Raw genomic sequence first — 56533 nt, 5'->3', positions numbered from 1 at the left:
CGCTTGAGCAGCGTCGTCTTGCCGCTGCCGAGGAAGCCCGTGAGGATGGTGACGGGAATGGCCATGTCGTCGGTCGCCTGTGGTTCGTGAAACGGGGTCAAAACGGCTGGAAGCAGCGCGCCCGGCGAAACTTTTTCGAGCGCTCAGCCGTTTATTGAAACATACCTGTCAAGCCCCCGCTGCCGGCCGGACGGCCGGCGCGGCGCGGGCTCGCACAGCGCCGCCCGCTCAGATCGGGGCGATCACGCGATTTGCAACAGCAGCCCCTTCAGATATTCGCCTTCGGGGAACGCGGTCAGGAGCGGGTGATCGACGCCCGCGCCGAGCCGCTTCAGGAGCCGCGCGTCGACCTTCGCGTCGGCCGCCGCGCCCGCGACGATCTTCTGGAACAGGTCCATGTCGATCGCGCCCGAGCACGAGTACGTGAACAGCAGGCCGCCCGGGCGCAGCAGCTTGAAGCCGCTCAGGTTGATGTCCTTGTACGCGCGCGCCGCGCGCTCGACGCTGTCGCGCGTCGGCGCGAACTTCGGCGGGTCGAGCACGATCAGGTCGAAGCGCTCGCCTTCATCGACGAGACGGCGCAGCGTCCTGAACGCGTCGGCGTCGAGCCACTCGGCGCGCGCGGCGTCGAAGCCGTTCGCGGCGACGTTGCGCTGCGCGAGCGCGAGCGCGTCGCCCGACGAATCGATCGACACGACCCGCTTCGCGCCGCCCTTGAGCGCCGCGAGCGAGAAGCCGCCCGTGTAGCAGAAGCAGTTGAGCACGTCGCGCTCGCGCGCGTACTGCGCGACGAGCGCGCGGTTCTCGCGCTGGTCGACGTAGAAGCCCGTCTTGTGGCCGTTGCGGACGTCGACGTGATACAGCACGCCGTTCTCGTTCGCGATCAGCGTGTCGGGCGGCGCGTCGCCCGCGAGCACGCCCGTCGTCTGCTCGAGCCCTTCCTTCTCGCGGATCGATACGTCCGAGCGCTCGTAGACGTTCGGGCAACCGGTCGCCGCGACGAGCGCCGCGACGATCGCGTCCTTCCAGTGCTCGACGCCCGCCGCCATGAACTGGCAGACGAGCTGGCCGCGGCCCGCGCCTTCGCCCGGCGCGGCCTGCTGCGCCGCATCGCCTTCGGTGGCGCGCGCGGCGGCGTCGCCGGCGGGGATCGGCGCCGCGACGTAGTGATCGACGATGAGCCCCGGCAGCCCGTCCGCCTCGCCGAACACGAGACGCACCGCGCCCGTGCCCGCGATCATCGCGCGGCGATGCGCGATCGCGCGCTGCACGCGCCGCTTGAAGAACGCGTGGTCGATCGGCTCGTTCTCGTCGAAGCTCCACGCGCGCAGGCGGATCTGCGAATGCGGGCTGTACGCCGCGCGCGCGAGGAAGCGCCCGTCGTGCGCGCGAACGATGACGGTCGCGCCGGGCGCGGGCTTGCCGTCGACGCGGTCGATCGCGTTCGCGTAGACCCACGGATGGCGGCGCAGCAGGGATTTGTCTTTCGACGGCTTGAGCGTAACGGTATGCATGTCGGGATCGAAAAAGCCGCGCCGGGCGCGGCGGAGTGTGATTCGGTGATTCAGTGATTCGGCGAGCGCGGCGGCGCGCGTCAGTCGCGCTTCTTCGCGCGCGGATGCGCGCTGTCGTAGATCTTCGCGAGATGCTGGAAGTCGAGCGACGTATAGACCTGCGTCGCCGAGATGCTCGCGTGGCCGAGCAGCTCCTGCACCGCGCGCAGATCCCCGCTCGATTGCAGTACGTGCGTCGCGAACGAGTGGCGCAGCACGTGCGGATGCACGTTCGCCGGAATGCCCGCCGCGAGCGCCGCGCGCTTCACGCGCTCGCGCACGACGCCGGGCGACATCCGGTTGCCGCGCACCGACAGGAAGAGCGGCCGCGGATCGCGCTTCACGAACTCGCCGCGCACCGCGAGCCAGGCGTTCAGCGCGTCGATCGCCTTGCGGCCGACGGGCACCTTGCGCTCCTTGTCGCCCTTGCCGCGCACCGTGACTTCCGCTTCGGCGAGGTCGAGCCAGCCTTCGGAGCGGTAGTCGCCGTCCTTCGCGTATTCGATGTCGAGGCCGATCAGCTCGGCGAGCCGCAGCCCGGACGAATAGAACAGCTCGAGAATCGCGTGATCGCGCAGGTTCTCGGCGGTGCCGGCCGTCGGCGCGTCCATCAGCGCGGCCGCGTCGTCGACGGACAGCGCCTTCGGCAGCGTCTTCGCGTGCTTCGGCGCGCGCACGGCCGCGACCGGATTCGCGTTCATCTCGACATGCTGCGAAAACCAGCGGTAGAACGCGCGCCACGCGGACAGCCGGTGCGAGATCGAACGCGCGGACAGGCCGCCCGCATGCGCGCGCGCGACGGCGCCGCGCATGTCGACGGCCGTGAGGCTTTCGAGCGGGCGGCCGTTCGCGAGCTTCTTCAGTTCGTCGAGTTCGTGCGCGTACGCGCGCAGCGTGTGATCCGACAGCTTCCTCACGTGCCGCAGGTTCGACAGGTAGTCGGCGATCGGATCGGCGGTCATGGCGCGTGTCGGCGGGCGGAAGGCGGGGCGCGGCGCGCGGCCGTCAGTGCGGCAGCAGGCGCGTGAGCGCTGCGCTCGCGAGCGTGCCGATCTGCGCGAGGAAGTCGGTGCCCATGCCGTCGTGGAAGCGCCGCGGGTCAGGCGAGCCCAGCACGAGCAGGCCGAACGCGCCCGCGCCTTCGCCCGCGGCGCTCGCGCGCAGCGCGATCAGCGCGACCGATTCGGCGGCGCCGCTCGCCGCGGGGGCTTCGCCGTCGGCTGCGACGGGCGCGAGCCACTGCGCGGCCTCGAAGCCGGTGTTCGTGCCGCAATATGGGGTCGCAAGACTGTTCGTGAAGAGGCGCACCTCCTCGCCGACGTTGCGCGCGAAATCGGCTTGCGCGTAGGTCTCGGCGACGTCCCAGAGCCTGAGCGCCGTCTGCGGGACGTCGAACACGTCGGCCAAGCCGCCCGCGATCGCGCGCGGCAGTGCGTACGGATCGCGCTCGGCGATCACGCGCGCCGTCCAGCGGTTGAACTTCGCGGCGAGCCCGTCGTTTTCGTGACCGTAGCGCAGCAGCTCGGCGAGCCGGCGTTCGAGATGCTTGTTCTTGTCCCGCAGCATCTCCATCTGCCGCTCCTGAAGCGACACCGCGGCCTTGCCGTGCGGATTCGCGAGCTTGATCGTCGCGAGCAGTTCCGCGTGCTGGGCGAAGAATTCGGGGTTGGCGAGCAGGTAGTCTGCGACTTCGCGATCGTTCATGGCGCTTCGTTCGGCTTCGGCAAATGAAAGGTCAGGCTACAAAAGGTCAGGCGGGCAGCTCGATCACGCCTTCGAAGACGGTCGTCGCGGGGCCGGCCATCTTGAGCGGCGCGCGTTCGTCGCGCGCGCCGTCCCACGAGATCGTCAGCGTGCCGCCATGCGTATGGACCGTGACGGGCGAATCGAGTTGTCCGCGCCGGATGCCCGCCGCGACGGCCGCGCACGCGCCCGTGCCGCACGCGAGCGTCTCGCCCGCGCCGCGCTCGTACACGCGCAGGTTCACCTCGTGCCGCGACACGATCTGCATGAAGCCCGCGTTCACGCGCTGCGGGAAACGCGGGTGGCGCTCGATCGCGGGGCCATCGGCGAGCACCGGGGCCGCCTTTGCGTCGTCGACGATCTGCACCGCGTGCGGATTGCCCATCGACACGACCGAGATCCAGCGCGTCGCGCCGTTCACGGGCAGCGGCCACAGCGTGTCGGCGCCCTCGCGGCGGCCTTCGAGGCCGCTCGCGTCGAACGGCACGCGCGCCGGCTCGAACACGGGCGCGCCCATGTCGACGACGACCTCGCCGTTGTCCTGCATCGTCAGCGTGATCACGCCGTGCTTGACTTCGACGCGCACGCTTGCCTCGTCGGTGAGCCCGCGGTCGCGGACGAACTTGACGAAGCAGCGCGCGCCGTTGCCGCAGTGCTCGACCTCGCCGCCGTCGCAGTTGAAGATCCGGTATTTGAAATCGGCGCCGTCGACGGTGGGCTTTTCGACGAGCAGCAACTGATCGGCGCCGATCCCGAAGTGGCGGTCGGCGAGCGCGCGCACCTGCGCGCCGGTGAGCGGGGGCAGCGCGCGGCTGTAGCCGTCGAGCACGACGAAGTCGTTGCCCGCGCCGTGCATCTTGGTAAACGAGAGTTTCATGGGCGCTATTGTATGCCGCGGGCATGCCGCGGCGGCGGGGTCAATAGAGGCTCGGCTCGCCGGGCGGGCGCGTCTTGAAGCGCTTGTGCACCCAGTAATACTGCTCGGGCATCAGCGGAATCTGCTCTTCGAGGAACGCGTTCATCCGGCGCGCGTCGAGGTCGTCGTCGCCCGTCGGATAATTTTCCCAAGGCTTGAAGATTTTCAGCCGATAACCCCGGTAATCGGGCAGCACTTCGCCGATGAACGGCACGACCTGCGCATGGCCCGTCTTCGCGAGCCGGCCGACCGCGGTCAGCGTGCACGCGGGGACGCCGAAGAACGGCACGAACGTCGAGTTGCGCAGGCCGTAATCCATGTCGGCGCCGAGCATCACCGGCTTGCGGTCGCGCAGCCAGCGCAGCACGACGCGCGCGCTGTCGGCGCGGCCGACCATCTCGGCGTCGAAGCGGCCGCGCGCGGCTTTCGCGACGGCTTCGAGCGTCGGGTTCGAGAACGGCTGGTACAGCGAGCCGCAGCGGCGTTGCAGCGACCGGTTCAGCCAGATCGAGCCCGCCTCGATGCCGACGAAGTGCAGCCCGAGGAAGAGCGTCGGCGGCAGGTTCGGGTCGGCGAGGTCGACCGCGCTGTCGACCTGGATCAACTTTTCGAGCTTTTTCGCGGAGCCGAACCACTGGATGCTGCGCTCGACGTAGCTGCGGATCGCGTGCCGGAAGTGCCGGCCGGCGACTTCCTCGCGGCGCGCGTCGCTCCAATCAGGGAAGCAGAGTTTCAAATTGGTGTGTACGATGCGCTTGCGCCGGCTGGGGATCTGGTAGAGCAGCCAGCCCAGGCCGTCGCCGAGGCGCGCGGTCAGGCCGTAGGGCAGGACCGCGAGGAATTTGAGAAACGCGACGGCGAGCTGTGTGCCGAGACGGCCTAGCATGCGAATCCTCCGTCGATCCGGCCGGCCGGCGCGATGAGAGCAGGGTTGAAGGACAGTGGAAGGAGCCGCACGATGGACGCTCTGTGACAATTCGAGAAAGCCGCTATAATACGGGCTTCGCCGAGTTAACTGACAACTTGCGGGGCGAAGCCGGCGGGCGCGACGAGCGCCCACGGCGCAGGAAATCCGCTAAAGCGTCGCCACTTCGGGCCTCTGGAAGCTGGCTACGTGAACTTCAACCGTAACCACAACAGGAGCCTGAGAACGTGGCAAACGAATATCTCTTTACGTCCGAATCCGTTTCCGAAGGCCATCCGGACAAGGTCGCAGACCAAATCTCCGACGCGATCCTCGACGCAATCCTCGCGCAAGACAAGTACTCCCGTGTTGCGGCCGAAACGCTGTGCAACACCGGCCTCGTCGTGCTGGCCGGCGAAATCACGACGACGGCGAACATCGACTACATCCAGATCGCGCGCGACACGATCAAGCGCATCGGTTACGACAACACCGATTACGGCATCGACTACCGCGGCTGCGCGGTGCTCGTCGCGTACGACAAGCAGTCGCCCGACATCGCGCAAGGCGTCGATCGCGCGCACGACAACAACCTCGATCAAGGCGCGGGCGACCAGGGCCTGATGTTCGGCTACGCGTGCGACGAAACGCCCGAGCTGATGCCGCTGCCGATCCATCTGTCGCACCGCCTCGTCGAGCGCCAGGCGAACCTGCGCCGCGACGGCCGCCTGCCGTGGCTGCGTCCGGACGCGAAATCGCAGGTGACGGTTCGCTACGTCGACGGCAAGCCGCACTCGATCGATACCGTCGTGCTGTCGACGCAGCACGCGCCGGACATCGATCTGCCCGCGCTGCGCGAAGCGGTGATCGAAGAGATCATCAAGCCGACGCTGCCCGCCGACCTGATCAAGGGCGACATCAAGTTCCTCGTGAATCCGACCGGCCGCTTCGTGATCGGCGGCCCGCAAGGCGATTGCGGGCTGACCGGCCGCAAGATCATCGTCGACACCTACGGCGGCGCAGCCCCGCACGGCGGCGGCGCGTTCTCGGGCAAGGACCCGTCGAAGGTCGACCGCTCGGCCGCTTACGCGGGCCGCTACGTCGCGAAGAACATCGTCGCCGCGGGCCTTGCGTCGCGCGCGCTGATCCAGGTGTCGTATGCGATCGGCGTCGCCGAGCCGACCTCGGTGATGGTCAACACGTTCGGCACGGGCCGCGTGTCCGACGAGACGATCACGAGGCTCGTGCGCGAGCACTTCGACCTGCGTCCGAAGGGCATCATCCAGATGCTCGATCTGCTGCGTCCGATCTACGAGAAGACCGCCGCTTACGGCCACTTCGGCCGCGAAGAGCCGGAATTCTCGTGGGAAGCCGCCGACAAGGCGCTCGCGCTCGCCGAGGCGGCGGGCGTCGAGCCAGCCGTGCAAGTCGCCTGACGCACGTTCGCGATGGCAAACAAAAACCCCGGTATCGCCGGGGTTTTTTATTTTCGGTTGCGCTTCGGGCCGCGGCTCGCGTTGCGCATCGGTGCGATCCGCGTCGGACGCGCGCGGCGGCGCGTGCCGTGTGATGCCGCGCCTAGCGCGCGGCGAACACGAACCAGCCGGTGCTCGTCGCGAGACGGCGCGGCCGGTTGATCCGGCGCGGCGCGACACTTGCGCGGTGCAGCGACGGTGCGCGCAGCCGCAGCGACGGCTTTTGCAGCAGCGAGCGCAGCGCGGTGCGACGCGCTGCGGCATGGGCGCTCATCAGCGACAGGAACGCGTGCAGCCATGCGCGCAGACCATCGAGCCGCGGCTGGTGCTGGCGCGCGCGCTCGGCGAGCACGCTCGAGCGCGCGCTGTGGTGGCGCAACGCGCGCACGATCCGGTGCGGCGCCGACGGCGCGCTCTTCGGGGTGCGTTGAAGACGGGAAGTCAGACGGAAAGGCATGACGAAAGTAATTCGCTCGTAGTGTGGCCCGTTTCAGGGCGCGAATGTCAAAACGGCCGTTGTGCGGCAAGGGTCGAACCCATCGTACCGAAAGCATCGGTGCGCCGCTGCCCGCGAAAACTAGCAGGTGTGCCGAGGCTACAGGGGCTTCGTGACGCCAGGAAGTCGCGCTAACCCTCGTGCGCCGGGCGCGCCGCCCCAGGGCAGCCAAAGTTAGTGGCGAGCGCGCGCCCGACAGTTCCTTTGCGTTACATCAAATTCGCGGCGATGATCGCGTGCCTTTTTTCGCTTCGCGGCATTGTTGCGAGCATGTCGCGCACGCCCGCTTTACAATCGATCGTTGATAACAATTATGTCGATCATCCCATGTCTTTCTTGCACCCGGAGTTGATTCACACGCAGGTCCAGACGCTGCGCGAGCGCGGCTTCGTCGTCGCACCGGGGCTCGTCGCGCCCGAGGGGTGCGCGCAACTGAAGGCGATCGCCGAGCGGCAACTGCACGAGGCGGCGCAGCCGCTCGAATTCGAAGCCGACCTGCGCTATCCGGGCGCGCCCGAATCGCGGCATGCGCCGGGCGGTCACACGGTGCGACGGCTGCTCGACGCCTACGCGCGCGACGCGGCGTTCGCCAGGCGCGCGACCGCACCCGAGATCGGCGCGTGGATGCGAGCATATTTCGGCGAGACACCGGTGCTGTCGCGCACGCATCACAATTGCGTGATGACGAAGCACCCGGCGTACGGCAGCCTGACCGGCTGGCACCGTGACGTGCGCTATTGGTCGTTCGAGCGCCCGGACCTCGTGTCCGTGTGGCTCGCGCTCGGGCCGGAGACGGACGACAACGGCGCGCTGTGGCTCGTGCCGGGCTCGCATGACGCGGAATTCGGGCCGGAGAGCTTCGACGAAGCGAAGTTCTTCCGCAGCGACGCGCCGGCGAACCGGGCGTTGATCGAGCAGGCGGTGTGCCCGGAGCTCGCGGCGGGCGACGTCGTGTTCTTTCACTGCAACACGCTGCATTCGGCGGGTCAGAACCGCACCGATCGGGTGAAGTTCTCGCTCGTGTTCACGTATCACGGCGACAGCAATCGGCCCGTGCCGGGCTCGCGGTCGGCGTCGAAGCCGGAGGTGCGGTTCTAGTTCAGGGTTCGCACGAGGCGGCGCGACGCTCGATGTGGCGCGCTTCGTCCGGCGCGGGATGAGATGAAAGGCGCGCAGCCGCGCGCATGGCGATGGCGGTCTCGATAACGACTGGACGAAACGGGCGGCCACATGCGGGCCGCCCGTTTCGTTTCGGGATCGAGCCGGAAAGCGCGCGTCAGCGCTTGCCGCTCGGCATCGACAGGCCGATCAGCCCGACGAGCGTCGCGACGATGCCGCCCGCGATCAGCGTGATCGTCTTCGTCGAAGGCGAACCGGTGAAAAAGCGTGCGACGCCGTCGTTGATCGAATGAAACGACTGGCCGCCGAAATACAGCAGCACGACGCCGCCGACGATGAGCGCAACGGAAATCGCTCGAGTCATGAAGATCCTCGCTGAAACGGATGATGAAGACGCCGCAGTGTAGGGGAGCGCCGCCGCGGCGTCCATCGCGGCGCGGCGTTGCTGCACGATTCGCGACGGTTGGCTAACATGGCCCGCTGGGGTACGTCCGGCCGGATCGCATCCGGCCTCGTTCAACGTCTCGACGGGAATTCAGATGGCCTACGAAGCAGCTTCCGAACGCTATGCGGACATGCAGTATCGCGTAAGCGGCAAATCCGGGCTCAAACTGCCGGCGCTTTCGCTCGGCTTGTGGCACAACTTCGGCGACACGACGCCGATTTCGACGCAGCGCGAGATCCTGCGCACCGCATTCGATCTCGGCATCACGCACTTCGATCTCGCGAACAACTACGGGCCGCCGTACGGCAGCGCCGAAACGAACTTCGGCCGGCTGCTGCGCGAGGATTTCAGGCCGTACCGCGACGAGCTGCTGATCTCGACGAAGGCCGGCTGGGACATGTGGCCCGGCCCGTACGGCAGCGGCGGCGGCTCGCGCAAGTACGTGCTCGCGAGCCTCGACCAGAGCCTGCAGCGCATGGGGCTCGATTACGTCGACATCTTCTACTCGCACCGCTTCGACGCGCACACGCCGCTCGAGGAAACCGCGAGCGCGCTCGCGACCGCCGTGCAGCAGGGCAAGGCGCTCTATGTCGGGGTCTCGTCGTATTCGGCGGCGAAGACGCGCGAGATCGCGAAGCTGCTCGCCGAATACAAGGTGCCGCTCCTGATTCACCAGCCCGCGTACAACATGCTCAATCGCTGGATCGAGCGCGAACTGCTCGACGCGCTCGACGAGACGGGCGCCGGCTGCATCGCGTTCACGCCGCTCGCGCAGGGGCTCCTCACGTCGAAGTATCTGAACGGCGTGCCGGCCGATGCGCGGATCAACAAGCCGGGCGGCGGATCGCTGAAGGGGGAGCACCTGAGCGCGGAGAACCTCGAGCACGTGCGCAAGCTGAACGAGATCGCGCAGCGGCGCGGCCAGAGCCTCGCGCAGATGGCGCTCGCGTGGGTGCTGCGCGATTCGCGCGTCACGTCCGCGTTGATCGGCGCGAGCCGCGCGGAGCAGGTGCGCGAGAACGTCGCGGCGCTCGCCAATCTCGCGTTCGGCGATGACGAGATCGCCGAGATCGACCGCCATGCGACGGAAGGCGGGATCAATCTGTGGGAAAAACCGTCCACCGATCAGGCGATCTGATCGATAGCGATCCTGACGATACGCCTGCCGCCCGCTCTCGGCGCGCCGAAGGCGGCGCAGGCGGATGCATGGGGCGCGGGCGCGGCAGCTAGATCAGCGCGGGCAGCCCTTCGACCAGCAGTACGCCGACCGCCATGCCGAGCATCGCGCCGAGCACGCGCAGCACGTTGTGGCGGAACTCGGTCGCGCACGGCACCGCGCCGAGGAACAGCGCGCCGGCAAGCGCCATCGGGATCAGCAGGATGAAGTCGGCGATCGTGAAATAGGTCGACATGCGTGTCTCCTTTTTTATCCGCCCGGTCGCGTGCGGGGCGGCCGGTTGTTTCGAGTATAGATAACGGCCGGCGTTTTTTGGTTATCCAAAGCTTCGCAGCGCGACGAAAACACGCAGATCGCGCGGTTTGGCGCGAACAATCCGACGAAATGCTTTCATTCCGTCTTTCCAATCGCTTGTCGGCGTTGCGATGCAATGAACGGCGCGCCCGCATGTTGCAGTGCGGGCGCGCCGTTACCGCGTCGCCGACATCGCCGTCAATCGCGCACGGCGTGCCGGAACACGAGCGCGAGGCCGGCGAGGATCGCGATCATGCCGGCGATCTCGAGCGGCGCGAGACGGTTGCCCAGCCACGCGGCATCCATCAGCGCGGTCACGACCGGCACGAGATAGAAGAGGCTCGTCACGTTGACGAGATCGCCCCGCTGCATCAGCCGGTAGAACAGCAACTGCGCGAACACCGAGATCACGATGCCGAGCCACGCGAGCGGCAGCGCGAACGACCAGCTCGCTTCGAACGCGATCGGCTCGAACGGCGCGATCAGCGCGCATAGCCCGAGGCCGAGCGCGTTCTGCAGCGGCAGCACGTCGATCGGCGCGGCGCGCACGCGCTTTTGCAGCAGCGCGCCCGCCGTGATCGAGAGCAAGGCGCCGAGCGCGCACGCGGCGCCCGATACCGGCGCGTCGCCGCCCGCGATGCTGCGATAGACGACGAGGCCCAGGCCGGTCAGCGCAAGCGCGAGGCCGGCAAGCCGCGTGCCCGATGCGCGGCGTTCGAGCACGACGAGCGTGAGGATCGGCTGCACGCCGAGTATCGTCGCGAGGATGCCGGGCGCGAGCCCGCGCTCGAGCGCGAGCAGATACAGGATCGAATAGCCGCCCGTGAGCAGCAGGCCGGTCGCGACCGTCGCGCGGCGCGCGCCGCGCGGCGGCAGCCAGCGGCGCCGCGCGAGCGACAGCACGAGCAGCACGAGCGATGCGAGCGCGAAGCGCGCGATCAGGAAAGCGAATGCGGACGCATGTCGCAGGCCGAGTTCGGCGAAGATCGCTCCGCTGCTCCATAGCAGCACGAAAAGCGACGTTGCCCCATGCGCGGCGAGCGCGGGTCTGACTGAAGCCATTTGAAATCCACCTGTCGATCGAATCGGAACGCTCCGGTCGCGCGCGCACGCGAACGCGCCGTGCGCGAAGCGCACGGAACGGTTCGATCAGCGGCGAACGGAGAGCGTGAGAGCTTGCGCGGCGTTTAGCCGAGCAGCGCCGGATGAGGCGGCGCGCCGACGGGCGGCGGCGCGGCAGGCGGACGATGCGCGCACGCGCGCGGCAGCCGTGCGATGGACGGCTTCGACAGGGCGCGGGCGGGCAACGAGGGTTTCATCGCAAAACGTGCGAAGGTGTGAAGGAAAATGCAGGAACGCCAAAGGTAACGCATCGACGCGCGATCTGGCAACGGCCACGGCCGTGAACGCGACAGGCGATCACGCGGCGCCGGCGCGCTCGCGCGCGCGCAGCCATGCGGCCGCGACGACGCCGAGCGCGAGCAGCGCGCCGACGAGCGCCGCGACGCCGGGCCAGCCGAGCGTGCTCCAGAAGCGTCCGCCGAGCGAGCCGACGACGCTCGAGCCGATGTAGTACGCGAGCAGATAGAGCGCGGCCGCCTGGCCCTTGCCGTGCTGCGCGAGCCGGCCGACCCAGCCGCTCGCGACCGCGTGGCCCGCGAAGAAACCGAACGTCACGCACGCGATGCCCGCGGTGATCGCGGCGACGGGATGCAGCAGCGTCAGCGCGACGCCCGCGAGCATCACCGCGAGGCTCGCGATCAGCACGCGGCCGCGGCCGAGCGTATCGGCGAGCCGTCCCGACAAGGGCGACGCGACGACGCCCACCAGATAGACGACGAAGATCGCGCTGATCGTCGCCTGTCCCATCGAATACGGCGGCGCGAGCAGCCGATAGCCGATGTAGTTGTAGAGCGTGACGAAGCTGCCCATCAGCACGAACGCCATCGCGAACAGCACGGGCAGCTCGCGCCGCTTGCCGAGATGATGGACGAGCGACATGCGGTGATGCGCGAGGCTCAGGCCGCGGCGCGGCGTGAAGTGCCGCGACGGCGGCAGCAGCATGCGGAACGCGAGCATCGATGCGAGGCCGAGCACGCCGATCGCGCCGACCGCGATGCGCCACGAGAACAGGTCAGTGAGAATGCCCGTGATTACGCGCCCCGCCATTCCGCCGATCGCGGTGCCGCCGACATAGAGCCCCATCGCGAGCCCGAGGCCGTCCGGATGCACTTCCTCGGCGAGATACGCCATCGCGACGGCGGGCACGCCGCCGAGCGCGAGCCCCGTCAGCGCGCGCAGGATCAGCAGTTGATGCCAGTGCGGCGCGAACGCGGCGGCGAGCGTGAGCAGCGACGACGCGGTGAGCGACGCCGTCATCAGCCGGTGGCGGCTCAATGCTTCGGAGACGAAGCCCGCGACGAACACGGCGGCGGCGAGCGCGGCGGTCGAGAACGATAGCGCGAGACTGCTCTGCGCGGGGCTCACGCCGAATGCTTTCGAGAACTCGGGCAACAGGGGCTGCACGTAGTAGAGCAGCGAGAATGTCGCGTAACCGGCGAACAGCAGCGCGACGCTCGCGTGCCAGTAGCTGCGCGAGCCGCGTTCGAGATACGGGGCGGGTGAAACGGGCGACGCGCCTCGCGCGGCATGCGTCGAGCTTGGGCGGGCGCCGGCGGCGGGCCCCGGCGCCCCGGATGATACAGTCACGCTGGATTCTCCATGCGAGGCAAACCTCAACGATACGCCGGTTGCCCGTTCGGCGTCGTTTCGTCGGACGATGCGTTGGCTTTTGACCGCACTTCCGAATGAATCGTCGGATGGCGGCCGCGCGCGTCGGGGTATGATGGAGCGACGCGCTGCCTCGAAAGCGGCGCGTCGCGGCGGCGGAATCGATGCATCCCGCGAATTGGCGGCGCGTTTGTCGTCAACTCGCGCTTTCGCGATTCCATGAGCGATGAACCATGGAATACGCGCGATTCGTCGCCTCATGGATGCGCAATTCGGGTATTTCCGGCCGGGCAGCACGCGGCCGGCTTTGAAAGCGGGGAAACATCATGCATGTCGGTTCGATTGTCTGCACCACCCACATCGCCGTGCCGAAGGGCGCGCGCGGCATCGTCCAGCGCATTCTGGGGGACATGGCGATGGTGACCTGGTACGCGGGCGTGCCGGGCGAATCCAAGGAGCTCAACACCGAGCCGTTCTTTCTCGAGGACCTGATCGACACCGGCGAATCCGTGCTCCCCGCGGGCGCGGCGCTGCACTGAGCGCTCGTCTTTCGGCCCCGCGCGCGGCACAATGCGGGGCATGAACGACGCCACTTCCGAATCCAACGCAGCCGGCGCAAGCGCCGGCTTGCCTTTTGCAGGCCTCACGCCGGAGCGCGTGCTCGATGCGCTCGACAGCGTGCTGATTCCCGCCGGTTCGCGCACCGACGGGCGCCTGCTCGCGCTCAACAGCTACGAGAACCGCGTCTATCAGGCGGGCATCGAGGACGGTGCGCCGATCGTCGCGAAGTTCTATCGTCCGCATCGCTGGCCGAACGACGCGATCCTCGAAGAGCATGCGTTCGTCGCCGAGCTGGCCGCGCGCGAGATTCCGGCCGTGCCGGCGCTCGCGTTCGACGGCCGCACGCTGCACGAGTTCGAGGGCTTTCGCTTCGCGATCTTCGAGCGGCGCGGCGGCCGTGCGCCGGAGCTCGACCGGCGCGACACGCTCGAATGGCTCGGCCGCTTCATCGGACGCATTCACGCAGTCGGCGCGACGAAGCCGTACGCCGCGCGGCCGACGCTCGACATTCATACGTTCGGCTATGAGCCGCGCGATTTCCTGCTGTCGCACGACTTCGTGCCGGACGACGTTCGGCCTGCCTACGAAGCGGCGGTCGCGCTCGCGCTGGAAGGCGTCGAGCACGCGTACGAGCGCGCGGGCGACGTGCGGATGCTGCGCGCGCACGGCGACTGCCATCCGAGCAACGTGCTGTGGACCGACGCGGGCCCGCACTTCGTCGACTTCGACGACAGCCGGATGGCGCCCGCCGTGCAGGACCTGTGGCTGCTTCTGCCCGGCGACCGGCCGGGCGCGTCGCGCGCGCTCGCCGATCTGCTCGCGGGCTACGAGGACTTCTGCGAATTCGATCCGCGCGAGCTGCATCTGATCGAGGCGCTGCGCACGTTGCGGCTCATCCATTACGCGGCGTGGCTCGCGCGCCGCTGGGGCGATCCCGCGTTTCCGGCCGCGTTTCCGTGGTTCAACACGCATCGCTATTGGGAAGCGCGCGTGCTCGAATTGCGCGAGCAGATCGGCGCGATGCAGGAAGGGCCGCTGTGGCCGGTGTGATGTCGCTTCCCTCTCCACCGCTCGACGCTCGGCTGCGCCGGCATGCGTTCCTTCATCGCCCTCCGGCGAGCGACTTGCGCAGCACATCCTTCAGCGCGCCGAACACCGGATTGTCGTTGTCCTTGCGATACGCGAGCGTCAGCTCGACGGGCTTCGCCGGCGTCGTGCGCACCGGCCGGTAGACGACCCCTTCGAAGTGCAGCATCGATGCCGCCGCCGGAATCAGCGCGGCCCCGATGCCCGCGCGCACGAGCGCCAGCATCGAATGGATCTGGCTCACGTATTCGACGATGTCGGGCAGCACGTCGGCGCGCTCGAGCAGCCCGCTCACCAGTTGGTGAAAATAGCGCGCCTCGTAAGGCGAATACATCAGGAGCGGCTTGCCTTCGCAATCTCGCAGCGTCGGATGCTTCGGCCACGCGCCGGCGCTCGCCTGCGGCAGCGCGAGCACGAGCGCTTCGCGCACGCACGGCGCCGACGCGAGCTCGCCGTGCTCGACGGGCGGGCGCAGCAGCCCGACGTCGATCAGCCGAGCGTCGAGCGCTTCGAGCTGCGCGCCGCTCACCATCTCCTTCAGCGTGAGGCGCACGTCCGGCGACGCCGCGCGCACCGCGCTCACGAGCGACGGCAACAGGCCATAGCCCACCGACGCGGTGAAGCCGATCGCGAGCGTGCCGGCCGCGCCCGTCGCGACGCGGCGCGCGGTGGCCGCCGCTTCGTCGGCGAGCCGCAGAATGCGGGCCGCATCGGGCAGGAAGCCGCGGCCGGCCGCCGTCAGCTTCACCGAGCGGCTCGTGCGCTCGAGCAGCTCGGTGCCGATCTGGTGCTCGAGCAGGCGCACCTGCCGGGACAGCGGCGGCTGCGTCATGTGCAGGCGCTCGGCCGCGCGCCCGAAGTGCAATTCCTCTGCGACGGCGACGAAGCAGCGAAGCTGGCTGAGTTCGAACATTGATTCAAAACATGTATTGATTGAGTCATCGGTTATCTTGGACTTGAATCGTTCACGGTGCAAGAATCCGCTCACTACTTCGCTTACTCCTTGTCACGCCGCACCGGCACGAACGCTCATGTCACGCTATACGCCCACCGAATTCGCCCGCCAGATCGGCTCTGGCCTGCTGTCCTTTCCGGTCACGCATTTCAAGCCCGATCTGTCGTTCGACGAGGCCGCCTACCGCGCGAACCTCGGCTGGCTCTTCAGCCACGACGCCGCGGGCCTCTTCGCCGCGGGCGGCACGGGCGAGTTCTTCTCGCTCACGCCCGCCGAAGTCGACCGCGTCGTGCGCGCGGCAGTCGCCGAAACCGGCGGCCGGCTGCCCGTGATCGCGCCGGCGGGCTACGGCACCGCGATGGCGATCGACTATTGCAAGGCCGCCGAGGCGGCGGGCGCCGACGGCATCCTGCTGTTCCCGCCGTATCTGACGGAGGCGGCGGCGGACGGCGTCGCCGCGCACGTCGAGCAGGTCTGCCGCGCGACGCGCCTCGGCGTGATCGTCTACAACCGCGCGAACCAGGTGCTCGACGAAAACGCGCTCGCGCGCCTCGCCGAGCGCTGCCCGAACCTCGTCGGCTTCAAGGACGGCGTCGGCGACATCGAGTTGATGACGCGCATCTACACGCGGCTCGGCGAGCGCTTCACATACATCGGCGGCCTGCCGACCGCGGAGACGTTCGCGCTGCCGTACCTGACGCTCGGCGTGACGACGTACTCGTCGGCGATCTTCAACTTCGTGCCGCGCTTCGCGCTCGATTTCTACGCGGCCGTGCGCGCGCAGGATCATGCGAAGGTGTACGCGATGCTCGATCAGTTCGTTCTGCCGTACATCGCGCTGCGCAATCGCAAGCGCGGCTATGCGGTGTCGATCGTGAAGGCCGGGATGAAGGTGGTCGGCCGCGGCGCGGGCCCCGTGCGTGCGCCGCTTGTCGATCTGACGGGCGCGGAGCTGGCCGAGCTGTCGGTGCTCGTCGCGCGGATCGCCGACGTCGCCGAGGTTGCCGAGGTGCAAGCATGCCTGTGAGCGGCGAGCTGATGCTGGGCGGCGAACGCGTCGCGCCCGGCGAGCGCGCCGTGCGCGCGATCGATCCGGCGACAGGCGCGACGCTCGAGCCGCCGTTCGCGCTCGCGACGCCTGCGGACGTCGCGCGTGCCTGCGAGCTGGCCGCCGCCGCGTTCGACGCGTATCGCGACACCGAACCCAACGCGCGCGCCGCGTTTCTCGAAGCGATCGCGACGGAGATCGAGGCGCTCGGCGATGCGCTGATCGAACGCGCGATCGCCGAAACCGCGTTGCCGCGCGCGCGTCTCGAAGGCGAGCGCGCGCGCACCTGCGGTCAATTGCGTCTGTTCGCTTCGGTCGTGCGCGCGGGCGACGCGGTCGGCGCGCGCATCGATTCCGCGCTGCCCGCGCGCGAGCCGCTGCCGCGCGCCGATCTGCGGATGCGGCGCATCGCGCTCGGCCCCGTCGCGCTCGCGCTCGTCGCCGATCCGCGCATCCGGGCGGTCGGCTTCACCGGCTCGCGCGCGGGCGGCGAGGCGCTGCTGCGCATCGCGCAATCGCGCGCGCAGCCGATTCCGATGTATGGCGAGCTGAGCGCGATCAATCCCGTGTTCCTGCTGCCCGACGCGCTCGCGCAGCGCGGCGGCGCGCTCGGCCGGCAATTCGTCGCGTCGCTCACGCTCGGCGCCGGGCAGTTCTGCACGAATCCGGGCCTGCTGCTCGCGATCGACGGGCCGGGCGTCGATGCGTTCGTGCACGCCGCCGCCGATGCGCTCGCCACGAGCGCCGCGCAGCCGATGCTCACGCCCGGCATTCACTCGGCGTACGTGCGCGGCGTCGAGCGCCTCGCGGCTACGGCCGGCGTGCGGTGCGTCGCGCGCGGCGATGCGAGCGACCTGCCGAATCGCGGACGCGCCGGCTTGTTCGAGACGGATGCGCGGCACTTCATCGCGCAGCCCGCGCTGCACGACGAGATCTTCGGCGCGACGGCGCTTCTCGTGCGCTGCCGCGACGCGGCCGAGCTGTGCGCGATCGCCGAGCGGCTCGACGGCCAGTTGACCGCGACCTTGCATCTCGACGACGGTGACGCGTCGCTCGCTCGCGCGCTGTTGCCCGTGCTCGAGCGCAAGGCGGGCCGCATCATCGCGAACGGCTGGCCGACGGGCGTCGAAGTCTGTCATGCGATGGTGCACGGCGGCCCGTGGCCCGCGACGACGGATGCGCGCGCAACGTCGGTCGGCACCGCGGCGATCGAGCGCTTCCTGCGGCCCATCTGCTATCAGGACCTGCCCGCCGCGCTGCTGCCGCCCGCGCTGCAGGACGACAATCCGCTGCGGCTGCGCCGCCTCGTCGACGGAACCTGGGCCTGATCGCGATATTCGCGCGAAGCCGGGCCGCGGCAGGCCCGGCGCTGAAACGACCGGCGCATAATGGACGCCGGCGGAAGGAGGAGACAATGGACATCAAAGCCCCCGCCGTGGGTGCGCGCAGCACGCCGCGCGTCGAGCGCGTGAGCCGCGTGCGCTTCATGATTCTCGCGATGCTGTTCGTCGTGACGACGATCAACTACGCGGACCGCGCGACGATCTCGATCGCCGGCTCGGCGATGCAGAAGGATCTCGGCATCGACGCGGTATCGCTCGGCTACATCTTCTCCGCATTCGGCTGGGCGTACGTGATCGCGCAGATTCCGGGCGGCTGGCTCCTCGATCGTTTCGGTTCCCGGCGCGTTTATGCGGCGAGCATCCTGACGTGGTCGATCTTCACGCTCGCGCAAGGCGCGATCGGCTTCTTCACCGGCATCGCCGCGATCGTGGCCGTGTTCGCGCTGCGCTTTCTCGTCGGCGTCGCGGAGGCGCCTTCGTTTCCGGCGAACAGCCGGATCGTGGCCGCATGGTTCCCGGCGAACGAGCGCGGCACCGCCTCCGCGATCTTCAACTCCGCGCAGTACGCGGCGACGGTGATCTTCGCGCCGCTGATGGCGTGGCTCGTGCATCGCTTCGGCTGGCACTACGTGTTCGTCGTGATGGGTGTGATCGGCATCGCGGCGGCGTGCGCGTGGCGGCTCTTCGTACGCGATCCGAAGGATCACCCGCGCATGACCCGAGCGGAGATCGAATACATCGAGAACGGCGGCGGCCTCGTCAACATGGATCGCGCGGGCGTCGCGAAGGCGGAAGGCCCCGATCTCGGCTACATCAGGCAGTTGCTGAAGAACCGGATGATGATGGGCATCTACGTCGCGCAGTACTGCATCAACGCGCTCACGTACTTCTTCATCACGTGGTTCCCGGTGTACCTCGTGCAGGCGCGCGGGATGTCGATCCTGAAGGCGGGCTTCGTCGCGTCGGTGCCGGCCGTGTGCGGCTTCCTCGGCGGCATTCTCGGCGGAATCGTCTCCGATGCGCTGCTGCGCCGCGGCGCGTCGCTGTCGGTCGCGCGCAAGGTGCCGATCGTGCTCGGCATGCTGCTGTCGATCAGCATGGTGATCTGCAATTATGTCGACACGCAGGGCATCGTCGTCGCGGTGATGGCGCTCGCGTTCTTCGGCAAGGGCATGGGCGCGCTCGGCTGGGCGGTCAATTCGGACACCGCGCCGAAGCAGATCGCGGGCCTGTCCGGCGCATTGATGAACACGTTCGGCAACCTGTCGAGCATCACGACGCCGATCGCGATCGGCTACATCGTCAACAGGACCGGCTCGTTCAACGGCGCGCTCGTCTACGTGGGGCTTCATGCGCTCGTCGCGTGCGTCTGCTATCTGTTCGTGGTGGGCGAGATCAGGCGCGTCGAACTGAAGCCGGCATCGTGAAGCGAGGCATGCCGAACATGACGCAGAATACGATCGACGCTATCGCACAAGCGCACGCGCAGACGCCGCTCGTCACGCGGATGCGGGTGATTCCCGTCGCGGGCCGCGACAGCATGCTGCTGAATCTGTGCGGCGCGCACGCGCCGTTCTTCACGCGAAACATCGTGATCCTGAACGACGATGCCGGGCATGTGGGCGCCGGCGAAGTGCCGGGCGGCGATGGCATTCGCCGCGCGCTCGAGCGTGCGGCGCCGCTCGTCGTCGGGCAGTCGATCGGCCGCATGAACGGCGTGCTCGCCGGGATTCGCCGCTCGCTCGCGGGCGACGGCCCCGCCGCGCATCAGGCCACCGTCCATCAGGTGAGCTCGGCGTCGGAGGCCGAGGTGCTGCGGCAGCCGCACGAGATCAACCTGCGGATGGACAACGTCGTGACCGCGGTCGAAGCGGCGCTTCTCGATCTGCTCGGTCAGTTCGTCGGCGCGCCGGTGGCCGATCTGCTCGGTGCGGGCCGGCAGCGCGACGCGGCGCCGATGCTCGCGTACCTGTTCTACGTCGGCGAGCGCCGCGACACCGATCTGCCGTATCCGGCGGGCGCGGACGGCGGCGACGCATGGCTGCGCGCGCGCCGCGAGGCGGCGCTGACGCCGGCCGCCATCGTGCGTCTAGCCGAAGCCGCCGCCGATCGCTACGGCTTCGCCGATTTCAAGCTGAAGGGCGGCGTGATGGACGGCGAGGACGAGATGGAAGCGGTCGCGGCGATCAAGGCGCGCTTTCCGCGCGCGCGCGTGACGCTCGATCCGAACGGCGCATGGTCGCTCGACGAAGCGATCGCGCTGTGCCGGGGCCGGCGTGATCTGCTCGCGTATGCGGAAGATCCGTGCGGGCCGGAGGCCGGCTATTCGGGCCGCGAGATCATGGCCGAATTCAAGCGCGCGACGGGCGTGCCGACGGCGACCAACATGATCGCGACCGACTGGCGTCAGCTCGGCCACGCGGCGGCGTTGCAGGCGGTCGACATTCCGCTCGCCGATCCGCATTTCTGGACGATGCAGGGCTCGGTGCGCGTCGCGCAATTGTGCGACGAATGGGGGCTCACGTGGGGCTCGCATTCGAACAATCACTTCGACATTTCGCTCGCGATGTTCACGCACGTCGCAGCCGCCGCGCCCGGCCGCATCACCGCGATCGATACGCACTGGATCTGGCAGGAAGCCGACGAGCGGCTGACGCGCGAGCCGCTTGCAATCGCGCGCGGGCACGTTGCGGTGCCGGAGAGGCCCGGGCTCGGCATCGAGCTCGACATGGACCGCGTGATGCAGGCTCATGCGCTGTACGAAACGCTCGGCCCGGGCGCACGCGACGATGCGCGGGCAATGCGATGCCTGATGCCGGGCTGGACCTACGACCCGAAACGGCCGAGCTTCGGCACCGCCGCGCGCGCAGCCGCGCGCGGCGCATGAACGCTTCGATGGAGACACTCGTGATTCGAACCGAATTGAGCCCTGCGGCGACGCCTGTCGTGTCCGACCTGCGCGTCGTGCCCGTCGCCGGGCGCGACAGCATGCTGTTGAACCTGAGCGGCGCGCACGGACCTTTCTTCACGCGCAATGTCGTGCTGATCCGCGACAGCGCGGGCAATACCGGCGTCGGCGAAGTGCCGGGCGGCGAAGGCATTCGGCGCACGCTCGAGGAGGCGCGCGCGCTCATCGTCGGCCAGCCGCTCGGCCGTTGGCAGGACGTGCTCAATACGGTGCGCGCGCGCTTTGCCGATCGCGACGCGGGCGGCCGCGGCTTGCAGACGTTCGACCTGCGCATCGCGATTCACGCGGTGACGGCACTCGAAGCGGCGCTGCTCGACTTGCTCGGCCAGCATCTCGGCGTGCCCGTCGCCGCGCTGCTCGGCGAAGGCCAGCAGCGCGGCCGCGTGCCGATGCTCGGCTATCTGTTCTACGTCGGCGATCGCAAGCGTACCGATCTCGACTACCGCAGCGAGACCGACGCCGGCGACGCGTGGTTTCGCCTGCGCAACGAAGCGGCGCTCACGCCCGATGCGATCGTGCGCCTTGCCGAGGCCGCACACGCGCGCTACGGGTTTCAGGACTTCAAGTTGAAGGGCGGCGTGCTGTCGGGCGACGATGAAATCGCCGCCGTGACTGCGCTCGCGAAGCGCTTTCCGAATGCACGGATCACGCTCGATCCGAACGGCGCGTGGCCGCTGCGGGAGGCGATTCGCCTCTGCCGCGACAAGGGCGGCGTGCTCGCATACGCGGAAGATCCGTGCGGCGCGGAGAACGGCTACTCGGGCCGCGAAATCATGGCCGAGTTCCGCCGCGCGACGGGCCTGCCGACGGCGACCAACATGATCGCGACCGACTGGCGCCAGCTCGGCCACGCGATCAGGCTCGGCTCGGCCGACATTCCGCTTGCCGATCCGCATTTCTGGACGATGCGCGGCTCGGTGCGCGTCGCGCAACTGTGCGACGAATGGGGGCTCACGTGGGGCTCGCATTCGAACAATCACTTCGACATTTCGCTCGCGATGTTCACGCATGTCGCGGCGGCCGCGCCCGGCAACATCACCGCGATCGACACGCACTGGATCTGGCAGGACGGCCAGCGCCTGACGCGCGAGCCGCTGCGCATCGAGGGCGGCCACGTCGCGGTGCCGCAGCGCGGCGGGCTCGGCGTCGAGATCGACGAGGACGCGCTGGCCGCCGCGCACGAGCTGTATCTGAAGCACGGCCTCGGCAGCCGCGACGACGCGGCCGCGATGCAGTACCTCGTGCCGAACTGGACGTTCGACAACAAGCGCCCTTGCCTCGTGCGCTGAACGAAGCAGACCCTTCATGGAGCATTCGATGCAGGAATCCACATTGACCGACGACACGCGCACGCGAGCGGAGCGCGCGCTGACGATTCGCGTGCACGACAGCGACAACGTCGCGATCGTCGTCAACGCGCGCGGGCTGCCGGCCGGCGCGACGCTTGCCGACGGCACCGTGCTCGTCGAAGGCGTGCCGCAGGGGCACAAGGTCGCGCTCGCCGATCTCGCCGAGGGCGACGCGGTGATCCGCTACGGCGAGGTGATCGGCTACGCGGCGAAGCCGCTGCCGCGCGGCGCCTGGGTCAACGAGCACGCGGTGAAGCTGCCGCTCGCGCCCGCGCTCGACGAGCTGCCGCTCGCGACGCGCGCCGATCCCAGGCTGCCGAAGCTCGACGGCTACACGTTCGACGGCTATCGGAACGCGGACGGCACGGTCGGCACGAAGAACGTGCTCGGCATCATGACGAGCGTGCAGTGCGTCGCCGGCGTGACCGACTACGTGGTCGCGCGCATCAAGCGCGAGCTGCTGCCGCGCTATCCGAACGTCGACGACGTCGTCGCGCTGAATCACTCGTACGGCTGCGGCGTCGCGATCAACGCGCCGGCGGCGATCGTGCCGATCCGCACGTTGCAGAACCTCGCGCTCAATCCGAACTTCGGCGGCGAGGTGATGGTGATCGGCCTCGGCTGCGAGAAGCTCGTGCCGGAGCGCCTCGTGCCGGCCTCGCTCGCGCCCGGCGGCCGCATTCCGATCGAGGTGGCGGGCACCGCCGATTCGCCCGTGCTTCGTCTGCAGGACGAAGCGTTCGACGGCTTCGGCGCGATGGTCGACGCGATCATGCGGATGGCGGACACACGCCTCGAACATTTGAATCGTCGCCGTCGTGAGCCGTGCCCGGCGTCCGATCTCGTCGTCGGCGTGCAATGCGGCGGCAGCGATGCGTTTTCGGGCGTCACCGCGAACCCTGCGGTCGGCTTCGCGGCCGACCTGATCGTGCGCGCGGGCGGCACCGTGATGTTCTCCGAAGTGACCGAAGTGCGCGACGCGATTCATCTGCTGACGCCGCGCGCGATCGACGAGGACGTCGGCCGCGCGCTGTTGCGCGAGATGGCGTGGTACGACGCTTACCTGTTGCGCGGCGAGACCGATCGCAGCGCGAATCCGTCGCCGGGCAACAAGACGGGCGGGTTGTCGAACGTCGTCGAGAAGGCGCTCGGCTCGATCGTGAAGTCGGGCACGAGCCCGATCGTCGACGTGCTCGGCCCCGGCGAGAAGATGCGCCGCAAGGGGCTCGTCTTCGCGGCGACGCCCGCGAGCGATTTCGTGTGCGGCACGCTGCAGCTCGCGTCGGGCATCAACCTGCAAGTGTTCACGACGGGGCGCGGCACGCCATACGGCCTCGCGATGGCGCCCGTCGTCAAGGTGGCGACGCGCAAGGCATTGAGCGAGCGCTGGCACGATCTGATCGATCTCGATGCGGGGCGCATCGCGACCGGCGAGGCGAGCATCGCCGACGTGGGCTGGGAGCTGTTCCATTTGATTCTCGACGTCGCGAGCGGCCGCCGCCAGGTGTGCGCCGACAAGCTCGGGCTGCACAACGCGCTCGTCCTGTTCAATCCCGCACCGGTGACTTGATCATGACCGACCTCCAGCATTCGAACCAAGATGCGAACGCGGCGGGCGACGACCCGCTCGACGGCGTCGTCACCCACTGCGGCCGCATCCTGCTCACGGGCGCGGCCGGCAATCTCGGCCGCGTGCTGCGCGAGCGGCTGCGCCGCTACGCGGATGTCGTGCGCGTCTCCGACGTCGCACCGCTCGGCGACGCGCGCGCCGGCGAAGAGTGCGTGCGCTGCGACCTCGCCGACGCGGCGGCTGTCGACGCGCTCGTGCGCGACGTCGACGTGATCGTGCATTTCGGCGGCGTGTCGGTCGAGCATCCGTTCGACACAGTGCTGCCCGCGAACATCGCGGGCGCGTATCACGTGTACGAAGCCGCGCGCCGGTACGGCGTGCGCCGCATCGTGTTCGCGAGCTCGAATCACGTGACGGGCTTCTACGAGCAGGGCGAGCGCATCGACACGGCCGCGCCGCCGCGGCCCGACGGCTACTACGGCTTGAGCAAGGCGTTCGGCGAGCAGCTCGCGCGGTTCTATCAGGATCGCTACGGAATCGAGAGCGTGTGCATCCGGATCGGCTCGTCGTTCTCCGAGCCGAAGGATCGGCGGATGCTCGTCACGTGGCTCGGCTACGACGACCTCGAGCAACTCGTGCGCCGCGCGATGTTCGTGCCGCGCGTCGGCTGCACGATCGTCTACGGGATGTCGGCGAACCGCGATGCGTGGTGGGACAACGCGCACGCCGCGCATCTCGGCTACCGGCCGACGCAATCGAGCGAGCCGTGGCGCGAATCGATCGAGCGCACGCAGCCGCCGCTTGCCGACGACGATCCGGTGCGCCGCTATCAGGGCGGCGCGTTCGTCGCCGCCGGACCGTTCGGAGGCTGACGCTCGTGCGCTCATCGGCATCGGCCTTTGCATCTGCGTCGATCGAACGGATCGGCGACATGCGCTGCGGCGTCGGCGAAAGCCCTGTGTGGCACGACGGCGAGGCGGCGCTCTACTGGACCGACATCACGGGCTGCGCGCTGTGGCGTTGGGAATCCGAAACGAATCGCGCGCACGCGTGGCCGCTGCCGGAGATGGCGGGCTCGATCGCGCTGATCGCGGGCGGCGGGATCGCGCTCGCGATGCAGACCGGCGTCTACCGCGTGCCGCGGCCGGCGCCGGACGTGCCGCTGCCCGAGCCCGCGTTGCTCGCGCGCGTCGCGCACGCGGCCGACGGCATGCGTTTCAACGACGGCCGCTGCGATCGGCAGGGACGTTTCTGGGCGGGCACGATGACGTGCGACACGTCGCTCGCGCGCGCGTCCGGCAGGCTTTATCGGCTCGATGCGAGCGAACGCGCGCTCGCCGCCGAATGCGACGCGCTGATCGTGCCGAACGGCCTCGCGTTCAGTCCGGACGGCCGCACGATGTACCTGTCGGACTCGCACCCGGCGCGGCGGATCGTCTGGGCGTTCGACTACGACGTCGACGCCGGGCATCCGCACGGGCGGCGCGTGTTCATCGACATGAACGCGCACGCGGGCCGGCCCGACGGCGCGGCCGTCGACGAGGACGGCTGCTACTGGATCTGCGGCGTCGACGCGGGATGCGTGCATCGCTTCACGCCGGACGGGCGGCTCGATCGCAGCATCGCGGTGCCCATCGCGAAGCCTTCGATGTGCGCGTTCGGCGGCGCGCGGCGCGACACGCTGTTCGTCACGTCGATTCGCACCGGAGACGATCCGCTGTCGGGCGCGACGTTCGCGCTCGATCCGCACGCGCGCGGCCTGCCGGAGCCCGCGCTGCGACTCTGATTCGGTGCGCGCGAGCCGCGGCGCGCGGCTCGCGCGAGCATGTGAAGACATACGACGACGTACAACGACATACGACGACATACGACAAAGGACGGAGACACCATGAGCGGAAAACGGATCGGCAACGTGCGCTGGTGGATGATCGGGCTCGTGACGCTGGGCCTCATCGTCAACTATCTCGCGCGCAACGCGCTCGCGACGGCGGCGCCCGAAGTCAACAAGCTGTTGGCCATCTCGACGCAGCAATACGGCTACATCGTCGCGTCGTTCCAGGCGGCATACATGGTGATGCAGCCGATCGCGGGCTACGCGCTCGATCTGCTCGGCACGAGGGTGGGCTTCGCCCTCTTCGCGCTGGCGTGGTCGCTCGTCTGCATGCTGCACGGCACGGCCGGCAACTGGATCGCGCTCGCCGCGTTTCGCGGCCTGCTCGGCATCACCGAGGCGGCCGGATTTCCGTCGGCGCTGAAGGCGACGTCCGAGTGGTTTCCGGCGCACGAGCGCTCGATCGCGACCGGATGGTTCAACATCGGCTCGTCGCTCGGCGCGCTGATCGCGCCGCCGCTCGTCGTCTGGTGCATGCTGCACGGCAGTTGGCGCATCGCGTTCGTCGTCGTCGGCGCGATCGGGCTCGTGTGGAGCGCGCTGTGGTTCGCGTTCTATCGATCGCCCGCGCAGCAGCCGCGCCTTCGCGCCGCCGAGCGCGACTACATCGTCGCCGGGCAGGAAGCGCCGCGCACGGATGCGGCGAAGCCGTCGTGGAGCGCGATCGTCAGGAGCCGGCGCTTCTGGGGGCTCGCGATTCCGCGCTTCCTGTCCGAGCCCGCGTGGCAGACGTTCAACTTCTGGATTCCTCTGTATATGGCGACTGTGCGCCACATGAACCTGAAGGAGATCGCGATGTTCGCGTGGCTGCCGTTCCTCGCGGCGGACCTTGGCTGCCTGTTCGGCGGCTATCTCGCGCCGTGGTACCGGAAGCGTTTCGGCACGACGCTGATCGCATCGCGCAAGATGGTGATGGCCACGGGCGCGCTGTGCATGATCGGGCCGGCGTGCATCGGGCTCGCGACGAGCCCGTACACCGCGATCGCGCTCTTCTGCATCGGCGGCTTCGCGCATCAGACGCTGTCGGGCGCGCTCTACACGCTCGCGTCAGACGTGTTCGGCCGGCACGAAGTGGCGACGGCGACGGGGCTCGCGGGGATGTCCGGCTATCTCGGCGCGACGCTCTTCTCGCTCGCGGTCGGCGCGCTCGTCGCCGTCGTCGGCTACGATCCGCTGTTCGTCGCGCTGGCGGCGTTCGATATCGTCGGCGCGATCGTCGTGTGGACGCTGCTGCCCGACGCGCAGCCCCGCGCACCGTCGAACGCCGCGCCCGAGCATGCGCGCGCGGCGTCGAGCGCGGGCGGTTGAGCGGCGCTCGCGCACGCGAATCCCGCAGGAAAGGGCCGCGCGCGAGCGGCCCTTCGTGCGTCATGCGCCGGAGAGCGCGCGTCAGAACTTCAGCATCAGCTTGAGGATGGCCGCGAAGCGCTTGCCGTACGGCGGCGCGATCATCGCGCGCGTGTTCAGGCGCGGCTGCGTGAGCACGGGCTTCATCTTCGAGAACGTGACGAAGCCGTCGTAGCCGTGGTACGCGCCCATCCCGCTCGCGCCGACGCCGCCGAACGGCAGCGTGCCGCATGCGATGTGCATCAGCGTGTCGTTGACCGTCACGCCGCCCGAGATCGTATTGCGCATCACGCGCTCGACGCTCGAACGGTCTTCGTCGAACAGATACAGCGCGAGCGGCCGCGGGCGCGCGTTCACGTAGGCGATCGCATCGTCGAGCGTGTCGTAAGGGACGATCGGCAGCAGCGGGCCGAAGATCTCTTCCTGCATCAACTGCGACGCGTCCGGCGCCTGCGTGACGAGCACGGGCGGCAGGCGGCGCAGCGCGGGATCGGGCGCGGCGTCGGTGAGCGGGTGGAGCTGCGCGCCGCCCGCCTGCGCTTCGCTCGCGAGCCGCTGCAGCCGCGCGAAGTGGCGCTCGGAGATGATCGACGTGTAGTCCGGGTTCGTCGGCAGATTCGGATAGAGTTTCGCCATCCGCTCGCGCGCCCGCGCGACGAATTCGGCCTCCCGGCCGCGCGGCACGAGCACATAGTCGGGCGCGATGCAGGTCTGGCCCGCGTTCAGCGTCTTGCCGGTGACGATCGCGTCGACCGCCGCGTCGAAGCGCGCGCGCGGCCCGACGATCACGGGCGACTTGCCGCCCAGCTCGAGCGTGACGGGCGTGAGGTTCTCGGCGGCCGCGCGCATCACGTGACGGCCGACGTTCGTCGAACCGGTGAAGAGCAGGTGATCGAACGGCAGCCTGCTGAACGCGGCGCCGATTTCGGCATCGCCGTTGACGACCGCGACGTGATCGCGCGCGAAGGTCTTCGCGATCAGTTCCTCGAACAGTTGCGACGTGCGCGGCGTCAGTTCGGACATCTTGACGATCGCGCGATTGCCGGCGGCGAGCGCGCAGATGAGCGGGCCCGCGGCGAGCAGCACCGGGTAGTTCCACGGCACGACGATGCCGACGACGCCGAGCGGCTGCGGCATCACCTTCGCGCGCGCGGGGCGCAGCCACTTGTTCATCGTCCGGCTCTTCGGCTTGATCCAGCGCTTGCCGTGCTTGAGCGCTTCGTCGATTTCCTCTTTCGCGAGCCAGATCTCGGACATCAGCACTTCTTCCTTCGCGCGATGGCCGAAGTCCGCATGGATCGCGGCCGCGAGCGCGTCGCGATGGTCGAGCAGCATCTTGCGCAGCGCGCGCAGATGGTCGGCGCGCGTCGCCCACGACGGATACGGCGCGCGCAGATACGCGGCGCGCTGGTCGCGCAACAGCGCGTCGAGCGTGGCCAAGCCGGGCAGATCGTTCTTCATGGCGTCTCCTGTGCGATACGGGTGTGGCCGGCATTCAGGCCGGGAACGCCCGCTCGATGAGCGCGGCGTGATCGATGGTGGCCGGCAGCGTGCCGAAGACGCGTCCGGTTTCGCTGCTGGCGTTGCCGAAGCGCGTGGCGACGAATGCCTGCGCGACGGCGGCGGGCCCGTCGCGCAGCAGCAGCGAGGCCTGCGCGACGAGTGCGATGCGTTGTGCGATCCGGCGCGCGCACGCTTCGCGCGGCTCGGGTTCGAGCGACAGCAGGCGCGTCAATTCCGCGAGCGCGTCGGCAAGCGGCGCGCTGTACCGCGCCGCGTCGCGCCATTCGTCGAAGAGCGCGGCGGCCGCGTCGGGCTCGCGCTCGATCGCGCGCAGCACGTCGAGGCACATCACGTTGCCCGAGCCTTCCCAGATCGAATTGACCGGGGCCTCGCGATAGAAGCGCGCCATCGGCCCGGTCTCGACGTAGCCGTTGCCGCCCCATACTTCCATCGCTTCGCCCGTGAATTCGAGCGTGCGCTTGCAGACCCAGAACTTCGCGGCCGGCGTGACGATGCGCCGCCAGCCGCGCGCCTGCGGCGAGCGCGCGGCCGCGTCTTCTTCGAACGCGTGCGCGAGCCGCATGAAGAGCGCGGTCGCCGCTTCCGATTCGAGCGCCAGATCGGCGAGCACGTTGCGCATCAGCGGCTGCTCGGCGAGCAGGCGGCCGAATGCGCTGCGATGCCGCGCGTGATGGATCGCCTGCACGAGCGCCGCGCGCATCAGCGCGGCGCTGCCGATCACGCAATCGAGCCGCGTGTAGTTCGCCATCTCGATGATCGTTGGCACGCCACGCCCTTCGTCGCCGATCATCACGCCGTACGCGTTCAGGAATTCGACTTCGCCGCTCGCGTTCGAGCGGTTGCCGAGCTTGTCCTTCAGGCGCTGCACGTGCACCGCGTTCTTGCCGCCGTCGGGCGAAAAGCGCGGCACGTAGAAGCACGAGATGCCCGCGCGCCCGGACGTGCGCGCGAGCACGAGATGCGCGTCGCATTGCGGCGCGGAGAAGAACCATTTGTGACCGACGAGCCGATACGCCTGCCCGCGCCCTGCCGCGCCGAGCGGGTACGCGTGCGTCTCGTTGCTGCGCACGTCGGAGCCGCCCTGCTTTTCGGTCATGCCCATGCCGACCATCATCGAGCGCTTTTGCGGCAGCGGCACGTCGCGCGCGTCGTGCTCGCGCGCATACAGCTTGTCGCGTAGCGTCGCAAAAAGGGCCGGTTCGTGTTGCAGCACCGGAATGCTCGCGAACGTCATCGTGAGCGGGCAGAGCGAGCCGGATTCGAGTTGCGCATGCAGGAAATAGCCGGCGCAGCGCGCGGCCATCGCGCCCGGTTGCGGCTCCGAGAACGGCAGCGCGTGCAGCCCTTCGCCGCGCAGCAGCGCGAGCAACTGGTGCCAGCTCGGATGGAATTCGAGCGCGTCGATCCGCTCGCCGCGCGGGCTGTGCGTCGCGAGCTCGGGCGCATGCCGATTCGCGAGCTCGGCGAGCGCGAGCGCATCGGGCGTCGTCAGCGCGGCGCCGTCGCGTGATAGCGCCGTTTGATGCCAGCTCGCGTCGTACCGTCGAACGGCATCGACGAGCGCGGCATCCGTTTCAAACGCGTTGTAATCGGAAAGCGGCGGCGCCTGGTTCGTCACCCGGTGCGTCGCCGTCATCAGGTTTTGCTGCATGCCTTTGTCTCCCATTTCGCGGGGCCCGGCTTCTGTTGACCGCGTCCTCCGCGCGAGGCGAATCCGGTCATCTTAAATTTAGTTCACGCCGACGTTTAGAGGAATCGCTCTTGAGTCGGGATGTCCCGGCTCGTTTTGCGTTCCTAAAATGCGCGAACATGACAGGCCTCATCCGGCGGTCTCGATTGCGATTCCAGTCGCCGGTGCGTGGATGACAAAACAGGGAGACGTGACATGCAGTACGACTACATTATTGTCGGGGCAGGGTCGGGCGGCGCGAGCCTCGCGGGTCGCCTGGCCGACGCGTGCCCGGACGCGACGATCGCGCTGATCGAAGCAGGCGGTCACACCGAACGCAATCTGCTCGTCAACATGCCGGTGGGAATCGCGGCGCTCGTGCCGTTCAGGCTCGGCACGAACTACGGCTACGAAACGGTGCCGCAGCCGGGCCTGGGCGGACGCCGCGGCTATCAGCCTCGCGGCCGCGGGCTCGGCGGCTCGAGCGCGATCAACGCGATGATCTACACGCGCGGCCATCCGCACGATTACGACGAATGGGAGCGGCTCGGCTGCACCGGCTGGGGATGGCGCGACGTGCTGCCGTACTTCCGCCGCGCCGAAGGCAACGAGCGCGGCGCGAACGAATGGCACGGCGCGGACGGCCCGCTCACGGTGTCCGACCTGCGCTTCCATAATCCGTTCTCCGAACGATTCATCGCGGCCGCGCACGAAGCGGGCTATCCGCTCAACGACGACTTCAACGGTGAGAATCAGGAAGGCGTCGGCTTCTATCAGGTCACGCATCGCGACGGCGCGCGCTGCAGCGTCGCGCGCGCCTATGTGTACGGCCGCACGCGGCCGAACCTGCACGTGATCGTCGATGCGACGGTGCTGCGCGTCGTGTTCGACGGCAAGCGCGCCACGGGCGTCGAGCTCGCGCGCGGCGGGCGCGTCGAGACGCTCGGCGCGCGCGCGGAAGTCATTCTGTCCGCAGGCGCGTTCAATACGCCGCAACTGCTGATGTGCTCGGGCGTGGGTCCCGCCGCTCAGTTGCGCCGTCACGGCGTCGCGCTCGTGCACGATGCGCCCGATGTCGGCGAGAACCTGATCGATCACATCGATTTCATCATCAACAAGCGCGTGAATTCGTCCGAGCTCGTCGGCATCTGCGTGCGCGGCGTCGCGAAGATGACGCCCGCGCTGTTCAGCTACCTGTCGAAGCGCGAAGGGATGATGACGAGCAACGTCGCCGAGGCGGGCGGTTTCATCAAGAGCGACCCCGGCCTCGATCGCCCCGATCTGCAACTGCACTTCTGCACGGCGCTCGTCGACGACCACAACCGCAACATGCACTGGGGCTTCGGCTATTCGCTGCACGTGTGCGCGCTGCGGCCGAAGAGCCGCGGCAACGTCGCGCTCGCGAGCGGCGATGCGCGCGTCGCGCCGCTCATCGATCCGCGCTTCTTCAGCGACGAACGCGATCTCGAACTGCTCATCCGCGGCGCGAAGGCGATGCGCCGGATTCTGTCGGCCGCGCCGCTCGCGTCGCAGGGCGGCCGCGAGCTGTATACCGACCCGGGCGACACCGACGCGCAGTTGCGCGCCGCGATCGTCGCGCACGCGGACACGATCTACCATCCGGTCGGCACGTGCCGGATGGGCACCGACGCGCGCGCCGTCGTCGATCCGCAATTGCGCGTGAAAGGGGTGGACAGGTTGCGGATCGTCGATGCATCGGTGATGCCGACGCTGATCGGCGGCAACACGAATGCGCCGACCGTGATGATCGGCGAGCGCGCGGCGGATTTCATCGTGGCCGCGCGCAACGGGCAGGCCGCGTCCGTTCCTCACGAGCGGGTCGCGGCGACGCACGGCGGCTGATGCGCGCCGCCGCGCGAGATGCCGCGGGCGCGACCGTCAGGCGAACGTGTCGACCATCCCGACGGTGCGCTGAGTCGCGCCGCTGGAAGATGCCGCCGCCGCGTCGCCGGGCGCGGCGTCGGCTGTCGATGCGCCGGACGCGCGCCGCGCCGCGGAGCCGTCCGGCGATTGTCGTTGCGGGGTTTGCTGCTGCTGTGCGGACGCAAAGCCGCCGTCGCTGACGCTCGCGCTGCCGAGCCCGAGTCCACCCGCTTCCATCGCTTCGCGCAGCTTCGGCAGCGCGGCTTCGACCGCTTCGCGCACTTGCGCGTGCTGCGATACGAAGAGCGCATGCGCGTGATTGTCGGCAACGCGCAGCACGACTTGCAGCGGTCCGAGGTCGGGCGGATTCAGCGTGAGCTCCGCGCTCTGCTGATGCGAGTTCGACAGGAACACGACCTTCTGGCTCAACGCGTCGGTCCAGTCCGGCGTGCCGACGGGCGGCGCGAGCGACGGCGCAGCCGATGCCGCCGCGGCGTTCGCGTTCGCGGCGAGCGCGGCGGGCGCCGTCTGTTGCAGCGCGGCCGGCGCGCTCGACGCCGCGAGCGTCGAGGGGGCGGAATCGGCGGCGTCCCGCAGCGCGGCGAGCGCGCCTGACGCGTCGGGCCGGGCGGCGTTCGCCGCCGCGTTCGCGATTGTGTTTGCGTTCGCCGGGTTTGCGCCCGAAGCGTCGGCAAGCGCCGCTTGCGCGGCGGGAGCCTTCGCGCCCGCGAGCACCTTGTCGAATGCGGCGCCGTTCGCGGCAAGCGAGGCGGGCGCGCCGCCGCCCCGGCCCGCCGGCTGCGCGGCCGGCGCGCTCGTCCGGCCGGCGCCTGTCAGCTTGCTCAACGCCGCGTTCAGCGCATCGCCGACCGGCGGCTGCGCGCCGGCGGGCGCGGACGAATCGGCGTCGCCGTTGGCGGCGGCGTTCGTCGCGGGCGTCGTCGGCGGATGCGCGGCGTCGCTCGCGCCCGCTTGCGCGGCGGCGGCGGCGGTCTGCGCGGCCTGCGCATCCGGCCGCGCCTGCAATTGCGCTTGCAGCGATGCAGCCGCGGCGAGCGTCGCGGCATCCGCTGGTGCAGACTGCGTCGCGTTCTTGTCGTCGTCCTGATCGTCCGGCTTTCCGGACGCCTTCGCGTTGTTCGCGCTCGCCGCGGTCTGCCCGCTCGCGCTCGGCGTGGAAGCGTTCGCGGCATTGCCCGTCGCGGTATCTGTCGAGGCATTCGTTGCGGGTTTCGTCGCGGCGTTCGTCGCATTGCCGGTGTTTGGCGCGCCGGCGCTCGCGTTCGCCTGGCGCTGCGTCTGCACGCTTTGCCTGAGCGTCTGCGCGAACGGCGCGGCGGACGATGCGTCGCCGGACGGCGCGCCCGATGCGCCGGACGCGTTCGCCGCGGCGCCGGCCGACGACTTGACCATCGCGCTCGCTGCGCCGAGCAGCGTACCGATCAAGGGAAGAGGAGGCATGGCGGATCTCGTGTTCGGGTTCGATGGAGGGCGCTTACTTCGCCGCGTCCGCGCGCATGCGCAGCGCCTTGGCCGCATGCTCGTCGGCGTCGCGCTGCTCGCGCTTCGCGGCGCGTTGCGCTTCCTGGCGCGCGCCGCGCGCCTGCAGGATCTCGTACGAGCCGAGCGTGCGCTTTTTCGCCTGCCACTCGGGGCGCGCCGTGTCGATGCGCGTCTGCGCGGCGGCGAGCACGCGCCGCTGCTGCTCGATCGCCGCGTCGAGCGTGTCGAGGAACGCCTGGAAGTTGCGCCAGTTGCCGGCGGGCATCCCCGATTGCGCGGACTCGGCGAAGCGCACGCGATACTCGTCGCGATAGCGCACGAGCGCGTCGAGCTGCGCCTGCGCGTCGGTGCGCTCGCGCTGCGCGCGCCCGAGCTGCTTCGTCGCGGTGTCGAGTTCGTCCTGCGCGCGGTCGAGCAGGAGCTGGAGCGGAAACGTTTGGGCCATGACGATCAGCCTCCTTCGGATTCGAACAGCGCATCGAGCGCGGCGAGGCTCGGCGCGTATGGCGCGCATTCGCGAAAGCCCTGCTGCAGGAACGATTCGATGCGCGGGTACAGCGCGATCGCGCGGTCGAGCTGCGCGTCGCGCCCCGGCGCGTATGCGCCCACCGCGATCAGATCGCGATTGCGCTGGTAGCGCGACAGCATCTGCTTGAACTGGCGCACGCGCTCGAGGTGCGCGTCGTCGATCAGCGCGGTCATCGCGCGGCTGATCGACGCTTCGATGTCGATGGCCGGGTAGTGGCCGGCTTCCGCGAGCGAGCGCGACAGCACGATGTGGCCGTCGAGAATCGCGCGCGCGGAATCGGCGATCGGGTCCTGCTGGTCGTCGCCTTCGGTGAGCACCGTGTAGAACGCGGTGATCGAGCCGCCGCCTTCGGGGCCGTTGCCGGTGCGCTCGACGAGCGCCGGCAGCTTCGCGAACACCGACGGCGGATAGCCTTTCGTCGCGGGCGGCTCGCCGATCGCGAGCGCGATCTCGCGCTGCGCCATCGCGTAGCGCGTGAGCGAATCCATCAGCAGCAGCACGTGCTTGCCCTGATCGCGGAAGTATTCGGCGAGCGTCGTCGCGTATGCGGCGCCCTGCATCCGCAACAGCGGCGACACGTCGGCGGGCGCCGCGACGACGACGGAGCGCGCGAGCCCGTCCTCGCCGAGGATCTGCTCGATGAATTCCTTCACTTCGCGGCCCCGCTCGCCGATCAGGCCGATCACGATCACCTCGGCGCTCGTGTAGCGCGCCATCGTGCCGAGCAGCACCGACTTGCCGACGCCCGAGCCCGCGAAGAGGCCCATCCGCTGGCCGCGGCCGACGGTCAGCAGCCCGTTGATCGCGCGCACGCCGACGTCGAGCACGTGATGGATCGGCTCGCGATCGAGCGGGTTGATCGAAGGCGCGGTGAGCGGCGCGTCGACCTTCGACGCGAGCGGCCCGAGATTGTCGAGCGGGCGGCCCGACGCGTCGACGATGCGCCCGAGCATCTCCCAGCCGACGGGCAGGCGCTTCGCGCCCGCGAGCGGATCGGCCACGGGCGCGCTTTCGAGCGGCCAGACACGCGCGCCGGGCAGCACGCCCGCGACCGCGGTGGTCGGCATCAGGAACAGGCGCTCGCCCGCGAAGCCGACGACCTCGGCTTGCGCATACGGCAGCGCGCTGCCCGCGGGCAGCTCGATCGTGCACTCGGCGCCGACCGACAGCCGCAGCCCGATCGCTTCGAGCACGAGGCCCGCCGCGCGAGTGAGGCGTCCGCACGGGCGCAGCGGCAGCGCGCGCGCGTTGCGCTCGCGGATGCCGTCGAGATGCGTGCGCCAGTGCGCGAGATGCGGATTCGCGAGCGCCGCGCGCGGGCTCGGCGTGCCCGTCGCGAGCGGGCGCGGGGGCGCGTGGTGATGGGCGCCGAAGCTGCCGTCGCGCGCGGCCGCGTCTTCGTGCTCGGGGCCGCGCGACGCGAGCGCGAGCTCGCGCTCGAGCGCGTCGAGTTCGTCGCGGCGGAGCACGTCGCCGCAGGCGTCGTTCACCATGCGCTCACCTTGCCGAGCGCGGCCGCGACCCGCTCCCAGCGGGTCGTGAGCGTCGCGTCGATTTCGCCCGTCGACGCGTGCGCGCGGCAGCCGCCGCGCTCGACGCCCGCGTCGGTGCGCACGCTCCAGCCGAGCGTGTCGAGCTCGTCCTTCAGATACGCCTCGACGACGGGCAGATCCGCGGGATTCACGATCAGATGCGGCGCGCCGGCGAGCGCGGGCTCCGAGGCGAGCACCTCGCGCGCGGCCGCGATCAGCGTGGCCGGATCGTGCTGCACGTGCTGGCGCACGACCTGCTGCGCGATCTCGAGCGCGAGCGTCGCGATGTCGTCGGCGAGATCGCGCTCGACGCCCGCGAGCGCGTCGCGAAACGACGCGGCGAGCGCGGCGAGCTGCGCGCCGTGCGCGCGCGCTTCGACCTGGCCTTCGTCGAAGCCCTTCGCGCGCCCTTGTTCGTAGCCGGCCTGATAGCCGAGCGCCTGGCCTTCGACATGGCCGGCGGCGAGTCCTTCCGCGTGCGCGGCGTCGCGCACGCGCTGCAGTTCGGCGGCGAGCGCCGCCGCCGCCGCGCCGCCGTCGTCGGGCGGAGGCGGCGGCGGGGGATCGAACGAAGCCATCTCCCACCGCTGGTACGCGGTGACGGGCTTGCCCGGCACGCTCGCGCGATCAGACATACGCGTCTTCCGCCTTGCCGCCGATCACGATCTGGCCGCTCTCGGCGAGGTTGCGCACCACCTGCAGGATCTTGCGCTGCTGCGTCTCGACTTCGGACACGCGCACCGGGCCGCGCGCGTCGAGATCCTCGGCGAGCAGCTCGGCCGCGCGCTGCGACATGTTCGACAGGAACTTCTGCCGCAGCGCGGGCGGCGCTCCCTTCAGCGCGACGATCAGCGCCTCCGATTCGACTTCCTTCAGCAGCAACTGGATCGCGCGGTCCTCGAGGTCGAGCAGGTTCTCGAACACGAACATCTGGTCGATGATCTTCTGCGCGAGATCGGGATCGTATTGCTTGACGTTTTCGAGCACCGCCTCTTCGTGCACGCTCGTCATGAAGTTCAGGATCTCGGCCGCGGTGCGGATGCCGCCCATCGGCGCGCGCTTCAGGTTGTCGCTGCCGGACAGGAGGCCCGTCAGCACGTCGTCGAGCTCGCGCAGCGCGGTCGGCTGAATGCCGTCGAGCGTCGCGATCCGCAGCAGCACGTCGTTGCGCAGCCGCTCGGTGAAGCACGACGCGATCTCGGACGCCTGGTCGCGGTCGAGGTGCACGAGAATCGTCGCGATGATCTGCGGATGCTCGTTCTTGATGAGCTCGGCCACGGCCGCCGAATCCATCCACTTGAGCCCTTCGATCCCGCTCGTGTCGCTGCCTTGCAGGATCCGGTCGATCAGCACGCCCGCCTTGTCCTCGCCGAGCGCCTTCGTCAGCACCGAGCGGATGTACTCGCTCGAATCGAGCGACAGCGCGGTGTGCTTTTCGGCTTCCTGAACGAAATCGTTAAGCACGTCCTCGACCTGCTCGCGCGTGACGTTCTTCAGCGCGGCCATCGCGGCGCCGATCTTCTGCACTTCGCGCGGCGCGAGGAATTTGAATACCTGCGCGGCCTCTTCCTCGCCGATCGACATCAGCAGGAGCGCGCTCTTGGTCAAGCCTTCAGCGTTCATCGGACACCCAGTTCTTCACGACGGTTGCGACGATCTTCGGGTCCTGGCGCGCGATCGTGCGCGCGTAGTCCAGGTTGCGTTCGTAGCGGTTCTTCTCGCTTTCGAAGGCGAGCAGGGCCGGATGCTCTTCGTCCTCCTCGACAAGCTGCTTCTTGTCGGGGCTCGGCAGGCCGTCGAGCGCGAGCGCGTCGTCCGGGCCGTCGAGCGCCGGCACGGCCGCCGCCACGGGCTGGGCGGGCGGCGGAAACGCGCGGCGCAGCGCCGGGCGCACGAACATGAAGTACAGCGCGGCCGCCGCCGCGGCGACGCCCAGCCACTTCGCGATGTCCTTGCCGAGCTCGATCATGTCGGGCTGGCGCCACCACGGCAGGTTCGCGAACGGGTCGGCCGCGGCCGAGAACGCGCTGTTGACGACGTTGACCGAATCGCCGCGCTTCTCGTCGTAGCCCATCGCGTCCTTCACGAGCTGCTGGACCTGCGCGAGCTTGTCCGCGGCGAGCGGCTGCATCGTCACGCGGCCCTTCGCGTCGGCGGCCGGCTGATAGTTGACGACGACCGCGACCGACAGCCGCTTGATCGTGCCCATCGATTGCTCGACGTGGCGCACGGTCTTGTCGAGCTCGTAGTTCGTCGTCGAATCCTTGCGGTCGCTGACGGGCGTCGCGGCCGGGCCGGCCGGCTGGCCGTTGCTCGCGACGATCGGCGCGGACGCGGGCTGCGGCGGCGTGTTCGACAGCGCGCCCGGCACGCCCGACGCGCCGCTTTGCGCGAGCTCGGTCGCGGTGCTCGTCTGCTGGCTGCGGATCGCGCTCTGCTGCGGCGTGCCGTTCGGCCCGTAGCTCTCCGAGGTCTGCTCGATCTTCGAGAAGTCGACGTCGGCGCTCACCTGCGCGCGCGCGTTGCCGGCGCCGAAGATCGGCGCGAGGATCGCGTCGATGCGCTTTTGCGTGTTGCGCTCGATCTGCTGCACGTACTTGAGCTGGCTCGCGTCGAGGCCGGTGGCCGACGCGGTCTGCGTGAGCAGGTTGCCGTCCTGGTCGACGATCGTCACGTTCTTCGCGGGCATGTCGGGCACGCTCGACGACACCATCCGCGTGACGGCGAGCACCTGCCCTTCGTCGAGCACGCGGCCCGGGTACAGATCGACGAGCACCGACGCCGACGGCGCCTCGCGGTCGCGCACGAACACCGACGGCTTCGGGATCGCGAGATGCACGCGCGCGGCGCGCACCGCGTTGATCGATTCGACCGTGCGCTGCAGTTCGCCTTCGAGCGCGCGCTGGTAGTTGACCTGCTCGGCGAACTGGCTGATGCCGAATTTCTGGTTGTCCATCAGCTCGAAGCCGACCGAGCCGCCCTTGGGCAGCCCCATCGCGGCGAGCTTCAGGCGCGTCTCGTGCACCTGGTTCGCGGGCACGAGGATCGCGCCGCCCGCGTCGGCGAACTTATAGGGAACGTTTGCCTGCTGGAGCGCGGTGATGATCGCGCCGCCGTCGCGGTCGGACAGGTTGCTGTACAGCACGCGATAGTCGGGCGCGCGGCTCCACAGCACGATCGCGACGATCGCGGCGATGGCGAGCGCCGCGCCGATCAGGAGCGGCAGCCGCGGATTGGTCCTCATCCGCGCGAGGCCCGGGATGCGTTCGGCGAAGCCGCCCAGGCCGAAATCCGCGCCGCCCGCCGCTGCGCCGGGCAGCGCGCCCGCCGCGGCCGCGGCTTGCGGCGGCGCGCCCGCGAGGCTCGAACGGGCGTCGGGGTTGATCAGCGAGTTGGCCTGCGAGTCCATGCGTCGAGTATCTCCACTGCGGGCTGAATGCCGGCTCGGCGGAGCAGGCGGACATTGACACGGTGCGATTATCCGCAGCGCGGCCAGGCGCGATCGGACGAATAGAGCCGGGTTTCGGCCGTACTTCTGCGGCTTTCGCCGTGGCGCGGCTGCTATGCTTTTTCGCAATCCGGCTCTCGCCACGCTCGCGGGAAGCCGGAGTTCCCCCCGCCGGGCCCGCGCGGCCCGGCTTCTTTTGCGGAGATCACATGGTTGCCCCCGTCAACGGCATCGCTTCGGCGCTGCAACAGATGCAGGCGATGGCCGCGCAGGCCGCGGGCGGCGCGGCAGGCCCGGCCACGACGCTCGCCGGCTCCGGCGCGGCGACGGCCGGCTCGTTCGCGAGCGCGATGAAGGCCTCGCTCGACAAGATCAGCGGCGATCAGCAAAAGGCGCTCGGCGAGGCGCACGCGTTCGAGATCGGCGCGCAGAACGTGTCGCTCAACGACGTGATGGTCGACATGCAGAAGGCCAACATCGGCTTTCAGTTCGGGCTACAGGTGCGCAACAAGTTAGTGAGCGCCTACAACGAGATCATGCAGATGTCCGTCTGACGGCGCCCGCCGGCGCCGCGTCATTTCGCTAAAGCTTTCGGGCTTCCTTACCGATAACGTCGATACAAGCCCGCGCCGTGCCGCGCACGGAGCGGTGGTATCGAATCGAATGCACCAAAGAGGAGCAACGCCATGTTTACCCCAGGCCACGCGGGAGCTAGTGCCTATGCGCGCGTCGGCGTCGAAACCGGGGTGATGGGCGCGTCTCCCCACCGGCTCATTGCGATGCTGTATCAGGGCGCGCGTCAGGCGATCGCGCATGCGCGGCTGCATTTGCAGCAGGGCAACGTCGCCGCGCGCGGCGAGGCGATCGGCAAGGCGATCCGCATCGTCGAGAGCGGCCTGCAGCAGTCGCTGAATCTGGAAGCCGGCGGCGACATCGCATCGCGCCTCGACGCGCTCTACGCGTATGTCTGCCGGCGTCTGCTGCAGGCGAACGCCGATGCGAGCGAGCCGATGCTGATCGAAGCCGATGGCCTGCTCGCGACGCTCGAGGACGCGTGGACGGGCATCGGCCCGGAAGTGGCCAGGATGAGCGCGCAAGCGGCAACGGAACAGTCGCGATGAATCGGAACGACGAATACTTTGCCCGTTACGAAGCGATCGCCGACGTGTCCGGGCGGATGCTCGTCGCGGCTCGCGATGCGGCATGGCACGCGATGGGCGGGCTTCAGGACGAATATCTGCGGCTCGTCGACGGGCTGAAGGAGGCCGAGCGGGGCGTCCTGCTCGACGAAGCCGAGCGCACCCGCAAGTTCGAGCTGATCCGCCGCATCCTCGCCGACGACGCCGCGATCCGCAATCTCGCGAGCCCCGAGGTCGCGCGGCTGTCCGCGTTCTTCCACGCGGGCCGCTCGACGCTCAAGGATCTGTACCGGGCGCGCGGCTAAAGGGCAGGGCGCGCCGCCGCCTTCTGGCGCGCTGGCTCGCGCGGACGAACGGCGCGCGTTCGTTGCCGCGGATGGCCCGGATTTCATTCGGCGCGCGTCAGGATTCACGATGACCGGTATCGACACCGCTGCCGCCGCCATCCTGGCGAGCCGCATCGACAGCCTTCTCGACGCGATCCAGCCCTCGGCGGGCGGCGCGGCGGCGGCGCAGGTCGGCACGTCCGGCGCGCCGCCCGCGGCCGCGACACCGCCGCAGCCGGGTGCGGGCGGGCCGCCGCCTGCGTCCGCGCAGGCCGCGCTGTCCGAGGTCGGACTCACGCTCGACGCGATTTCCCGCTACGGCGGCGGCGCGACGCCCGCCGTCGTCGGCGCCGCGCCGCTGCTGCCCGCGGCGCCCGCCACTTTTGCCGCTTTTGCCGCTTCCGCCGTGCGGGCGGCGCTGCTCGATCCGCTGCTCGTCACGCCCGATGCCCGCGCCGGCAATCCTGCGCCTTCCGCGGCGGAGGCGGGCGCGCCAGGCGCGCAGGCCGCCGCGCAGGCAGCTTTGGCGGCGTCGCCCGCCGCCGCGCTGAGCCTCGCGCTCGCGCAGGCTGTTGCTCAGAGCGGCCTCTTCTACGAGTCTCACCTCGCCCAATGGCTCGCCGGCCAGCGCACGACGGCCGAGCTCGCGCGCGAGCCGCAGGCGCGGCTCGCAAGCGGCGCTCCGCCGGGCGCGCCGGCCGGCCAAGCGGGCGATGCACTCGACGATGCGCTCGCCGATCTGCTCGCCGCGCGTCTGCCGCTGCCGGAGGGCGGCCGCGATGCGCTCGCGCGGGCGGGCGCGCGCGCGCCGGCACCGCCGGGGGGCGGCGCGGACGAAGGCGCGGCGGCGTCCGGCCGCGCGCCGGCGAACGCGGCGGCGCTCGCGCGTTCCGTCGATGCGTATGCGGCGCTCGCCGACGCCAACGGCAAGCCCGTCGGCGCGCCGGCCGCGCAGGCGGCGCTCGCGCGGCCCGGCATGCCGGCGGCGAGCGCCGACGCGCCGGCGCCGGTCGCGGCCTCGCTGCATGCGGCGACGCTGCCGATCGTGCGCCAGCAGCTCGATCTGCTCGCGACCGATCAGTTTCGCTGGATCGGCGAGGCGTGGCCGGGCGCGCGGCTCGACTGGACGATCGAGCCGGACGAGCAGCAAGGCCGCGAGCGGCCCGCGTCCGACGCGGATTTCCCGGATGCGCGCGGCTGGCGCACGCGCCTCACGCTCGCGCTGCCGTTGCTCGGCACGGTCGACGCGGAGCTCGTGCTGAACGGCGAGCAGCTTGCCGCACGGCTGCGCGCGAGCGAGGCGGGCGCGGCGCGGCTCGCGCCGCACGGCGAGGCGCTGCGCGCGCGTTTGCAGGCGCTCGGGCTGCAGGTGAGCGGCCTGTCGATCCGCGCGATCGACGGCGCGCCGGACGGCTACGACACGGCGGCCGCGCGGGCGGCCGCCTCCGCGTATGCGCGCGCGGCGGCGGGCGGCGAAGCCGGGGCGGCGGGGATGGCCGGCGCGTCGGGCGCCGGGCGTCGTGAGCCGCCGTCGCAGGTCGGGGCCGGCGACGACTGGGAGCTCGCGCGATGAGCGGGCCGCAGCGCAAGCGCGCCGCGGTGCTCGCGTATGACGCGAAGGGCGGCGACACCGCGCCGCGCGTCGTGGCGAAGGGCTACGGGCTCGTCGCCGAGCGGATCATCGAGCGCGCGCGCGATGCCGGACTGTACGTGCACACCGCGCCGGAGATGGTGTCGCTGCTGATGCAGGTCGACCTCGACGCGCGGATTCCGCCGCAACTGTATCGGGCGGTCGCGGAACTGCTCGCGTGGCTGTACGCGCTCGAAAGCGGCGCGGGCGACAGCGGCGATGGCGGCGGCGCGCTGCCGGTTTTTCCGCCGCTGCCGAAGCGGTGAGTGCCTTGGCGCCGGACGTCGAGCGTGGGCGCGAGGTGTCCCGCGTGTGGCGGGCGTTTCGGGCTCGGCGCGCGTGACGCCGACCGGTCGCTTCGCGGGACTTGGGGGCGGTGAGGCGAGGAACGGGGGATCGATGGATCGCCGCATCGCCGGATCGACAAGTCGAATGATCGACGAATGGCTCGACGGCTCCGCCTCGGGACCTTGCTGTTCGGCGATTCCCCATCCGGCGACATTGAGTCCGCCGCCATTTTATGTAATGATATCCATTCTCATTTAATTGATGCGGGCGGCGCGTGACTCGGTTGCGCGCCGCCCGATATTTTGTGCGAATGGAAGCCGAAGCGTGAACGCGCCCGAATCGATCGAAAAACACTCCGGCGTCGTGGTGCCGTATCCGGGCTCGCCGCGCAAGCTCGACGAATCCGCGCTGGCCGACCGCCGCCGCTGTTCGCGGCGCGCGACGTTCATCAAATGGCTGCGCAAGGTGCACGGCTGGGTCGGCCTGTGGGGCGCGGTGCTCGGCCTGCTGTTCGGCGTGACGGGCGTGCTCCTCAATCACCGCGCGCCGCCGCTCAAGATCTCGTCCGGCGAGCCGCAGGTCAGCCAGCTCCAGCTCGCGCTGCCGTCGCCCGCGCCCGCGACGCCTCACGCGATGGCCGCGTGGGTCCGGCGCGAGCTCGCGTTCGACGGCCGGCTCGGCCGCGTCCGCAAGGACCCCGCGCAGCCCGTCGCGTGGGGCGGCCGGCGCGTCGAGCAGCCCGAGCACTGGCAGTTCGGCCTCTTCGGGCCGCGCAGCAACGTGCAGGTCGAATACTGGAAGGGGAACGGCTACGTGTCGGTGAAGCGCACCGACAACGCGTTCCTCACGACGCTCAACAACCTGCATCGCGGCGTCGGCATGAACCTGTTCTGGGTGCTGCTGATGGATACGATCGCGGGATCGATGGTGCTGCTGTCGCTGACGGGCGTGCTGCTCTGGACCGAGCTCAACAAGCGGCGCACGGTCGGCGTCGTGCTCGTCGCCGGCTCGGTGGCCGCGGCGCTGGTGGCGGGCTTGTCCTGACGCGCGCGCCGCCGGCCGCCGCTTTCCGGGCGACGCGCGCGACGCGCGCTTTGCGGCGGCCCGAGCGCCCCGACGCGCGGATCGCCCAACTCACCCCTTCGTCGCGCCGAACGTGATTCCCGCGACGAAATTCCTCTGCATCGCGAAGAACATCGCGACCGACGGCAGCGCGGCGAGGATCGAGCCCGCCGACACGAGATTCCACGACGTCGTCCATTGCCCCTTCAGCGCCGCGACGCCCGCCGTGATCGGCGCCGCCTCGTCGCCCTGCGTGAGGCACAGCGCCCAGAAATAGTCGTTCCAGACGAACGTGAAGACGAGGATCGCGAGCGCGGCGAGCGCGGGCCGGATGAGCGGCAGCACGATGCGGCGAAACACGGTCCATTCGCCCGCGCCCTCGACGCGCGCGGCCTCGATCAGCTCGAACGGCAACTGCTTGATGAAGTTGCGCAGGAACAGCGTGCAGAAGCCCGTCTGGAATGCGACATGGAACAGGATCAGCGCCTCGACCGTGTTGAACACGCCGAGCCGCAGCGACAGATCGCGCACGGGGATCATCAGCACCTGCACCGGCACGAAGTTGCCCGCGACGAACGTGCCGAACAGCGCGGTGTTGCCGCGAAAGCGATAGGTCGCGAGCGCGTGGCCCGCCATTGCCGCGAGCGCGATCGAGCCGAGCACCGAAGGCACCGTGATCTGCACGCTGTTCCAGAAGTAATGGAGCATCGGCGAGCCCGTCAGCGCGTCGCGGTAGTTCTCGATCATCGAGAAGCGCTTCGGCCAGCCCCAGTAGCGGCCTTCCTGGAGCTCCTCGGTCGAGCGGACCGACGTGATGAACACCGCGATCATCGGCAGCAGCCAGACGACGAGCGCGACGGGCAGCGACAGCCTGTACAGATTGCGCGAGACGGGCTTCCATTGCTGGACCGGCATCGGAAACATGGCGGCACCTCACTGTTCGTTGCGCAGCATGCGGCGCAGTTGGAAGACGATGTAGACGAGCATGATCGCGAACAGCACGACGGCGATCGATGCGGAATAGCCGAGGCGGTAATACTTGATCGCCTGGTCGTACATGTAATACGCGAGCACCGTCGAGCTCTCGAACGGGCCGCCGCCCGTCATCACCGAGATCAGGTCGAAGCTGCGCAGCGCGCCGATCACGGTGACGACGAGCGCCATGAAGGTCGTCGGCCGCAGTTGCGGCAGCACGACGTGCCAGAACAGCGTGAAGCCGCGCGCGCCCTCCATCCGCGCGGCCTCGATCTGCTCGGCGTTGAGCGCCGTGAGGCCGGTCAGGTAGAGGATCATGCAGTACGCGGTCTGCGGCCACAGTGCGGCGAGCACGATGCCGAACGTCGCATAGCGCGCGTCGCCGAGCACGGGCACGCCGTGTCCGACGACAAGCGCGAGCAGGCCGAAGGTCGGATCGTAGAACCACGAGAAGACCAGCCCGACGACGACGCCCGACAGCACGAACGGCGCGAAGCAAAGCGATTTGACGAGCCGGATGCCGCCGACCGCCTGGTTCAGGTACAGCGCGAACGCGAGGCCGAGCGGCGGCGCGAGCATGAAGAGCGCGAGCCAGATCACGTTGTTCTTCAGCGCGGTGTAGAACGTCGGCGCGTGCAGCAGCTCGACGTAGTTCGCGACGCCGACGAAGGTGCGCGCCGTCATGCCGTCCCAGTTGTAGAGGCTCAGCCACATCGTCGACAGGATCGGCCAGATCACGTAGACGGCGACCATCGCGCAGGCGGGGGCGAGAAAGAGCCACGCGGCGCGCCGCTGCCCGCGCGCGGTGCGCGACGGCCGGCGCGCGGCCGGCATGGCCGGCACGGCGGATGCGATTGGCGCGACGGGCGCGCGAGGCCCGGCGTCCCGGCGCGATCGCGCGGCGGGGCGGGCGTCGACTCGGCGGGGCATGGTCGAACGGGTCACGGCGAACTCCTGAACCGGAAGGAAGGCGGCGGCGCGCGGCCGCCGCCGGCTTACTTCTTGTAGATTCGCTTGCGGGTCTGCTCGAGCTGCGCGAGCACGGCGTCGAGTTGCGCGGGACTGGCCATGAACTGCTGCATGCCCTTCATTCCTTCGTCGGCCATCTCCTTTGTCATGTCGCGATCGTAGAACTGCGCGACGCCGCCCTTCGTGTCCGAGAGAATCCGGAAGCCGATGCGCGAGATCGGATCGTCGGGTTCCGGCGACTTGCTGTTCGCCGACAGCGAGCCGAGCCCCTGCGCGAGCTTCGCGCCGATCTCCGGCGTCTCGACGAACGCGAGGAACGTGCGCGCGTCGGCCTTGTTCTTCGCCTTCGCCGGGATGTGCAGCGACTCGACCGGACCGTCCTCGGCGGTCGGCACCGACGCATCGATGATCGGAAACTGGAAGTAGCCCATTTGCGGCTTCACGTTCTGCGGAAAACCCGCCGCGATGAACGTGCCCATCAGCATCATCGCCGCCTTGCCCTGGAACAGGAACGGCTGCGCGCCGTCGAGATCGTAGGACAGCGCGTTGTCGATGAAGTAGCCGGCGTCGATCAGCATCTTCCACGCCGTGTAGACCTTCTTCACGCGCGGGTCGGTGTACGGCACGTCGCCCGCCATGAGCCGCTGGTGGAACGCGTTGCCGTTGATCCGCAGATCGAGATAGTCGAACCAGCCGGCGAGCGTCCACGCGTCGCGGCCGCCGATCGCGATCGGCGTGATTCCCGCCGCCTTCAGCTTCTTGCATGCGGCGAGAAATTGATCCCAGGTCTTCGGCTCGTCGGCCACGCCGACCTTGCGCAGCAGGTCCTTCCGGTAGAAAAGGCCCCATGAGTAGTAGACGGTCGGCGCGGCGTACTGCTTGCCGTTGTACGACGACGCGTCTCGCGTCGACGCGTACATCGCGTTCCAGCCGTTCTTCGCCCAGTCGGCGCTCAGGTCCTCGAACAGGCCGCGCCGCGCGTAGTACGCCATCCGCTCGCCCGCGTGCCAGTTGACGATGTCGGGCGCGACTGTCGTGAGCCACGCGGGCAACTGCACCTTGTACGCTTCTTCGTCCACGAAGGTCGCTTTCACGTCGATGTCCGGGTGCGCCTTGTGGAACGCGTCGAATGTCGACTGCCATACCGCGCGCTGGCTCGCGCCCTTGAACGCGATGTTGACCGCGAGCGTGCCCGCGCGGGCGGGCGATGCGGCGCCGAACGACGCGGCCGCGACGGCGGCGGCCGCCGCGAGCCCGGCGACGAAGCGGATGGGGCGATGGTCCATGTATGTCTCCGATGTGGGTGTGGGTGAGCGGCGCCGCGCGGGCGCCGGTACGGCCGGCTCCGTCAGCCGCGATAGGCCGCGACGCCGCGCGGCTCGACCCGTGCCGCGCCGAGCACGAAGTCCGACGGCGGGATCGCGTCGATCGTGTACGGCGCGTTGCCGTAGTTGAAGACGTACGTGATGCCGCCGCGGCGGCTTACGCGGACGCTGTCGCTAAGCGGCACGGGCGCGAGCCCCGCCTCGGCGGCGACGTCGGCGAGGAGCCGCGCGGTCGTTCCTTCGTCGAAGAGGGCGGCCCAATAGTGCAGCCGGCCGTGCGCGACGCACGCCGGATGGCCGTCGGCGAAGCGGGCGCGCACGTCGCCGCGCGCGGCGTCGCGCAGCTCGACGAGATCGCGCCAGTGACGCGCGGCGCCCGAGAATGCGGTGCCGTCGCCGAGCGCGCCTTCGACGCGTTCGGCGACATTCGGCCGCAGCGACTCGGCGCGCCACACGCGGATCGGCACGATCGAGGCGAGCGGGCCGGGCGGCAGCGTCGGCGGGATCTGCAGGTCTCGCGTCTTCGAGCCGGTGCGCGGGCCGAGCACGACGTGCGTGCTCGACGCCGAGAGCCGGGCGGCGAAGTCATCGGGCACGACGGGCAGCGGCGGCACGACGATCAGCCGATAGCCGTCGAGCGGCGCGTCGGCCGGGATCACGTCGACGTCGAAGCCGAGCGCGCGCAGCGCCGAGTAGTATTCGAACGCGAAGCGCGGGTAGTGGAAGTCCGCGCCCTGCGGATGCACTTCGAACAGCCACTTCGCTTCGTAGTCGTAGATCAGCGCGACCGGCGCGCGCACGGCCGCGTCGGCCTGCGCGCCGGCGGCGTCGCGCAGCGCGGCGATCTCCTGCGCGACGAGCGCGGCTTCATGCCCGCCGACGTCGAGCACGTCGTCCGGCGTGTTCAGCCCGGCGTGCATCTGCTCCTGCGCGAACGGCGCCTGCCGCCAGCGGAAGTACGACACGCAGCCCGCGCCGTGCGCGAACGCTTCCCAGCTCCAGAGGCGCACCATGCCGGGCAGCGGCGCCGGATTCCATTGCGCCCAGTTGACGGGGCCGGGCTGCTGCTCCATCACCCAGAACGGCGCTTTCGACATCCCGCGATAGAGGTCGTGGTTGAACGATGCGAAATCCGGATGGCCCGTGCGCAGCCAGCGCGCCTTCAGCTCCGGCGCGAACCATTGCTCTTCGAGCGCGCCGAGCGGGTAGCTGTCCCATGCGGCGAAATCGAGATCGCGCGCGACCGCGTAGTGATCGAACTCGGTGAAGAGCTGCATGAAGTTGTGCGTGACGCCGCGCCCGGGCGAGTGCGCGCGGATCGCGTCGACCTGCATCCGGTGATAGCGCGCGAGCTCATCCGACGCGAAGCGGCGATAGTCGAGGCGATGCGAAGGATGCGCTTCGGTCACGGTGCCGACCGGCGCGTCGATCTCGTCGAAGCGCCGATACTCCATGCTCCAGAATACCGTGCCCCACGCGCGGTTCAGCGCGTCGACGGTCCCGTAGCGCGCCTTCAGCCAGTCGCGAAAGCGCGCGAGCGCGGCGCTCGAGTAGCTGACGACCGTGTGGTGGCAGCCCATCTCGTTGTCGGTCTGCCAGTGGCGCACGGCCGGATGCCGGCCGTAGCGCCCGGCGACCGCCGTGCAGATCCGCTGCGAGGCTTCGTAGTACGCCGGCGACGAGAAATCGTAGTGGCGGCGCGAGCCGAACGCGCGCGGCCGGCCGTCGGCGCCGATCGCGAGGATGTCGGGATGGCGGTCGATCAGCCATTTCGGCGGCGTCGCGGTCGGCGTGCACATCACGACGTCGAGCCCCGCTGCGCCGAGCACGTCGATCGCGCGATCGAGCCAGCCCCAGTCGTATTCGCCGGGCTCGGGCTCGATGCGGCTCCACGCGAATTCGCCGATCCGCACCTGCTCGATGCCGAGCGCCTTCATCCGGCGAGCATCTTCCGCCCACATCGATTCGGGCCAGTGTTCCGGGTAGTAACAAACGCCGATGCGCATGCCGGGTCCTTATGCGTAGTGGGGAACGTCGGCGCACGCGGGCACCGCGCGGCCGTCTTCGGTGAAGAGATGGCAGGCGGCCGCGCTCGCCTGCAGCCGCACGCGTTCGCCCGCGCGCATCCGCGCGTCGCCCGGCACCTTTGCGACGAGCGTCGCGCCGCCCGGCTCGTCGAGATGCACGTAGCTCAGCTCGCCGAGGTGCTCGACGAGTGCGACGTCGCGTGTGAGCGTCGCGCTCGCCTGGGCGTCGGCGAGCGCGAGATGCTCGGGGCGGATGCCGAGCGTCACCGCATCGCCGACGCGCAGCGCGGCGTCGCCTCGCGGCAGCGTCAGCGCTTCGCCGGTGGCGAGCGTGACGGTCGTGCGATGGGTGTCGCGGCCGGCGACGACGGCCGGCAGGAAGTTCATCCGCGGCGAGCCGATGAAGCCCGCGACGAACCGGCTGTTCGGCTGGTGATACAGCTCGAGCGGCGTGCCGACCTGCGCGATGCTGCCGGCGCGCGCGGTGTCGGCGCCCGCGTGCAGCAGCACGATCTTGTCGGCGAGCGTCATCGCCTCGGTCTGGTCGTGCGTCACGTAGACGACGCTCGCGTTCGCGAACTGCGCGTGCAGGCGCGCGATCTCGATGCGGGTCTGCACGCGCAGCGTCGCATCGAGGTTGGAGAGCGGCTCGTCGAACAGAAACACGCCCGGCTCGCGCACGATCGCGCGGCCGATCGCGACGCGCTGCCGCTGGCCGCCCGACAACACTTTCGGCTTGCGCTCGAGCAGCGCGTCGAGCTGCAGGATGCGCGCGGCGTCGCGCACTTTCCTGTCGATCACGGGCTTCGGCGTGCGCGCGAGCTTCAGGCCGAACGCCATGTTTTCGTAGACCGTCATGTGCGGAAACAGCGCGTAGCTCTGGAACACCATCGCGACGCCGCGCTCGGCGGCGGGGACGTCGTCGACGCGCCGTCCGTCGATCAGCAGCTCGCCGTCGCTCGGGTCTTCGAGCCCGGCGATCATCCGCAGCAAGGTCGACTTGCCGCAGCCGGACGGACCGAGAAAGACGCAGAATTCGTGCGCGCCGATCTCCAGATCGACGTCGCGGATGACGGGCGCGCCGTCACCATAGGCTTTGCGCACGCGCCTCAATGAAATGCTCGCCATTGTCTCCACTCCATGTTCTGATGCATCGAGTATGATTAAGCGCTTAATCATCGGGCTCGAAAAACGACCGCGTGTAACGCGTGCGATCGCGGTGGCGTCGCGCCCGTATCGTGCCCGTATCGCGGGCGACTCGATGTGCGACGATGGTGCGCCGGAAAAATCGGTGAATCAAATATTGAATCAGCTTCTCATATAGTGAGAGACGGGATGGCAACGCTGAACGAAGTCGCGCGGCGCGCGGGGGTGACGGCCGCAACCGTATCGAACGTGCTGCGCAATCGCGGGCGCGTCGGCGCCGATACGCGGGCGCGTGTGCTGGACACGGTGCGCGCGCTCGGCTATCGGCCGCACCTCGCCGCTCGCGCGCTTGCCGAAGGGCGCGCGCCGACGGTCGCGCTGATGGTGTCGAGCATCGCGAATCCGTTCTATCCGGAGTTCGCGCTCGCGGTCGAGAAGGCGGTGCGGCGCAACGGGCAGTTCCTGATCGTCTGCAATACGAACGACAACCCGCCCGAAGGGCGTGCGTATCTCGACCAGATCGCCGGGACGATTTCCGAAGGCATTCTCGTGACGAACGCGAATCTGCATCTGCCGGACCTGCTCGACACGCAGCGGCGCGGCGTGCCCGTCGTGCTCTGCATGTGGGAGCGCCCCGACGCGCCGCCGCAAGCGCTGCCGTGCGTCGCCGTCGATTTCCGGCTCGCGGGACGGCTCGCGGCGCAGCATCTGATCGAGCTCGGGCATCGCGACGTCGGCGTGATCGTCGGCGGCCGCTCGGAGACCGGCGTGCACGCGGCGCGATTCGACGGCTTCGCCGGCGCGATGCGCGAGCATGGGCTCGATGTCGCGGCCGTCGCGTGCGAGCCGGACACGATCGACGGCGGCGTGCGCGCGGCGCGCCGGCTGCTCGACGCGAAGCCGCATCTGAGCGCGCTCTTCGCGACGAACGACCTGCCCGCGATCGGCGCGATGCACGCGGCGGCCGAGCGCGGCATGCGGGTGCCGGACGATCTGTCGATCGTCGGGATCACGAACATTCATCTGGCGAACGACGTGCGGCCGGCGCTCACGACCGTCGCGATTCCGATCGACGAAGCGGCGGACCTGGCGGTCGAGCTGCTCAACGCGTTGCGCGAGGCGGGCGGCGAGGGCGAAGGCGCGCTGCCGGCCACGGCGCGCGTGCGGACGACTTCCGCGCCGAGATTGCTGGTGCGCGGGACGACGGGCGTCGCGCGGCCCGCGCGGGGCGGGGCGCGCGGTCGCTGAGCGTCGCGACGGCGACGGCGAGCATTCGATCGGGGCGCGGCCGCCGCACTAAATCCCGCAAGCCACGCCGCTGCTCGCCCCGATTTCCCGCGCCGCCTTCGCCCCTTCGACCTGCAGGATCGTCGGCAGCGACACGCCGTTCTTCGCCGCCGTCACCTCGGCGAGGATCGACACCGCGATCTCCGGCGGCGTCCGGCTGCCGATGTAGATGCCCGCCGGCCCGTGCAGCCGCGCGAGCTCCGCCGCGCTCAGATCGAATTCGCGCAGCCGCTCGCGCCGCGCCTGGCTGTTGCGCCGCGAGCCGAGCGCGCCGACGTAGAACGCCGGCGTCTTCAGGGCCTCCATCAGCGCGAGATCGTCGAGCTTCGGATCGTGCGTCAACGCGATCACCGCCGAGCGGCGGTCGAGCTGCATGTCGAGCACGGTGTCGTCGGGCATCGTCCGCACGACGCGCGTGCCCGGCACGTCCCACGCATCCGTGTACTCGTCGCGCGGATCGCAGACCGTCACCTGATAATCGAGCCCCGCCGCGATCTGGCACAGGTAGCGCGACAGTTGCCCCGCGCCGATCACGAGCATTCGATAGCGCGGCCCGTGGATCGTCACGAGGCGCGCGCCGTCGAAATGCAGCCCGTCGGTCGCGATCGCGCTCGCGAGCGTCGCCTCGCCCGTCGCGAGCTCGAGCGTGCGCGTGACGAGCCGGCCGTGCTCGACCGCGTCGCACAGCGCGGCGATGCCGCTCGCCGGCGCGAGCGGCTCGAGCACGAGCTCGATCGTGCCGCCGCACGGCAGGCCGAAGCGATGCGCCTCCTCGGCCGTCACGCCGTACTTGACCGCTTCGGGCCGCGTCCAGCTCGCGACGCCCGACGCCTGCACGCGCGCGATCAGATCGTCCTCGATGCAGCCGCCCGACACCGAACCGACGACGAGCCCGTCGTCGCGCACCGCGAGCATCGCGCCCTCGGGGCGCGGCGACGAACCCCAGGTCCGCACGACCGTGACGAGCAGCGCGCGACGGCCCTCGCCGAGCCAGCGTGCGCTCGTTCGCAGCACCTCGAGATCCACGCTTTCCATGATTCGCCCCTGCAGCTTTCCGGCCGGCGGGAGAGCCGGCCGCTCGATGGCGCGATTATGGCGCGTCCGACGAAAGCGTGCAGGAGGGCTTTCGCGCGCAAAAAAACGCTCCCGGAAGCCGGGAGCGTTTCGGGCGGAACGCGCGTGCGCGAGCCGGCGGCGCGTCAGCGCCGCGCGAGCTTCGAGCGGCTGCGCGAGTAGGCGAAGTACACGAAGAGGCCGAGCACGAGCCACGTCAGGAACGCGATCCACGTGACGGGCTGCAGGTTCAGCATCAGGAACAGGCACGCGGCGACCGCGAGGATCGGCACGAGCGGCACGCCGGGGCAGCGGAACGCGCGGGGCAGATCCGGGTGCGTGCGGCGCAGCACGAGCACCGCGATCGACACCATCGAGAACGCGGCGAGCGTGCCGATGTTGATCAGCTCGGCGAGCACGTTGAGCGGGATCAGTGCGGCGATCAGGCCGAAGAACAGGCCGACGAGCCAGGTCGTCAGGAACGGCGTCGCGAAGCGCGGGTGCACGCGCGACAGCGCGGCGGGCAGCAGGCCGTCGCGCGACATCGCGAAGATGATCCGGGTCTGGCCGTAGCTCATCACGAGGATCACGGTCAGCATGCCGATGACGGCGCCGAGATCGATGAAGCCCGCGACCCACTTCTCGCCCGCAACCTGCAGCGCGTACGAGATCGGGTGCGAGACGTTCGCGTACTGCGCCCACGGCACGATGCCCGTCGCGATCGCCGCGACCGCGACGTACAGGAACGCGCACACGCCGAGCGACGCGATGATGCCGACCGGCAGATCGCGCTTCGGATTCTTCACTTCCTCGGCGGCCGACGACACTGCGTCGAAGCCGATGAACGCGAAGAACATCACGGCCGCCGCGCCGAACACGCCGTTCCAGCCGTGCGGCATGAACGGCTTCCAGTTCGCGGGCGTCACGTGGAAGACGCCGACCGCGATCACGAGCAGCACGACGGCGACCTTGATGAACACCATGATGTTGTTCACGCGCGTCGATTCGCGGATGCCGATCGACAGCAGCGTCGTGATGACGAGCATCACGACGAACGCGGGCAGGTTGAAATACGTGACGACGCCCGGCAGCGCGCCCGGCGCGGCGGTGAGCGCCGTCGGCAGCGACACGCCGAAGCCCTGCAGCAGCGACTGCAGGTAGCCGGACCAGCCGACCGACACCGCGGACGCGGCGAGCCCGTACTCGAGCATCAGGTCCCAGCCGATGATCCACGCGACGAGCTCGCCGAGGGTTGCGTACGAATACGTGTAGATCGAGCCGGCGACGGGGATCGTCGACGCGAATTCGGCGTACGACAGCGCGGCGAGGCCGCACGCGAGCGCCGCGATCACGAACGACAGCATCAGCGCGGGGCCGGCCTGCACGGCGCCCGTGCCGGTCAGCACGAAGATGCCGGTGCCGATGATCGCGCCGATGCCGAGAAAGGTGAGGTCGACCGCGCCGAGCGCTTTCTTGAGGCCGGCCGCGTGCGCGCCGGCGATCATGCGGTCGACGTTTTTCTTGCGGAAGAGAGACATTGCGAGGGATTACCGGGCGGCGCGGGGCGCGCGCCGGACAAGTGGAAAATCCGCCATTTTAGCGGATATGGCGTGCTCGCCCGCGCCGGACGATGCGCGATCGTGACGCGGGGAGCAAAAAAATCGCCTAATGAAAACAATTGCTTGCATGCGGCGGCCGGGGCCGGGCCGCCGTCTTGTCACACGTTTACGCGCCGATCGCCGGGTTCATGTCGACGAGGCGGTTGCTCATCACGTAGAACGTGAGCTCCGCGTTGTTCGACAGCTTCATTTTCTCGAGCAGGCGCGTCCGATAGACGCTGACCGTCTTCACGGACAGCGACAGCGCGTGCGCGATGTCCGTGAGCCGCTTGCCCGAGGCGATCATGCAAAGCGTCTGGTACTCGCGGTCGGACAGTTTCTCGTGCGGCAGCGGCTCGTTCTCGAACGACACGTACTCGGCGAGCGCCTCGGCCATCGCCGGGCTCACGTACTTGCGGCCCGCGGCGACCTGGCTGATCGCCGACACCATCTGCGCGGCGTTCACGGTCTTCGACAGGTAGCCGGCCGCGCCCGCCTTCAGCGCGCGCACCGCGAACTGATCCTCGCGGTACATCGAGAACATCAGCACCGGCGCGCGCGGCAGCCTGCGCTTCAGGCGCTTGAGCACCTCGATGCCGTTGATGTCGGGCAGCGAGATGTCGAGCAGGATCACGTCGAACGCGCTTTTCTCGACGATCGCGAGCGCTTCGCTGCCGCACTCGGCTTCCGTGACTTCGCGCGCGATGCCGCGGTCGATCAGCAACTGGCGGATGCCTTGGCGGACGATCGCATGGTCGTCGACGAGCAGGATCTGCAGGCTCATCTCGCCTCCTGGCGCACCCTGCGCGAGGCGGCCGGCGCGCGCGCGGCGGCGAGCGCGCTCCATGCGAAGCGCGCGCGCAGCGCGGCGCCCGTGCCGCCCGCGCGCGCCGAAGCGAGCTCGAGCGTGCCGCCGAGCGCCTCGCAGCGCGCGCGCATGCTGCCGAGCCCGTAGCCGCCGTGGCGGCGCGCGGATGCGATGCCCACGCCGTCGTCGGCGACGACGAGCGTCAGGTGCGTGTCGTCGACGTCGAGCCGCACGTCGGCGGCCGACGCGCGCGCATGCTTGGCAACGTTTGCAAGTGCTTCCTGCGCGACGCGGAAGACGGCGAGCGCGCCGTCGGCGGACAACTGCGTGACGCGCGCGTCGGCCGCGCAGACGAAGCTCGTGCGCAGCCCGGTGCGCGCGCCGTGCGCGCCGATCCAGGCGGCGAGCACGCCGACGAGCCCGGCTTCGAGCGCGGGCGTGCGCAGGCCGTCGATCAGGCGGCGATTCGCGGCCGTCGCGGCGTCGAGCGCCTGCTGCGCGAGCGCGAGCGCGCGCCGGCACGCGTCGGGCGCGCCGTCCGGCAGCCACGTTTCGACGTTCGCGAGCGCGAAGCGCGCGGCGGTGAGATCGGCGCCGAGGCCGTCGTGGAGTTCGCCCGCGAGATGGCGGCGCGCGGATTCGTCGGCGGCGACGAGCTCGGCGGACAACTGCGCGACGCGCGCGCCGAGCCGCTCGGCGGCGGGCGCGGGCGGGGCGGAGCGGGAAACGAAAGGAATGCCGACCTCGCGGGCGAGGTCGCCCGACGACGAAGCGGAGGCGCTTGCAATCGACGGCGCAACGGACGGCGTATCCATGACTCTCCCTTTCTGTTCAGAAAGCTGTTCAGACACCTGCTGAAACGATGGCCGACCGGCGCGATTTGCCGGGGCGGCGTCAGCCACGTGGCGCGGAAACATTATTTACATCTTGTAACATTTGGTCTGGCACTGTAACAGCGTGTGGGACCGTTTTCACAGCGGCGCATGATATCGCAGAATTATAGAAAAGGTCATACCAGACGGACATTTAAAGGCGATTGTCACGCGTCGGGATGTTCCCGATGTAGGACAAACACCGACAGACAAATGCCGCAAGCCAACGGGAACTTGTAACTATTTTGAGATGCAAATATGACATTTTGTAACCATGTTGCCAGGATTTGGCACAAAAAAACCGGAGCGCGAGGCTCCGGTTTTTGATGTCGATTAAGAATCGGGGTCAGTCGACGAACGCGCGCTCGATCACGTAGTGGCCAGGGGCGCTGTTCTTGCCTTCGACGAGGCCCGCCTTCTTCAGCAGCTCGGTCGTGTCCTTCAGCATCGCGGTGCTGCCGCACAGCATCACGCGGTCGTGCTCGGGCGAGAACGGCGGCACGTCCAGGTCCGCGAACAGCTTGCCGGACGCGATCAGATCGGTGATCCGGCCTTCGTTCTCGAACTCTTCGCGCGTGACGGTCGGGTAGTAGACGAGCTTCTCGCGGATCACCTCGCCAAGGTACTCGTGGCCCGGCAGGTCGTGCTTGATGTAGTCCATGTACGCGAGCTCGCCCTTCAGGCGGCACGTGTGCGTGAGGACCACCTTGTCGAAGCGCTCGTAGATGTCCGGATCGCGGATGATCGACATGAACGGCGCGAGGCCCGTGCCCGTCGACAGCAGCCACAGCGTCTTGCCGGGCAGCAGGTTGTCGGCGACGAGCGTGCCCGTCGGCTTCTTGCCGATCAGGACCGGGTCGCCGATCTTCAGGTGCTGCAGCCGCGACGTGAGCGGCCCGTTCTGCACCTTGATGCTGAAGAATTCGAGATGCTCCTCGTAGTTCGGGCTCACGATGCTGTAGGCGCGCG

General features: G+C 69.5%; 53 protein-coding genes (2 of these 53 only partly in view). 22 read left to right on the top strand and 31 right to left on the bottom strand.

All coding sequences use genetic code 11. The features are described 5' to 3' along the window. The 6 genes from AQ610_RS17830 to AQ610_RS17805 form a co-directional block, all read right to left on the bottom strand. A protein-coding gene (locus AQ610_RS17830; protein ID WP_006024134.1) for a CobW family GTP-binding protein crosses the window boundary here: on the bottom strand, positions 1-65 show its start. 1009 nt of this gene lie to the left of the window's left edge; only the first 65 of its 1074 coding nucleotides appear in the window; it begins with the start codon at positions 63-65; the stop codon falls past the left edge of the window. 177 nt (positions 66-242) lie between these two features. Further along, complete coding sequence (locus AQ610_RS17825; protein ID WP_006024135.1) at positions 243-1514, bottom strand: class I SAM-dependent rRNA methyltransferase; 1272 nt, start codon at positions 1512-1514, stop codon at positions 243-245. Positions 1515-1594: 80 nt separating this feature from the next. Next, positions 1595-2515, bottom strand: a complete 921-nt coding sequence (xerC, locus tag AQ610_RS17820) for a tyrosine recombinase XerC (protein WP_006024136.1) — start codon at positions 2513-2515, stop codon at positions 1595-1597. A 43-nt stretch (positions 2516-2558) separates the two neighbouring features. Further along, positions 2559-3257, bottom strand: a complete 699-nt coding sequence (locus tag AQ610_RS17815; RefSeq protein WP_006024137.1) for a DUF484 family protein — start codon at positions 3255-3257, stop codon at positions 2559-2561. Positions 3258-3303: 46 nt separating this feature from the next. Continuing rightward, positions 3304-4173 (bottom strand): diaminopimelate epimerase, encoded by an 870-nt coding sequence (dapF, locus tag AQ610_RS17810; protein WP_009910968.1) that lies wholly within the window; start codon positions 4171-4173, stop codon positions 3304-3306. Between the two features lie 40 nt (positions 4174-4213). Then, positions 4214-5098 carry a lipid A biosynthesis lauroyl acyltransferase gene (locus tag AQ610_RS17805; RefSeq protein ID WP_006024139.1) on the bottom strand — a complete coding sequence of 295 codons (885 nt, stop codon included), beginning with the start codon at positions 5096-5098 and terminating at the stop codon, positions 4214-4216. Between the two features lie 266 nt (positions 5099-5364). Between AQ610_RS17805 and metK the strand changes: the two genes are divergently transcribed. After that, a complete protein-coding gene (metK, locus tag AQ610_RS17800; protein ID WP_006024140.1) occupies positions 5365-6552 on the top strand; it encodes a methionine adenosyltransferase in 1188 nt (395 codons plus the stop codon). Positions 6553-6694: 142 nt separating this feature from the next. On the opposite strand, the gene AQ610_RS17795 is transcribed toward metK, so the two are convergent. Next, positions 6695-7048 (bottom strand): hypothetical protein, encoded by a 354-nt coding sequence (locus tag AQ610_RS17795; protein ID WP_009910971.1) that lies wholly within the window; start codon positions 7046-7048, stop codon positions 6695-6697. Positions 7049-7291: 243 nt separating this feature from the next. Between AQ610_RS17795 and AQ610_RS17790 the strand changes: the two genes are divergently transcribed. Next, entirely contained in the window at positions 7292-8185 is an 894-nt protein-coding gene (locus AQ610_RS17790; RefSeq protein WP_006024142.1) for a phytanoyl-CoA dioxygenase family protein, read from the top strand. Between the two features lie 178 nt (positions 8186-8363). Here AQ610_RS17790 and AQ610_RS17785 read toward each other — a convergent pair whose 3' ends face one another. Beyond that, positions 8364-8570, bottom strand: a complete 207-nt coding sequence (locus AQ610_RS17785; RefSeq protein ID WP_006024143.1) for a DUF3185 family protein — start codon at positions 8568-8570, stop codon at positions 8364-8366. Between the two features lie 175 nt (positions 8571-8745). On the opposite strand from AQ610_RS17785, the gene mgrA reads away from it, so the two are divergent. Further along, on the top strand, positions 8746-9789 hold the full coding sequence (gene mgrA / locus AQ610_RS17780; protein ID WP_006024144.1) for an L-glyceraldehyde 3-phosphate reductase: 1044 nt from the start codon (positions 8746-8748) through the stop codon (positions 9787-9789). A gap of 88 nt (positions 9790-9877) precedes the next feature. On the opposite strand, the gene AQ610_RS17775 is transcribed toward mgrA, so the two are convergent. From AQ610_RS17775 to AQ610_RS17760, 4 genes are all read right to left on the bottom strand, one after another. After that, positions 9878-10063 carry a hypothetical protein gene (locus AQ610_RS17775; protein ID WP_006024145.1) on the bottom strand — a complete coding sequence of 62 codons (186 nt, stop codon included), beginning with the start codon at positions 10061-10063 and terminating at the stop codon, positions 9878-9880. 257 nt (positions 10064-10320) lie between these two features. Then, positions 10321-11184 carry a DMT family transporter gene (locus AQ610_RS17770; protein ID WP_043281908.1) on the bottom strand — a complete coding sequence of 288 codons (864 nt, stop codon included), beginning with the start codon at positions 11182-11184 and terminating at the stop codon, positions 10321-10323. A gap of 125 nt (positions 11185-11309) precedes the next feature. Continuing rightward, a complete protein-coding gene (locus AQ610_RS37920; RefSeq protein WP_006024147.1) occupies positions 11310-11441 on the bottom strand; it encodes a hypothetical protein in 132 nt (43 codons plus the stop codon). A 100-nt stretch (positions 11442-11541) separates the two neighbouring features. Then, entirely contained in the window at positions 11542-12831 is a 1290-nt protein-coding gene (locus tag AQ610_RS17760) for an MFS transporter (protein WP_006024148.1), read from the bottom strand. Positions 12832-13178: 347 nt separating this feature from the next. Between AQ610_RS17760 and AQ610_RS17750 the strand changes: the two genes are divergently transcribed. Together AQ610_RS17750 and AQ610_RS17745 are read left to right on the top strand one after the other, a co-directional pair. Further along, entirely contained in the window at positions 13179-13391 is a 213-nt protein-coding gene (locus AQ610_RS17750) for a hypothetical protein (RefSeq protein ID WP_004198969.1), read from the top strand. 40 nt (positions 13392-13431) lie between these two features. Then, the gene (locus AQ610_RS17745; RefSeq protein WP_006024150.1) at positions 13432-14463 is read left to right on the top strand and encodes a serine/threonine protein kinase; all 1032 of its coding nucleotides are present in this window, start codon (positions 13432-13434) and stop codon (positions 14461-14463) included. Between the two features lie 52 nt (positions 14464-14515). Here the strand turns inward: AQ610_RS17745 and AQ610_RS17740 are convergent, their stop codons facing one another. Beyond that, positions 14516-15412 carry a LysR family transcriptional regulator gene (locus AQ610_RS17740; protein ID WP_009910981.1) on the bottom strand — a complete coding sequence of 299 codons (897 nt, stop codon included), beginning with the start codon at positions 15410-15412 and terminating at the stop codon, positions 14516-14518. A 118-nt stretch (positions 15413-15530) separates the two neighbouring features. Here AQ610_RS17740 and kdgD point away from each other — a divergent pair, with 118 nt between their 5' ends. The 9 genes from kdgD (at position 15531) to AQ610_RS17695 (ending at position 26931) form a co-directional block, all read left to right on the top strand. Then, a complete protein-coding gene (kdgD, locus tag AQ610_RS17735; protein ID WP_006024152.1) occupies positions 15531-16481 on the top strand; it encodes a 5-dehydro-4-deoxyglucarate dehydratase in 951 nt (316 codons plus the stop codon). Beyond that, on the top strand, positions 16472-17830 hold the full coding sequence (locus tag AQ610_RS17730) for an aldehyde dehydrogenase (NADP(+)) (RefSeq protein ID WP_009910983.1): 1359 nt from the start codon (positions 16472-16474) through the stop codon (positions 17828-17830). Before kdgD ends, AQ610_RS17730 begins: the two co-directional genes overlap by 10 nt. A gap of 86 nt (positions 17831-17916) precedes the next feature. After that, complete coding sequence (locus AQ610_RS17725; RefSeq protein WP_009910985.1) at positions 17917-19272, top strand: MFS transporter; 1356 nt, start codon at positions 17917-17919, stop codon at positions 19270-19272. A 17-nt stretch (positions 19273-19289) separates the two neighbouring features. Next, positions 19290-20732 carry an enolase C-terminal domain-like protein gene (locus tag AQ610_RS17720; RefSeq protein WP_043282138.1) on the top strand — a complete coding sequence of 481 codons (1443 nt, stop codon included), beginning with the start codon at positions 19290-19292 and terminating at the stop codon, positions 20730-20732. Then, the gene (gene gudD, locus AQ610_RS17715) at positions 20729-22102 is read left to right on the top strand and encodes a glucarate dehydratase (RefSeq protein WP_045554812.1); all 1374 of its coding nucleotides are present in this window, start codon (positions 20729-20731) and stop codon (positions 22100-22102) included. Before AQ610_RS17720 ends, gudD begins: the two co-directional genes overlap by 4 nt. Before the next feature lie 28 nt (positions 22103-22130). Continuing rightward, positions 22131-23732, top strand: coding sequence for a galactarate dehydratase (gene garD / locus AQ610_RS17710; RefSeq protein WP_015600196.1), 1602 nt, complete (start codon positions 22131-22133; stop codon positions 23730-23732). 2 nt (positions 23733-23734) lie between these two features. Beyond that, a complete protein-coding gene (locus AQ610_RS17705) occupies positions 23735-24604 on the top strand; it encodes an NAD-dependent epimerase/dehydratase family protein (RefSeq protein WP_043281911.1) in 870 nt (289 codons plus the stop codon). A gap of 59 nt (positions 24605-24663) precedes the next feature. After that, entirely contained in the window at positions 24664-25518 is an 855-nt protein-coding gene (locus AQ610_RS17700) for an SMP-30/gluconolactonase/LRE family protein (protein ID WP_015600630.1), read from the top strand. Between the two features lie 102 nt (positions 25519-25620). Further along, positions 25621-26931 (top strand): MFS transporter, encoded by a 1311-nt coding sequence (locus tag AQ610_RS17695; RefSeq protein WP_006024159.1) that lies wholly within the window; start codon positions 25621-25623, stop codon positions 26929-26931. 81 nt (positions 26932-27012) lie between these two features. Here the strand turns inward: AQ610_RS17695 and AQ610_RS17690 are convergent, their stop codons facing one another. Both AQ610_RS17690 and AQ610_RS17685 read right to left on the bottom strand, forming a co-directional pair. Then, positions 27013-28431 carry a coniferyl aldehyde dehydrogenase gene (locus AQ610_RS17690; RefSeq protein WP_006024160.1) on the bottom strand — a complete coding sequence of 473 codons (1419 nt, stop codon included), beginning with the start codon at positions 28429-28431 and terminating at the stop codon, positions 27013-27015. Positions 28432-28465: 34 nt separating this feature from the next. Further along, positions 28466-30145 carry an isovaleryl-CoA dehydrogenase gene (locus AQ610_RS17685; protein WP_009910987.1) on the bottom strand — a complete coding sequence of 560 codons (1680 nt, stop codon included), beginning with the start codon at positions 30143-30145 and terminating at the stop codon, positions 28466-28468. 234 nt (positions 30146-30379) lie between these two features. On the opposite strand from AQ610_RS17685, the gene AQ610_RS17680 reads away from it, so the two are divergent. After that, complete coding sequence (locus AQ610_RS17680; protein ID WP_043281912.1) at positions 30380-32026, top strand: GMC family oxidoreductase; 1647 nt, start codon at positions 30380-30382, stop codon at positions 32024-32026. A 36-nt stretch (positions 32027-32062) separates the two neighbouring features. Here the strand turns inward: AQ610_RS17680 and AQ610_RS17675 are convergent, their stop codons facing one another. From AQ610_RS17675 to fliF, 6 genes are read right to left on the bottom strand one after another with little or no spacing between them, the layout of a single operon-like run. Next, entirely contained in the window at positions 32063-33508 is a 1446-nt protein-coding gene (locus tag AQ610_RS17675) for a flagellar hook-length control protein FliK (RefSeq protein WP_043281915.1), read from the bottom strand. A 34-nt stretch (positions 33509-33542) separates the two neighbouring features. Further along, positions 33543-33995 carry a flagellar export protein FliJ gene (gene fliJ / locus AQ610_RS17670; RefSeq protein ID WP_006024164.1) on the bottom strand — a complete coding sequence of 151 codons (453 nt, stop codon included), beginning with the start codon at positions 33993-33995 and terminating at the stop codon, positions 33543-33545. 5 nt (positions 33996-34000) lie between these two features. Then, positions 34001-35572: a flagellar protein export ATPase FliI gene (fliI, locus tag AQ610_RS17665; protein ID WP_009910999.1), complete on the bottom strand. Its 1572-nt coding sequence runs from the start codon at positions 35570-35572 to the stop codon at positions 34001-34003. Continuing rightward, complete coding sequence (fliH, locus tag AQ610_RS17660) at positions 35566-36246, bottom strand: flagellar assembly protein FliH (protein ID WP_009911001.1); 681 nt, start codon at positions 36244-36246, stop codon at positions 35566-35568. Before fliH ends, fliI begins: the two co-directional genes overlap by 7 nt. Continuing rightward, positions 36239-37234: a flagellar motor switch protein FliG gene (gene fliG, locus AQ610_RS17655; RefSeq protein ID WP_009911003.1), complete on the bottom strand. Its 996-nt coding sequence runs from the start codon at positions 37232-37234 to the stop codon at positions 36239-36241. The genes fliH and fliG overlap by 8 nt, the downstream gene beginning before the upstream one ends. Continuing rightward, complete coding sequence (gene fliF, locus AQ610_RS17650) at positions 37224-39020, bottom strand: flagellar basal-body MS-ring/collar protein FliF (RefSeq protein WP_006024169.1); 1797 nt, start codon at positions 39018-39020, stop codon at positions 37224-37226. The genes fliG and fliF overlap by 11 nt, the downstream gene beginning before the upstream one ends. Before the next feature lie 248 nt (positions 39021-39268). Between fliF and fliE the strand changes: the two genes are divergently transcribed. From fliE to AQ610_RS17620, 6 genes are all read left to right on the top strand, one after another. Then, the gene (gene fliE, locus AQ610_RS17645) at positions 39269-39613 is read left to right on the top strand and encodes a flagellar hook-basal body complex protein FliE (RefSeq protein ID WP_006024170.1); all 345 of its coding nucleotides are present in this window, start codon (positions 39269-39271) and stop codon (positions 39611-39613) included. 132 nt (positions 39614-39745) lie between these two features. Then, positions 39746-40180 carry a flagellar export chaperone FliS gene (gene fliS, locus AQ610_RS17640; protein WP_009911010.1) on the top strand — a complete coding sequence of 145 codons (435 nt, stop codon included), beginning with the start codon at positions 39746-39748 and terminating at the stop codon, positions 40178-40180. Continuing rightward, positions 40177-40503 carry a flagellar protein FliT gene (locus AQ610_RS17635; protein WP_006024172.1) on the top strand — a complete coding sequence of 109 codons (327 nt, stop codon included), beginning with the start codon at positions 40177-40179 and terminating at the stop codon, positions 40501-40503. Before fliS ends, AQ610_RS17635 begins: the two co-directional genes overlap by 4 nt. A gap of 109 nt (positions 40504-40612) precedes the next feature. Further along, complete coding sequence (gene fliK, locus AQ610_RS17630; RefSeq protein WP_059213577.1) at positions 40613-42097, top strand: flagellar hook-length control protein FliK; 1485 nt, start codon at positions 40613-40615, stop codon at positions 42095-42097. Beyond that, a complete protein-coding gene (locus AQ610_RS17625) occupies positions 42094-42420 on the top strand; it encodes an EscU/YscU/HrcU family type III secretion system export apparatus switch protein (RefSeq protein WP_006024174.1) in 327 nt (108 codons plus the stop codon). The genes fliK and AQ610_RS17625 overlap by 4 nt, the downstream gene beginning before the upstream one ends. Before the next feature lie 346 nt (positions 42421-42766). After that, positions 42767-43486: a PepSY-associated TM helix domain-containing protein gene (locus AQ610_RS17620; RefSeq protein WP_006024175.1), complete on the top strand. Its 720-nt coding sequence runs from the start codon at positions 42767-42769 to the stop codon at positions 43484-43486. A 90-nt stretch (positions 43487-43576) separates the two neighbouring features. Here AQ610_RS17620 and AQ610_RS17615 read toward each other — a convergent pair whose 3' ends face one another. From AQ610_RS17615 to AQ610_RS17595, 5 genes are all read right to left on the bottom strand, one after another. After that, positions 43577-44428, bottom strand: coding sequence for a carbohydrate ABC transporter permease (locus AQ610_RS17615; RefSeq protein ID WP_006024176.1), 852 nt, complete (start codon positions 44426-44428; stop codon positions 43577-43579). Between the two features lie 9 nt (positions 44429-44437). Beyond that, complete coding sequence (locus tag AQ610_RS17610; RefSeq protein WP_043281917.1) at positions 44438-45313, bottom strand: carbohydrate ABC transporter permease; 876 nt, start codon at positions 45311-45313, stop codon at positions 44438-44440. A 161-nt stretch (positions 45314-45474) separates the two neighbouring features. Continuing rightward, complete coding sequence (locus AQ610_RS17605) at positions 45475-46734, bottom strand: ABC transporter substrate-binding protein (protein ID WP_006024178.1); 1260 nt, start codon at positions 46732-46734, stop codon at positions 45475-45477. Positions 46735-46796: 62 nt separating this feature from the next. After that, positions 46797-48779: a beta-galactosidase gene (locus AQ610_RS17600; protein ID WP_006024179.1), complete on the bottom strand. Its 1983-nt coding sequence runs from the start codon at positions 48777-48779 to the stop codon at positions 46797-46799. A 9-nt stretch (positions 48780-48788) separates the two neighbouring features. Beyond that, complete coding sequence (locus tag AQ610_RS17595) at positions 48789-49928, bottom strand: ABC transporter ATP-binding protein (RefSeq protein WP_009916671.1); 1140 nt, start codon at positions 49926-49928, stop codon at positions 48789-48791. Positions 49929-50135: 207 nt separating this feature from the next. Between AQ610_RS17595 and AQ610_RS17590 the strand changes: the two genes are divergently transcribed. Then, positions 50136-51194, top strand: coding sequence for a LacI family DNA-binding transcriptional regulator (locus AQ610_RS17590; RefSeq protein ID WP_006024181.1), 1059 nt, complete (start codon positions 50136-50138; stop codon positions 51192-51194). 48 nt (positions 51195-51242) lie between these two features. On the opposite strand, the gene AQ610_RS17585 is transcribed toward AQ610_RS17590, so the two are convergent. The 5 genes from AQ610_RS17585 to AQ610_RS17565 form a co-directional block, all read right to left on the bottom strand. Continuing rightward, on the bottom strand, positions 51243-52268 hold the full coding sequence (locus AQ610_RS17585) for an XdhC family protein (protein ID WP_006024182.1): 1026 nt from the start codon (positions 52266-52268) through the stop codon (positions 51243-51245). Positions 52269-52432: 164 nt separating this feature from the next. Beyond that, a complete protein-coding gene (bcaP, locus tag AQ610_RS17580) occupies positions 52433-53824 on the bottom strand; it encodes a branched-chain amino acid transporter BcaP (protein ID WP_006024183.1) in 1392 nt (463 codons plus the stop codon). Positions 53825-54011: 187 nt separating this feature from the next. Beyond that, positions 54012-54668: a response regulator transcription factor RqpR gene (rqpR, locus tag AQ610_RS17575; RefSeq protein ID WP_006024184.1), complete on the bottom strand. Its 657-nt coding sequence runs from the start codon at positions 54666-54668 to the stop codon at positions 54012-54014. Then, entirely contained in the window at positions 54665-55507 is an 843-nt protein-coding gene (locus tag AQ610_RS17570; protein WP_006024185.1) for a sensor histidine kinase, read from the bottom strand. The genes rqpR and AQ610_RS17570 overlap by 4 nt, the downstream gene beginning before the upstream one ends. A gap of 403 nt (positions 55508-55910) precedes the next feature. Continuing rightward, positions 55911-56533, bottom strand: partial view of a ferredoxin--NADP reductase gene (locus tag AQ610_RS17565; RefSeq protein ID WP_006024186.1) — the 3' portion only. The gene runs 148 nt beyond the window's last position; 623 of the gene's 771 nt are visible here — the last part of the coding sequence; its start codon lies off the right edge, out of view; the stop codon is at positions 55911-55913.

Source organism: Burkholderia humptydooensis, assembly GCF_001513745.1.
In the GTDB taxonomy this organism is placed as follows: domain Bacteria; phylum Pseudomonadota; class Gammaproteobacteria; order Burkholderiales; family Burkholderiaceae; genus Burkholderia; species Burkholderia humptydooensis.
Note: the sequence above shows the minus strand (reverse complement) of the source record. Positions and strands in the feature narration are given on the sequence as shown.

Bases quoted from the DNA above. Each gene is read 5' to 3' on its own strand.
- AQ610_RS17825 (WP_006024135.1), bottom strand. From the start codon at position 1,514: ATGCATACCGTTACGCTCAAGCCGTCGAAAGACAAATCCCTGCTGCGC.
- xerC (WP_006024136.1), bottom strand. From the start codon at position 2,515: ATGACCGCCGATCCGATCGCCGACTACCTGTCGAACCTGCGGCACGTG.
- AQ610_RS17815 (WP_006024137.1), bottom strand. From the start codon at position 3,257: ATGAACGATCGCGAAGTCGCAGACTACCTGCTCGCCAACCCCGAATTC.
- dapF (WP_009910968.1), bottom strand. From the start codon at position 4,173: ATGAAACTCTCGTTTACCAAGATGCACGGCGCGGGCAACGACTTCGTC.
- AQ610_RS17805 (WP_006024139.1), bottom strand. From the start codon at position 5,098: ATGCTAGGCCGTCTCGGCACACAGCTCGCCGTCGCGTTTCTCAAATTC.
- AQ610_RS17795 (WP_009910971.1), bottom strand. From the start codon at position 7,048: ATGCCTTTCCGTCTGACTTCCCGTCTTCAACGCACCCCGAAGAGCGCG.
- AQ610_RS17785 (WP_006024143.1), bottom strand. From the start codon at position 8,570: ATGACTCGAGCGATTTCCGTTGCGCTCATCGTCGGCGGCGTCGTGCTG.
- mgrA (WP_006024144.1), top strand. From the start codon at position 8,746: ATGGCCTACGAAGCAGCTTCCGAACGCTATGCGGACATGCAGTATCGC.
- AQ610_RS17775 (WP_006024145.1), bottom strand. From the start codon at position 10,063: ATGTCGACCTATTTCACGATCGCCGACTTCATCCTGCTGATCCCGATG.
- AQ610_RS17770 (WP_043281908.1), bottom strand. From the start codon at position 11,184: ATGGCTTCAGTCAGACCCGCGCTCGCCGCGCATGGGGCAACGTCGCTT.
- AQ610_RS37920 (WP_006024147.1), bottom strand. From the start codon at position 11,441: ATGAAACCCTCGTTGCCCGCCCGCGCCCTGTCGAAGCCGTCCATCGCA.
- AQ610_RS17750 (WP_004198969.1), top strand. From the start codon at position 13,179: ATGCATGTCGGTTCGATTGTCTGCACCACCCACATCGCCGTGCCGAAG.
- AQ610_RS17745 (WP_006024150.1), top strand. From the start codon at position 13,432: ATGAACGACGCCACTTCCGAATCCAACGCAGCCGGCGCAAGCGCCGGC.
- AQ610_RS17740 (WP_009910981.1), bottom strand. From the start codon at position 15,412: ATGTTCGAACTCAGCCAGCTTCGCTGCTTCGTCGCCGTCGCAGAGGAA.
- kdgD (WP_006024152.1), top strand. From the start codon at position 15,531: ATGTCACGCTATACGCCCACCGAATTCGCCCGCCAGATCGGCTCTGGC.
- AQ610_RS17730 (WP_009910983.1), top strand. From the start codon at position 16,472: ATGCCTGTGAGCGGCGAGCTGATGCTGGGCGGCGAACGCGTCGCGCCC.
- AQ610_RS17725 (WP_009910985.1), top strand. From the start codon at position 17,917: ATGGACATCAAAGCCCCCGCCGTGGGTGCGCGCAGCACGCCGCGCGTC.
- AQ610_RS17720 (WP_043282138.1), top strand. From the start codon at position 19,290: ATGACGCAGAATACGATCGACGCTATCGCACAAGCGCACGCGCAGACG.
- gudD (WP_045554812.1), top strand. From the start codon at position 20,729: ATGAACGCTTCGATGGAGACACTCGTGATTCGAACCGAATTGAGCCCT.
- garD (WP_015600196.1), top strand. From the start codon at position 22,131: ATGCAGGAATCCACATTGACCGACGACACGCGCACGCGAGCGGAGCGC.
- AQ610_RS17705 (WP_043281911.1), top strand. From the start codon at position 23,735: ATGACCGACCTCCAGCATTCGAACCAAGATGCGAACGCGGCGGGCGAC.
- AQ610_RS17700 (WP_015600630.1), top strand. From the start codon at position 24,664: ATGCGCTGCGGCGTCGGCGAAAGCCCTGTGTGGCACGACGGCGAGGCG.
- AQ610_RS17695 (WP_006024159.1), top strand. From the start codon at position 25,621: ATGAGCGGAAAACGGATCGGCAACGTGCGCTGGTGGATGATCGGGCTC.
- AQ610_RS17690 (WP_006024160.1), bottom strand. From the start codon at position 28,431: ATGAAGAACGATCTGCCCGGCTTGGCCACGCTCGACGCGCTGTTGCGC.
- AQ610_RS17685 (WP_009910987.1), bottom strand. From the start codon at position 30,145: ATGCAGCAAAACCTGATGACGGCGACGCACCGGGTGACGAACCAGGCG.
- AQ610_RS17680 (WP_043281912.1), top strand. From the start codon at position 30,380: ATGCAGTACGACTACATTATTGTCGGGGCAGGGTCGGGCGGCGCGAGC.
- AQ610_RS17675 (WP_043281915.1), bottom strand. From the start codon at position 33,508: ATGCCTCCTCTTCCCTTGATCGGTACGCTGCTCGGCGCAGCGAGCGCG.
- fliJ (WP_006024164.1), bottom strand. From the start codon at position 33,995: ATGGCCCAAACGTTTCCGCTCCAGCTCCTGCTCGACCGCGCGCAGGAC.
- fliI (WP_009910999.1), bottom strand. From the start codon at position 35,572: ATGGTGAACGACGCCTGCGGCGACGTGCTCCGCCGCGACGAACTCGAC.
- fliH (WP_009911001.1), bottom strand. From the start codon at position 36,246: ATGTCTGATCGCGCGAGCGTGCCGGGCAAGCCCGTCACCGCGTACCAG.
- fliG (WP_009911003.1), bottom strand. From the start codon at position 37,234: ATGAACGCTGAAGGCTTGACCAAGAGCGCGCTCCTGCTGATGTCGATC.
- fliF (WP_006024169.1), bottom strand. From the start codon at position 39,020: ATGGACTCGCAGGCCAACTCGCTGATCAACCCCGACGCCCGTTCGAGC.
- fliE (WP_006024170.1), top strand. From the start codon at position 39,269: ATGGTTGCCCCCGTCAACGGCATCGCTTCGGCGCTGCAACAGATGCAG.
- fliS (WP_009911010.1), top strand. From the start codon at position 39,746: ATGTTTACCCCAGGCCACGCGGGAGCTAGTGCCTATGCGCGCGTCGGC.
- AQ610_RS17635 (WP_006024172.1), top strand. From the start codon at position 40,177: ATGAATCGGAACGACGAATACTTTGCCCGTTACGAAGCGATCGCCGAC.
- fliK (WP_059213577.1), top strand. From the start codon at position 40,613: ATGACCGGTATCGACACCGCTGCCGCCGCCATCCTGGCGAGCCGCATC.
- AQ610_RS17625 (WP_006024174.1), top strand. From the start codon at position 42,094: ATGAGCGGGCCGCAGCGCAAGCGCGCCGCGGTGCTCGCGTATGACGCG.
- AQ610_RS17615 (WP_006024176.1), bottom strand. From the start codon at position 44,428: ATGTTTCCGATGCCGGTCCAGCAATGGAAGCCCGTCTCGCGCAATCTG.
- AQ610_RS17610 (WP_043281917.1), bottom strand. From the start codon at position 45,313: ATGCCGGCCGCGCGCCGGCCGTCGCGCACCGCGCGCGGGCAGCGGCGC.
- AQ610_RS17605 (WP_006024178.1), bottom strand. From the start codon at position 46,734: ATGGACCATCGCCCCATCCGCTTCGTCGCCGGGCTCGCGGCGGCCGCC.
- AQ610_RS17600 (WP_006024179.1), bottom strand. From the start codon at position 48,779: ATGCGCATCGGCGTTTGTTACTACCCGGAACACTGGCCCGAATCGATG.
- AQ610_RS17595 (WP_009916671.1), bottom strand. From the start codon at position 49,928: ATGGCGAGCATTTCATTGAGGCGCGTGCGCAAAGCCTATGGTGACGGC.
- AQ610_RS17590 (WP_006024181.1), top strand. From the start codon at position 50,136: ATGGCAACGCTGAACGAAGTCGCGCGGCGCGCGGGGGTGACGGCCGCA.
- AQ610_RS17585 (WP_006024182.1), bottom strand. From the start codon at position 52,268: ATGGAAAGCGTGGATCTCGAGGTGCTGCGAACGAGCGCACGCTGGCTC.
- bcaP (WP_006024183.1), bottom strand. From the start codon at position 53,824: ATGTCTCTCTTCCGCAAGAAAAACGTCGACCGCATGATCGCCGGCGCG.
- rqpR (WP_006024184.1), bottom strand. From the start codon at position 54,668: ATGAGCCTGCAGATCCTGCTCGTCGACGACCATGCGATCGTCCGCCAA.
- AQ610_RS17570 (WP_006024185.1), bottom strand. From the start codon at position 55,507: ATGGATACGCCGTCCGTTGCGCCGTCGATTGCAAGCGCCTCCGCTTCG.